General features: G+C 32.2%; 49 protein-coding genes, 1 rRNA gene and 1 pseudogene (1 of these 51 running past the window's edge). 31 read left to right on the top strand and 20 right to left on the bottom strand.

Annotation, left to right across the window (positions count from 1 at the left end):
* The 10 genes from Q7I96_06415 to Q7I96_06370 form a co-directional block, all read left to right on the top strand.
* Window positions 1–2,682, top strand: the 3' portion of a protein-coding gene (locus Q7I96_06415; GenBank protein MDO9627239.1) for a glycosyltransferase. 285 nt of this gene lie to the left of the window's left edge; only the last 2,682 of its 2,967 coding nucleotides appear in the window; the start codon falls outside the window, past its left edge; its stop codon occupies window positions 2,680–2,682.
* 359 nt (window positions 2,683–3,041) lie between these two features.
* Window positions 3,042–5,954, top strand: coding sequence for a glycosyltransferase (locus Q7I96_06410; protein ID MDO9627238.1), 2,913 nt, complete (start codon window positions 3,042–3,044; stop codon window positions 5,952–5,954).
* 16 nt (window positions 5,955–5,970) lie between these two features.
* On the top strand, window positions 5,971–8,430 hold the full coding sequence (locus Q7I96_06405) for a glycosyltransferase (GenBank protein MDO9627237.1): 2,460 nt from the start codon (window positions 5,971–5,973) through the stop codon (window positions 8,428–8,430).
* 88 nt (window positions 8,431–8,518) lie between these two features.
* A complete protein-coding gene (locus tag Q7I96_06400) occupies window positions 8,519–9,523 on the top strand; it encodes an acyltransferase family protein (protein MDO9627236.1) in 1,005 nt (334 codons plus the stop codon).
* Between the two features lie 38 nt (window positions 9,524–9,561).
* A complete protein-coding gene (locus tag Q7I96_06395) occupies window positions 9,562–10,884 on the top strand; it encodes a UDP-glucose/GDP-mannose dehydrogenase family protein (protein ID MDO9627235.1) in 1,323 nt (440 codons plus the stop codon).
* Between the two features lie 115 nt (window positions 10,885–10,999).
* A complete protein-coding gene (locus Q7I96_06390) occupies window positions 11,000–11,797 on the top strand; it encodes an ABC transporter permease (protein MDO9627234.1) in 798 nt (265 codons plus the stop codon).
* 80 nt (window positions 11,798–11,877) lie between these two features.
* Window positions 11,878–12,627: an ABC transporter ATP-binding protein gene (locus tag Q7I96_06385; protein MDO9627233.1), complete on the top strand. Its 750-nt coding sequence runs from the start codon at window positions 11,878–11,880 to the stop codon at window positions 12,625–12,627.
* A 74-nt stretch (window positions 12,628–12,701) separates the two neighbouring features.
* Window positions 12,702–13,652, top strand: coding sequence for a glycosyltransferase family 2 protein (locus Q7I96_06380; protein MDO9627232.1), 951 nt, complete (start codon window positions 12,702–12,704; stop codon window positions 13,650–13,652).
* 171 nt (window positions 13,653–13,823) lie between these two features.
* A complete protein-coding gene (locus Q7I96_06375) occupies window positions 13,824–14,708 on the top strand; it encodes a glycosyltransferase family 2 protein (GenBank protein MDO9627231.1) in 885 nt (294 codons plus the stop codon).
* 237 nt (window positions 14,709–14,945) lie between these two features.
* Window positions 14,946–16,349, top strand: a complete 1,404-nt coding sequence (locus Q7I96_06370) for an undecaprenyl-phosphate glucose phosphotransferase (GenBank protein ID MDO9627230.1) — start codon at window positions 14,946–14,948, stop codon at window positions 16,347–16,349.
* A gap of 126 nt (window positions 16,350–16,475) precedes the next feature.
* Here the strand turns inward: Q7I96_06370 and Q7I96_06365 are convergent, their stop codons facing one another.
* The 6 genes from Q7I96_06365 to Q7I96_06340 all read right to left on the bottom strand — a co-directional run bounded on the left by Q7I96_06365 (window position 16,476) and on the right by Q7I96_06340 (window position 19,773).
* Window positions 16,476–16,979 (bottom strand): MarR family transcriptional regulator, encoded by a 504-nt coding sequence (locus Q7I96_06365; GenBank protein ID MDO9627229.1) that lies wholly within the window; start codon window positions 16,977–16,979, stop codon window positions 16,476–16,478.
* Between the two features lie 107 nt (window positions 16,980–17,086).
* On the bottom strand, window positions 17,087–17,617 hold the full coding sequence (locus Q7I96_06360; GenBank protein MDO9627228.1) for a flavodoxin domain-containing protein: 531 nt from the start codon (window positions 17,615–17,617) through the stop codon (window positions 17,087–17,089).
* A gap of 244 nt (window positions 17,618–17,861) precedes the next feature.
* Window positions 17,862–18,203: a hypothetical protein gene (locus tag Q7I96_06355; protein ID MDO9627227.1), complete on the bottom strand. Its 342-nt coding sequence runs from the start codon at window positions 18,201–18,203 to the stop codon at window positions 17,862–17,864.
* A gap of 75 nt (window positions 18,204–18,278) precedes the next feature.
* Window positions 18,279–18,878 carry a flavin reductase family protein gene (locus Q7I96_06350; protein MDO9627226.1) on the bottom strand — a complete coding sequence of 200 codons (600 nt, stop codon included), beginning with the start codon at window positions 18,876–18,878 and terminating at the stop codon, window positions 18,279–18,281.
* 37 nt (window positions 18,879–18,915) lie between these two features.
* Window positions 18,916–19,485 carry a flavodoxin family protein gene (locus tag Q7I96_06345; protein MDO9627225.1) on the bottom strand — a complete coding sequence of 190 codons (570 nt, stop codon included), beginning with the start codon at window positions 19,483–19,485 and terminating at the stop codon, window positions 18,916–18,918.
* A 147-nt stretch (window positions 19,486–19,632) separates the two neighbouring features.
* Entirely contained in the window at window positions 19,633–19,773 is a 141-nt protein-coding gene (locus Q7I96_06340; GenBank protein ID MDO9627224.1) for a hypothetical protein, read from the bottom strand.
* Between the two features lie 133 nt (window positions 19,774–19,906).
* Here Q7I96_06340 and Q7I96_06335 point away from each other — a divergent pair, with 133 nt between their 5' ends.
* Complete coding sequence (locus Q7I96_06335) at window positions 19,907–20,104, top strand: hypothetical protein (protein MDO9627223.1); 198 nt, start codon at window positions 19,907–19,909, stop codon at window positions 20,102–20,104.
* 362 nt (window positions 20,105–20,466) lie between these two features.
* On the opposite strand, the gene Q7I96_06330 is transcribed toward Q7I96_06335, so the two are convergent.
* The 7 genes from Q7I96_06330 to Q7I96_06300 form a co-directional block, all read right to left on the bottom strand.
* A complete protein-coding gene (locus tag Q7I96_06330; GenBank protein ID MDO9627222.1) occupies window positions 20,467–20,778 on the bottom strand; it encodes a DUF2769 domain-containing protein in 312 nt (103 codons plus the stop codon).
* 180 nt (window positions 20,779–20,958) lie between these two features.
* Window positions 20,959–21,333 carry a hypothetical protein gene (locus Q7I96_06325; GenBank protein MDO9627221.1) on the bottom strand — a complete coding sequence of 125 codons (375 nt, stop codon included), beginning with the start codon at window positions 21,331–21,333 and terminating at the stop codon, window positions 20,959–20,961.
* 230 nt (window positions 21,334–21,563) lie between these two features.
* On the bottom strand, window positions 21,564–22,448 hold the full coding sequence (locus Q7I96_06320) for an ATP-dependent DNA ligase (protein ID MDO9627220.1): 885 nt from the start codon (window positions 22,446–22,448) through the stop codon (window positions 21,564–21,566).
* The gene (locus Q7I96_06315) at window positions 22,449–23,213 is read right to left on the bottom strand and encodes a Ku protein (GenBank protein MDO9627219.1); all 765 of its coding nucleotides are present in this window, start codon (window positions 23,211–23,213) and stop codon (window positions 22,449–22,451) included.
* 394 nt (window positions 23,214–23,607) lie between these two features.
* Entirely contained in the window at window positions 23,608–24,753 is a 1,146-nt protein-coding gene (gene gntH / locus Q7I96_06310; protein MDO9627218.1) for a guanitoxin biosynthesis MBL fold metallo-hydrolase GntH, read from the bottom strand.
* 221 nt (window positions 24,754–24,974) lie between these two features.
* Window positions 24,975–25,409, bottom strand: a complete 435-nt coding sequence (locus tag Q7I96_06305) for a hypothetical protein (GenBank protein MDO9627217.1) — start codon at window positions 25,407–25,409, stop codon at window positions 24,975–24,977.
* Entirely contained in the window at window positions 25,406–25,675 is a 270-nt protein-coding gene (locus Q7I96_06300) for a hypothetical protein (GenBank protein MDO9627216.1), read from the bottom strand. Before Q7I96_06300 ends, Q7I96_06305 begins: the two co-directional genes overlap by 4 nt.
* Before the next feature lie 107 nt (window positions 25,676–25,782).
* On the opposite strand from Q7I96_06300, the gene Q7I96_06295 reads away from it, so the two are divergent.
* Window positions 25,783–26,091, top strand: a complete 309-nt coding sequence (locus tag Q7I96_06295; protein ID MDO9627215.1) for a hypothetical protein — start codon at window positions 25,783–25,785, stop codon at window positions 26,089–26,091.
* A 9-nt stretch (window positions 26,092–26,100) separates the two neighbouring features.
* Window positions 26,101–26,232, top strand: coding sequence for a hypothetical protein (locus Q7I96_06290; protein MDO9627214.1), 132 nt, complete (start codon window positions 26,101–26,103; stop codon window positions 26,230–26,232).
* A gap of 356 nt (window positions 26,233–26,588) precedes the next feature.
* Here the strand turns inward: Q7I96_06290 and Q7I96_06285 are convergent, their stop codons facing one another.
* Window positions 26,589–28,121, bottom strand: a complete 1,533-nt coding sequence (locus tag Q7I96_06285) for an MFS transporter (GenBank protein ID MDO9627213.1) — start codon at window positions 28,119–28,121, stop codon at window positions 26,589–26,591.
* A 378-nt stretch (window positions 28,122–28,499) separates the two neighbouring features.
* On the opposite strand from Q7I96_06285, the gene Q7I96_06280 reads away from it, so the two are divergent.
* The 4 genes from Q7I96_06280 (at window position 28,500) to Q7I96_06265 (ending at window position 31,715) form a co-directional block, all read left to right on the top strand.
* Window positions 28,500–29,009 carry a hypothetical protein gene (locus tag Q7I96_06280; protein ID MDO9627212.1) on the top strand — a complete coding sequence of 170 codons (510 nt, stop codon included), beginning with the start codon at window positions 28,500–28,502 and terminating at the stop codon, window positions 29,007–29,009.
* Window positions 29,010–29,559: 550 nt separating this feature from the next.
* Window positions 29,560–30,249, top strand: a complete 690-nt coding sequence (locus Q7I96_06275) for a hypothetical protein (GenBank protein MDO9627211.1) — start codon at window positions 29,560–29,562, stop codon at window positions 30,247–30,249.
* A gap of 177 nt (window positions 30,250–30,426) precedes the next feature.
* Window positions 30,427–30,945, top strand: a complete 519-nt coding sequence (locus Q7I96_06270) for a metallophosphoesterase (protein ID MDO9627210.1) — start codon at window positions 30,427–30,429, stop codon at window positions 30,943–30,945.
* A 128-nt stretch (window positions 30,946–31,073) separates the two neighbouring features.
* Window positions 31,074–31,715, top strand: coding sequence for an SAM-dependent methyltransferase (locus tag Q7I96_06265; protein ID MDO9627209.1), 642 nt, complete (start codon window positions 31,074–31,076; stop codon window positions 31,713–31,715).
* A gap of 61 nt (window positions 31,716–31,776) precedes the next feature.
* Here Q7I96_06265 and Q7I96_06260 read toward each other — a convergent pair whose 3' ends face one another.
* Window positions 31,777–32,211: a hypothetical protein gene (locus Q7I96_06260; protein MDO9627208.1), complete on the bottom strand. Its 435-nt coding sequence runs from the start codon at window positions 32,209–32,211 to the stop codon at window positions 31,777–31,779.
* Window positions 32,212–32,414: 203 nt separating this feature from the next.
* Window positions 32,415–33,896, bottom strand: a complete 1,482-nt coding sequence (locus tag Q7I96_06255) for a cryptochrome/photolyase family protein (GenBank protein MDO9627207.1) — start codon at window positions 33,894–33,896, stop codon at window positions 32,415–32,417.
* Between the two features lie 235 nt (window positions 33,897–34,131).
* On the opposite strand from Q7I96_06255, the gene Q7I96_06250 reads away from it, so the two are divergent.
* From Q7I96_06250 to Q7I96_06230, 5 genes are all read left to right on the top strand, one after another.
* Complete coding sequence (locus Q7I96_06250; GenBank protein MDO9627206.1) at window positions 34,132–36,129, top strand: minichromosome maintenance protein MCM; 1,998 nt, start codon at window positions 34,132–34,134, stop codon at window positions 36,127–36,129.
* 96 nt (window positions 36,130–36,225) lie between these two features.
* Window positions 36,226–36,633, top strand: coding sequence for a translation initiation factor IF-2 subunit beta (locus Q7I96_06245; protein MDO9627205.1), 408 nt, complete (start codon window positions 36,226–36,228; stop codon window positions 36,631–36,633).
* Between the two features lie 220 nt (window positions 36,634–36,853).
* On the top strand, window positions 36,854–37,915 hold the full coding sequence (locus Q7I96_06240) for a 60S ribosomal export protein NMD3 (GenBank protein MDO9627204.1): 1,062 nt from the start codon (window positions 36,854–36,856) through the stop codon (window positions 37,913–37,915).
* A gap of 87 nt (window positions 37,916–38,002) precedes the next feature.
* Entirely contained in the window at window positions 38,003–38,965 is a 963-nt protein-coding gene (locus Q7I96_06235; GenBank protein MDO9627203.1) for a tyrosine--tRNA ligase, read from the top strand.
* Window positions 38,966–39,118: 153 nt separating this feature from the next.
* Window positions 39,119–39,334, top strand: a complete 216-nt coding sequence (locus Q7I96_06230; GenBank protein ID MDO9627202.1) for a hypothetical protein — start codon at window positions 39,119–39,121, stop codon at window positions 39,332–39,334.
* Window positions 39,335–39,445: 111 nt separating this feature from the next.
* Here Q7I96_06230 and tmk read toward each other — a convergent pair whose 3' ends face one another.
* Window positions 39,446–40,069 (bottom strand): dTMP kinase, encoded by a 624-nt coding sequence (gene tmk / locus Q7I96_06225; protein MDO9627201.1) that lies wholly within the window; start codon window positions 40,067–40,069, stop codon window positions 39,446–39,448.
* A gap of 297 nt (window positions 40,070–40,366) precedes the next feature.
* Between tmk and Q7I96_06220 the strand changes: the two genes are divergently transcribed.
* The 3 genes from Q7I96_06220 (at window position 40,367) to Q7I96_06210 (ending at window position 46,831) form a co-directional block, all read left to right on the top strand.
* Window positions 40,367–41,722, top strand: coding sequence for a response regulator (locus Q7I96_06220; protein MDO9627200.1), 1,356 nt, complete (start codon window positions 40,367–40,369; stop codon window positions 41,720–41,722).
* A 254-nt stretch (window positions 41,723–41,976) separates the two neighbouring features.
* A complete protein-coding gene (locus tag Q7I96_06215; GenBank protein ID MDO9627199.1) occupies window positions 41,977–44,715 on the top strand; it encodes a DUF3656 domain-containing protein in 2,739 nt (912 codons plus the stop codon).
* A gap of 187 nt (window positions 44,716–44,902) precedes the next feature.
* Window positions 44,903–46,831, top strand: a complete 1,929-nt coding sequence (locus Q7I96_06210) for a helix-hairpin-helix domain-containing protein (protein MDO9627198.1) — start codon at window positions 44,903–44,905, stop codon at window positions 46,829–46,831.
* Window positions 46,832–46,959: 128 nt separating this feature from the next.
* Here Q7I96_06210 and katG read toward each other — a convergent pair whose 3' ends face one another.
* Complete coding sequence (katG, locus tag Q7I96_06205) at window positions 46,960–49,155, bottom strand: catalase/peroxidase HPI (GenBank protein ID MDO9627197.1); 2,196 nt, start codon at window positions 49,153–49,155, stop codon at window positions 46,960–46,962.
* 462 nt (window positions 49,156–49,617) lie between these two features.
* Here katG and Q7I96_06200 point away from each other — a divergent pair.
* Window positions 49,618–49,960, top strand: a pseudogene (locus Q7I96_06200) (endonuclease MutS2).
* A gap of 226 nt (window positions 49,961–50,186) precedes the next feature.
* On the opposite strand, the gene Q7I96_06195 reads toward Q7I96_06200, so the two are convergent.
* On the bottom strand, window positions 50,187–50,405 hold the full coding sequence (locus Q7I96_06195) for a hypothetical protein (protein MDO9627196.1): 219 nt from the start codon (window positions 50,403–50,405) through the stop codon (window positions 50,187–50,189).
* A gap of 171 nt (window positions 50,406–50,576) precedes the next feature.
* Between Q7I96_06195 and Q7I96_06190 the strand changes: the two genes are divergently transcribed.
* The 5 genes from Q7I96_06190 (at window position 50,577) to Q7I96_06170 (ending at window position 56,837) form a co-directional block, all read left to right on the top strand.
* Complete coding sequence (locus tag Q7I96_06190; GenBank protein ID MDO9627195.1) at window positions 50,577–51,758, top strand: hypothetical protein; 1,182 nt, start codon at window positions 50,577–50,579, stop codon at window positions 51,756–51,758.
* Window positions 51,759–51,901: 143 nt separating this feature from the next.
* Window positions 51,902–52,699, top strand: coding sequence for a trehalose-phosphatase (otsB, locus tag Q7I96_06185; GenBank protein ID MDO9627194.1), 798 nt, complete (start codon window positions 51,902–51,904; stop codon window positions 52,697–52,699).
* Between the two features lie 111 nt (window positions 52,700–52,810).
* Window positions 52,811–53,950, top strand: coding sequence for an NDP-sugar synthase (locus Q7I96_06180; protein MDO9627193.1), 1,140 nt, complete (start codon window positions 52,811–52,813; stop codon window positions 53,948–53,950).
* 77 nt (window positions 53,951–54,027) lie between these two features.
* Window positions 54,028–55,332 (top strand): phosphomannomutase, encoded by a 1,305-nt coding sequence (locus Q7I96_06175; GenBank protein ID MDO9627192.1) that lies wholly within the window; start codon window positions 54,028–54,030, stop codon window positions 55,330–55,332.
* Window positions 55,333–55,343: 11 nt separating this feature from the next.
* Window positions 55,344–56,837 carry a trehalose-6-phosphate synthase gene (locus Q7I96_06170; protein ID MDO9627191.1) on the top strand — a complete coding sequence of 498 codons (1,494 nt, stop codon included), beginning with the start codon at window positions 55,344–55,346 and terminating at the stop codon, window positions 56,835–56,837.
* 715 nt (window positions 56,838–57,552) lie between these two features.
* Here the strand turns inward: Q7I96_06170 and rrf are convergent.
* Window positions 57,553–57,671: ribosomal RNA gene (gene rrf, locus Q7I96_06165) — 5S ribosomal RNA — on the bottom strand.

The following is a 57,671-nucleotide window of genomic DNA, read 5'->3' as shown; positions in this document are numbered from 1 at the left end:
GATGCGGGTATTGCAATTGCACTGAAAAAAGCAGAAAACTTGGGAATTGAAGATAAAGTTGAACTAATTAAAGGGAACTATTTCCTACACGAGTTTAATGAAAAAGTAGACTTTGTGCATTGGAGTCAGTCATTGCACCACATGTTTGATGTTAATAAATCAGTTGAGTGGAGTTATAAAATCCTAGAAATGGGTGGAATTTTCTACATGGATGATTTTGTAGGTCCAAGTAGATTTCAATGGTCAGATGAAGCTCTTGAATTAGGCTCAAGAATCAGGAGGATCCTTCCGGATAACTACCTGAAAAACCCATACAAACCAGGCAAATTGTTGAATAGAAAAATGTTAAGGCCTGATCCTCAAATTTTAAGAAACCAAGACCCAAGTGAAGCAGCAGACTCAGATAATATTCTGGAAAGTGTAATAAAATATTTTCCTGACGCGGAAATCACATTAACTGGTGGAACTATTTACCATGAAACCCTTAATGACATTCTTCACAACATAGATGAGTTTGATTTAAAAGATAAGGCCATGTTAGAGCTTTTACTAATTATCGATGAATTAGCAACTAAATCTGGGATCGAAAGCCAATATGCTACTGCTCTGGGAATGAAATCACCAAATAGTGTGCTTGATTCCAAAATAGGCAAAATAAACGAAAATCAATTAAATTATACTGAAACCCGTTTAAAACAGGCAAATAGTAAATTAAAATACACTGAAAATAAATTAAAAATAATTGAAGAAAAATACAATTATTCCAATCAAATTAAACAAGAAAGAAATCAAATCATTAGCAATATTTTAAATGAAAATGAAAAATTTTTAAATGAAAATGAAAAATTAGTTAGTTCTCTAGAAAATAAAAATCGGCAATTTGATCAAGTAAATTCGCATTTAAATAAATTAACATCTAGTATTTATGAACTCAATTATTTTAACAGTAATAGGCCATTGATTGAAAGGATTATTTCGAAAGCTCCCAGTTTATTTATTTTGGCTAAAAACAAAGGCCAAATAAAAAATGCTGTAACTGAAATAAAAGGATATAAATCAATAAAAAAGAATAATTTATTTGATCTGGGTTATTATCTACGAACCAACAGACATGTGATGATTTCAGGAAAAGATCCTCTTCTTCATTACATTTATCATGGATTTAAAGAAAATTTAAGACCCAACCCTAATTTTGATGGTGATTTTTACTTAGAATACAATGAAAGTGCTAAATTATCTAATTTAAACCCTTTGATACATTACAGTTTATATGGGATTCCAGAAGGACTGGAAATAAACGGAGATAATATTGATAATGTTAATAAAAATCCTGAAATAATCATAGAAACAGAAAATTGTGGAAAGTATGATGAAATAATAAATAAAAACGCTTCATTAATTAATTTACAGGATTTTGAAGATAGTTCACCATTAGTCTCGATTATTGTGATTACTCATAATGGTTTGGAACATTTACAGAGATTATTTAATAATTTCGCTGAAAATATTCAATATCCATCCTATGAAATAATAATAGTGGATAATTCATCAACAGACGATACAATAAACTTTTTAGAAAGTCTAGATAACCTGCCCTTAAAAATAATTAAAAATGAAGAAAACAAATCTTTTTCTGAAGCAAATAATGATGCTGTTAAAAAAGCACATGGGGAATTTATCTTACTGTTAAATAATGATATTGAACCTACGTATGGTTGGCTCAATGAAATGATGCAAACAGCTTTTAAATATAATAATTTAGGTTGTTTAGGTGCTAAATTAGTTTACCCAGATAGTAGTTTTTCAGTTTATAACAAAGATCAATCATTTACAATTCAACATATTGGGATATCGTTTAAGGAAGAATCTAATGGATTTATAAAACCATATAATATGGGTAAAGGACTTGAACCATTCGAACCAGAATGTAATATCGAGCAAAAAAGAGCAGGGGTCACTGCAGCAGTTTTATTAGTAAAAAAAGAAGTTTATGAAGAAGTTGGGGGTTTAGATGAAGGATACAAATATGGTTATGAAGACGTGGATTTCTGTCTTAAACTATTAAAAAACGGGTATGATAACATCTACTGCCCATCAGCACTATTATTCCACTATGAACACGGTACTGACGGAAAAAAACAATTAGAATCTATATTAAATCGGCATATATCTAATAAAAATCTTTTAAATTATAAATGGAATGATTGGCTAAGTAATAAGATTATTATTGACAAATTAAATAATGAGAATTTAATTTCAGAAGACCCATTAAATATATCATTTATGATTGGTGAAAGACATCCCAGTGCGGGTGATTTCACTGAGCTAATTATAAATGAAGCTTTAAAAAAATCGGGTTGGGATGTAAGTTTTGTATCTTCAGAAGATTATAAAAGCCTATATCACATAAAGAACTATGTAGACATAGTAGTTTCAACCCTACATAATTATTATCCTCTGGAGATTCATGGTTCTAAAAAGAAATTAATAAAAATTGCACTAATTCTTGATTCTTATGAGGAATGGATGAATAATCCTGTCTTTAATGAGTATGATTTAGCTATTACAAACAGTAAAACAACTTGTGAATATCTAAAAAGAGAAACTAATGTAAAAGCCAGACTAATTCCAGTAATTACTGGAGATATAATCTATGAAAACATTAAAATGATTACCAAATAAATTGAAACTAGATTTATTCTGATTTCTATAAATAACCTAACCATGAGGCCAGATCTAACCTTTGAGAACATATATCCCGCCATTTGGTTTAAAACCACCATATCCACCATTTAATATATTCCTTGGCAAAATATAATCCTGTTTGCATGATTATAGTAAGTTCCTATAATACCACCATCAATTGTTGGAAATACTGAGAATTAAATTTCAAGTTTTAAAAAAGATGAGTTTAATGCTAGAACATGAAAAACTCCGTAGACCTTGATTAAATATTATTCTTAAATAGAAAATAAAATATTTATTTATTGTGTTATTGGGAAGATATGTGATCATTAATTTCAAAATTATAGAGGCACAATATGAAAAAATCAAAACCTAGTCTTAAAAATTCATCACTAAAAGAAAATTTAAGGATATTAAAAAATAATTTAAGTGATGAATTTAATTCAAAAAAGCATGGCTTTGATTCATTTAAAAATAAAATAATAAAAAAAATAGTATCAGAAGAACCCGCCATTTTATTAACCCAAGAACAGGTAAAGGAAAAATATAAAGAAATTTTAAGTAAAAATGCATCAATCTTTAATCTACACAGTTTTAAAGATAATGTACCATTAGTTTCTATAATAATCTTAAATAGAAACGGTTTAGAACATTTAAAAAGATTATTTAAAAATTTTAAAGAAAATATACAATATCCACATTATGAAATTATCGTGGTAGATAATGCATCAAACGACGATTCTATCAGTTTTTTAGTAGAACTAGAAAAGTTTCTTCCCATAAAAATAATCAAAAATATAGAGAATAAATCTTTTTCTGCAGCAAATAATGAAGCGGCCCGCGTAGCAAAAGGAGAATATATTCTCCTACTAAACAATGATATTGAACCTACATTTGGCTGGCTTAACCAAATGATGTTTTCAGCAATGCAATCAGATGAAATAGGTGTGATAGGCGCTAAATTAGTTTATCCATATTCACCCGATTCAGTTTATAATATAAACAAATCATTTAAAATCCAACATAGCGGAATAGCATTCAAAGAAGAATCTGGTTTCATTAAACCATATAATATTACTAAGGATCATATTTTTAGCAATACAGACCACTCCGATGTGGAAAGAGCTGCTTTAACTGCCGCTGCACTACTTGTAAAGAAAGATAAATACTTAGAAGTTGGTGGTTTGGATGAAAACTACAATTACGGTTATGAAGACGTAGATCTTTGCCTTAAACTCTTAAAAGTAGGATATAAAAATATTTATTGTCCTAAAGCCCTTTTATTCCATTATGAATTTGGAACACAAGAAAAAACCAAAAAAAGGGAAGTAAAAAAACGGCGTTTAAAAAACCAGAAAATATTCTACCAAAATTGGAATCGATGGCTTCAAAAAAAGGTTTTTTCGGATAAACTAAACAATGTACAATTATTCTCAGAGTATTCATTAAAAGTAGCTTTTGTAGTTACTGAAAGTGGAACTGATGCATCTGCCGGAGATTATTTTACCGCTCTGGAATTAGGAGAAGGTTTAAAAACTTTAGGATGGAATATCTGTTTCTTAACTAGAAGAAAATCTTTTAAATGGTGGTATGTGGTTGAAGAAAACGTTGATATTATAATATCTCTTTTAGATTCCTACAATCCCCAGAAAATAAAATCTTCTAAAAAGTCTTTGATAAAAATAGCTTGGGCCAGAAACTGGTTTGAAAGATGGGTTTCCAATCCAGGATTTTCTGATTATGACCTTGTATTCGGATCCAGTCAAACAGCTTGTAATTATTTAATGGAAAAAAGCGGACATAAAGCTTTATTAATGCCTATTGCTACTAATTCAGCTAGATTCCATCCAGATATTTCACCATCCCACGATTATTTAAGTGATTACTGTTTCACCGGTAGTTATTGGAATGAACCCCGTGAAATAATTGAAATGCTTGATCCCAGAAGATTGCCATATACATTCAAATTGTATGGGGAAAACTGGGACAAAATTGAAAAATTTAAAGAATATAATCAGGGATTTGTCGAGTATTCTAAAATGCCAGAAATATATGCCTCTACAAAAATCGTTATTGATGATGCTAATAGAGTTACTAAAGGTTATGGGGCCGTAAATAGTAGAGTATATGATGCCCTGGCCAGTGGAGCTTTGGTATTAACCAATGGAGAAATCGGAGCAGAAGAAACATTCCATGGGAAATTACCTGTATTTAAATCAAAAGAAGAGCTAAATAATTTAATCGATTATTATTTAACAAACAAAAATGCCCGTTTATCAAAAATAAAAGAACTGCAAGAATTCGTGCTTGAAAATCATGCTTATATCAACCGTGCCCAGGCATTAAAAGAATCTTTAGAGCAGTATTTCTTTAAAACAAAAATTTCAATTAAAATCCCAGCACCGAGTTGGAAAACAGTCCATGAATGGGGAGATTATCACTTAGCACTGGGATTAAAAAAGGAATTTGAAAAAAAAGACTGTGATGTGATATTACAGATACTACCAGAATGGGATAGTAACGATGACGCTGATTGTGATGTAGTCTTGGTTTTAAGAGGTTTAAGCAAATATAAACCAAAAAAACAGCATTTTAACATAATGTGGAATATTTCTCATCCAGATAAGGTTGAAATAGAGGAATATAATCAGTATGATCATGTTTTAATAGCTTCTCAAATTTGGACTGATAAATTAAAGGAAATTATTGATGTTCCAGTAGAAAAAATGCTTCAATGTACAGATCCCGAGTTATTCAATCCGGAATTTTCCAGAGACTACGATCATGATTTGTTATTCGTTGGAAACTCAAGAAAAGTATTTAGAAAGATAATAAAAGATTTACTACCCACTAATAAAGATCTCTCCATATATGGGACTAATTGGAAGAACTTAGTGGATAAAAAATACATCAAAGGCAAACATATCCCCAATGATGAACTAAGGAAAGCATACTCATCTTGTAAAATATTACTTAACGATCATTGGGAGGATATGAAAGAAAAAGGATTCATATCGAATCGTTTATTTGATGGATTCGCTGCTGGTGCTTTTATTATATCTGACGAAGTTATGGGGGTCTCTGAGGTTTTCCGAGATGCATTAATAACTTATAACAATCCAGAAGAACTGGAAAACTTAATTAGTCATTATCTGAAAAATGAAAAAGATAGAAAACTATTATCTGAAAAAGGTAAAAAAATAGTTTTAAATAACCATACCTTCCAAAAAAGAGTAGAACATATTTTACAAATAATCAATCACCAATAAATATAGAGGTTGAATCATGAATAGACCCATCAAGCAAAAATTAATTTCAACATTTCCCTATGCATACATTATTCTTAATAGCAAAAAAACTGGCCTTAAAGTAGCTTTTGCTAATATCAAAGGATATAAATCAATTAAAAAATATGAATTGTTAAATAAAAGTTACTATTTACACAATAACCCGGATGTTAGATTATCTGGTATAGATCCTATTTTAAATTATATATATCATGGATTTAAAGAAGGGAGAAAGCCAAGCCCTCAATTTGACGGAGATTATTATTTAAGAAAATATTCGGATGTTAAAAATTCTAGGTTAAATCCATTAGTGCATTACAGTCTATATGGGCTCAATGAAAGACGAGAAACTATTAATCCAAAATTTTACAATTTAGGATTTGAACCATATTATAATTCTCAAATCGAAGATATCATAAACGCTCTGGATTCGCCCCAAAAAATATCCATCATAATACCCATCTATAATGCTTTTGAAGATACGGAAAAATGTATAGAAAGTGTTCTAAAACACACTAAAATTCCATTTGAAATGGTTTTAATTGATGATTTTAGTACTGATGAAAGAATTGAGGGATTATTAAGTAATCTAGAGGGTAATCAAAATATAAAAATAATCAGAAATGAAGAAAATAAAGGATTTGTAAAAACGGTTAATATTGGAATGAAAAGTACCGAGGGAGATATTGTACTATTAAACAGCGACACCATAGTTACTCCTAAATGGTTAACAAAACTAGTGGTGGCTGCTTACTCTGAAAAACAAATAGGAACTGTTACAGCACTATCTAACGCTGCTGGAGCCTTTTCAATTCCAGGAATTAAAACTGGACATCCCCAACTAAAAATAGAAGATGTTGCAAATTTAGTTGAAAAAGTTGCAGTTAATAAATATATGGAAGTTCCCACCGGCAATGGATTCTGTATGTTTATTAAAAGAGATTTAATAAATGAAATAGGACTTCTTGATGAAGAAAGCTTTGGCATGGGGTATTGTGAAGAAAATGACTTTTGCATGAGGGCACTTGAAAAATATTGGACTAATATCATAGACGAATCAACTTATATTTATCATAAAGGGGGTTCATCATTCTCAGATGCAAAAAAAGACCTTTTAAAGAAAAATAGGGCAATATTAGACCAAAAACATCCTCAATATACCAGAAAGGTTCGAGAGTTTTTAAAATCAGATGAATACGTAACTATCCTTGAAAGAATCAAAAACGCCCTTGAAAATGAAAATTTAGAAAATAATAACAAAAAACGAATATTGTACGTTATCCATAAAGGAGGAGGCGGAACAGTTCATACCAATCAAGATCTAATAAGAAATGTTGGAAAAAATTTTGATTGTTATATACTTTCATCCAGTTCTAAAGAAATAATTCTGCTGAAATATGTTGATGATGATTTTGAAGAAATTTTTTCTTGGGCAATTAAATCAGAATGGTCCGCAAGTGATTTTTATAACTCAGAATTTAGAGATATTTATTTCAATGTTCTTAATGGATTAAAAATTGATATTGTGCATCTTAGACATCTAATTAAGCATACTTTTGACTTACCATCCATTACATCAAAATTAGGACTACCAATGATAATATCATTTCATGATTTTTATTTCATTTGCCCATCCTACAACTTATTAGATGATAAAAATAATTATTGTGCAGGAGAATGCACAGAAGGAGACGGACAATGTATGGTTTCAATGGTGGAATTAGATGATCTTCCTATTTTAAAAGATTTTATTCCCCAATGGAGAAATGAAATTTCGAAAACATTAGACAGAGCTTCAGCTTTTGTAACTACCTCCGAATGTGTAAAAGACATTTTTACATCTATTTATCCACAATTATCCACCAAAAATTTTAAAATCATTGAACATGGCAGGGATTTTGATCCTATAGAAAAAAATATACTCCCCTACGAAATTCCAGAGCCATCTAAACCAGTGAAAATTGTTTTTCCAGGCAATATTAATAATCAAAAGGGTTTAAAACTCATAAAAGATCTCATGGAACAAGATAAAAATTCTATATTAGAATTTCACTTTATGGGTTCTCTTGATCCCGAGCTTGAAGATTGTGGTATTTATCATGGAAAATACGATAGGGAAGATTTTTGTAAGATTATAGAAAATATTAAACCCTCTTTCATTGGCATATTGTCCATATGGCCGGAAACTTACTGTCATACTTTATCTGAAGCTTGGAGTTGCGGAGTACCTGTTTTAACAACAAATTTAGGAGCACAGAAAGAACGTACCATTAAAAACAACGGGGGATGGTTTTTAGATTATCAAAACCCCATAGCAGCTTACCAAGAGATAATCAGAATATCTAATTCACCAGAAGAATATGAAAAAATTGCCAGAACAGTGCAAGAAATAAAATTTAAAACGACAAAAGAGATGGCTAATGACTATTTAAAGATATATTATTCATTTTTAAATTAAATGACATCATTCTTTAAATGAATTACAAACAAAATATTTTATATAATTTGCAAGCGATAATTAAATTTATATTTAACTAGGAGTAAATATGCGCGACCTTAAATTAGACAATCTAAAAGGCCTAGCAATGGTTCTAATTGTTTTTGGACATTTTTTTGAACAAACAATATTAATGGATTTTCAAATACCATATTTTATTTATATTTGCCGTTGCGCATTAGCTATGCCAATCTTTGTATTTGTAAGTGGTTATCTCTCTAAAACCGCTTCGGATAGTGGAACTAAAGCTTTTCGAAATATTTTCATGCCATATTTATTATTTAGCACACTTTGGATAATTTTCTCATTTTTAAAAGATGGGAATCTATCTTTAGAAAATTATTTCTTCCCAGCAGCAGGTTTATGGTATTTATTATGTCTATTTTATTGGAGAACTTTTTTGCCCGCCCTGGATAAATTTAAATATCCCATTTTATTAAGTATTATTCCAGTTCTATATTTAGGAACACTAAACATAAATTTTGATTTTTTAGCCATATCAAGAGCTATTTCTTTTCTACCAATATTTCTATTTGGTTTCTATTTCAAAGAAATTAAAGAAAAAATAAAAATAAAAAATATATATGTTGCAGTAATAGGTTTTATTGTTTCTTTATCAATATTCGCATTTGCAATCCAAAACCATGGTGCAATAATGAGTTTTAAACGTTCTTACAGTGAATTAGGTTTAAGTGATCCTAAAGGAATATTACTAACATTATTTGTCCTGATAGCATCCATGGTAGTTCTCACATTATTATATTCTTTCATGACATCCAATAAAACGTTTTTAACAAAAATCGGGAAAAATTCACTTGTTGTGTATGTGTTCCATTTCTACATTTTTCTCTCAATGCCACAAATATTAACAAATCTTGGATTAAACTTTATTTTGAATAATACCTACTATTCAATTTTATATGCAGTTTTGTTGCCGAGCCTAGTTTTATATATTCTTTCAAGAGATGTTTTAACTGAATGGACTAATAAACTCATTTTTGTATTCACAAAATTCATTACTAAAAATCCAGATAAAAACAAAATTAGTGATTGATATTCAATAAATTAAAATAATAAAATAAAGTGATATTCATGAAAATTACAATTATTGGAACAGGATATGTTGGATTAGTTACAGGCACATGTCTCTCAGAAATGGGAAATAATGTATATTGTGTTGATATTGATGGTGATAAAATTAAGAACCTTAAAAAAGGAATTATCCCCATTTATGAACCTGGCCTGGAAGAATTAGTTGTTAGAAATTTTGAGCACGGAAATCTGATTTTTACCAATAATTTAAAAGAAGGCCTGGACAATTCAGATATATGTTTCATAGCTGTGGGAACACCCGTTGGTGAAGATGGAAGTGCTGATTTACAGTACGTTCTGGAAGCGGCACAGCAAATTGGGCAAACAATGTCAAGTGATCTTATTGTCATAAATAAATCCACTGTACCTGTGGGAACGGCCGATAAAGTAAAAGATATCATTATTAAAGAATTGGATGAAAGAAAGTTGGATCATGATATTTCCGTAGTTTCAAACCCAGAATTCTTAAAAGAAGGTGCTGCAGTCGATGATTTTATGAAACCAGACCGTGTGGTAATTGGTTGTGATGAAGATAAGGTTATTGAAATATTAAAGGAATTATACGCTCCGTTTATACGAAACCAGGAACGATTTATAAATATGGATGTGAAAAGCGCAGAAATGACTAAATACGCTTCAAATGCCATGTTAGCCTCGCGTATATCCTTCATGAATGAAATGGCTAATATTTGTGAAAGGGTGGGAGCAGATATCAATAATGTGCGGATTGGAATGGGTAGTGATAGTAGAATAGGCTACAGTTTCTTATATGCTGGATGTGGATATGGGGGAAGTTGCTTTCCAAAGGATATTAAGGCATTAATACGAACTTCTAAAGATTATGAATACAACTCTGGTTTATTAAAAGAAATAGAAGCCGTGAATGAAAATCAAAAGTTAGTACTGGTGAATAAAATAATAAATCGATTTGGTGACGACTTATCAAATTTCACTTTTGCCGTATGGGGTTTATCATTTAAACCAGAAACTGATGACATGAGAGAAGCTTCTTCTACAGTTATTATTAATAAGTTAACTAAATTAGGAGCTAAAATAATTGCTTATGATCCTCAAGCCATGAAAGTGGCCAGAAAATATTACTTTGAGGGTAATGCTAACCTGAAATTTGAGGATAATAAATACGATGTTCTTAATGATGCAGATGCTCTAATATTAATTACCGAATGGAAAGAGTTTAGAAGCCCTGATTTTGAAGAAATAGAAAAAAGGATTAAAAACAAGATTATCTTTGATGGTAGGAATCAGTTCAATAAGGAAATTTTACATAATATTGGATTTGAATATTTCCAGATAGGTAATTAATAATGTAATAATATTAAACCTATTTAAATCAGGAAAAAGAAAAAGAAATGAGAATATATGAAATTAACAATTATAAAAATCATTAAATATTATTTTAATGTAAGTAGGGTAAAAAATGATCTTTGAAGAAATATTTGGCCATAGATTCTTATCTAATTTCAATAAATATAAGTTTCTACTTGCTGAATTAATTAAAAGGGATGTTAAGCTGAAATACAGAAGATCCGTCCTGGGAATATTCTGGAGTTTCCTGCAGCCATTATTTACCATGATAATATTGACTATCGTATTTTCACAGCTTTTTAAGAACAATATCGAAAATTATCCCGTTTACTTATTAACTGGAAAACTTGTATTTGATTATTACGCTGCGGGAAGTAGGGCAGCTATGGGATCTATTATCAGTAATGCCTCCATGATCAAAAAAGTTTATATTCCAAAGTATATGTACTCCCTCGGAGTGATATTTTCTAATTTGGTCACATTTTTAATGTCAATGATTGTCCTGTTTTTAGTAATGATAGCCACCCAAGCCCCATTTACAATTTTCATTCTTTCAGCGCTGGTGCCTATTTTACTTCTTTTAATGTTTACCATTGGAGTTGGATTGATAGTAGCCACATTAACCGTGTTTTTCAGAGATATAGAACATTTATACGGTGTTTTTCTTACCATGTTAATGTATGCTACCCCTATTATGTATCCAGCCGAAATTGTACCTGAAAGTTTCAGATGGATTCAAACTTTCAACCCATTATATGCTATAATAAGTCTTTTTAGAGCTTCAATTTTATATGGGGCCTATTTTGATCAAGGGCAACTAATATTCGGGACGGTTTCCGCAATAGCGTCCATTGTTTTAGGAATAGCTTTGTTTTATAAATATCAGGATAAATTTATATTATACATTTAAAATTATCTAAATAATTAAAATTTAAAAAAATCATAGAATACTGCTTAAAAAGTGATAATCTAATCATTAAGGGTGAAAATTTGGGAGAAACAGTTATCAAGGTTGAAAATGTTGGAATGGAGTTCAATTTAAGCCAGGAAAAAACAGATAACCTTAAAGAGTACGTTATTAAACTTCTAAAAAGAGAACTTATGTATCAGTCCTTTTGGGCCCTGAAAGACGTTTCATTTGAAGTAAAGAAAGGAGATAAATTAGGAGTCCTTGGATTAAATGGTGCTGGCAAGAGTACTTTGCTCAAACTCATATCAGGAGTTATGAAACCTACTCATGGCAATATTGAGTTAATGGGTCGCATATCGCCTTTACTGGAGCTTGGAGCAGGATTTGATCCTAGTTATACTGGTAGGGAGAATATTTTTCTTAACGGCGCAATGTTAGGTTATACTAAAGAGTTTATAGAAAGTAAATTCGATGAGATCGTGAATTTCTCTGAGATTGGAGAGTTCATAGATGTTCCCTTAAAAAATTATTCTTCAGGCATGGTGGCCCGGCTGGGTTTTTCCATTGCCACAACTGTGGAACCTGAAATATTAATTTTGGATGAAGTATTAGCCGTTGGAGACGCCAAATTTAAGGAAAAGAGTGAAAAAAGAATGAAATCATTCCTCAATGAAGACGTTACTGTTTTATTTGTTTCACATTCTATTGATCAGGTGAAAAGCCTGTGTAATAAAGCAATATGGCTTGAAAAAGGCAAGTTAATTATGCAAGGCTCTGTAGAAGAAGTAAGTGAAAAATATGAACAGAGTATTCACCAAGTTAATAGATAAAACATGTTTTAAGAGCATATTTTTGTAAATCTTTTTATAAAAAATATAATATAATCCTTAAGGTTAAGTTTATGGTGAATCTAGCGATTATTATACCTAATTATAATGGTAAACATTTCCTTAAAGAGTGTTTTGAATCTTTAAAAAACCAAAATTATCCTTTTGATGTGATTGTCATAGATAATGCCTCAGAAGATGGAAGCATTGAATACATTAAAGAAAATTATCCTGAATTCATTCTAATACAAAATAAAAAAAATTTAGGGTTTGCTACTGCAGTTAACCAGGGCATAAACCTATCCAAATCAGAATATGTTTTTTTGCTGAATAATGATGTGGAATTAGAAACAGATTGCATTCCTAGTATTGTGGATTGCCTGGAAAAAGATGATAAAACATTTGCTGTAACTTCTAAAATGGTTCAGTACCAGAATAGGAATAAAATAGATGATGCTGGTGATGAATACACCATATTGGGATGGACTAGAAAGGTAGGGCATAATAAATCCCCAAAAGACTATATTCAAAAAAGAGAAACCTTCAGCGCATGTGCGGGAGCAGCAATTTATAGAAAAAGCGTTTTTGATGAAATAGGGCTTTTTGATGAAAATTTCTTTGCATATATGGAGGATGTGGATATAAGTTACCGGGCCAGAATTCATGGTTATAAATGTATTTACTGTCCAGAAGCTGTGGTTTATCATAGAGGAAGCGGAACAAGCGGCAGCCGTTATAATAAATTTAAAATCAAATTGGCGGCCCGAAATAATGTATATGTTCCCTACAAAAACATGCCATGGCCCCAGCTGATTCTGAATTTGCCCTTTTTATTCTTAGGATATTTTATTAAATATCTTTTTTTCATGAAAAAAGGTTATGGGAAAACTTATTTAGATGGATTAAAAGAAGGATTCCTTTCTTTAGGTAAAGTAAAAAAAGTAAAATATTTAAATAAAAATTTAGTTAATTACTTTGAAATTGAAGGATTATTGATTAAAAATACTCTAAAATTCCTATTTTTTTAAACATGATCTATATCAAATAGTCTCCATATTCTAATCCTTTTTAATCTTAGATAGATTTTAATTAGTAAAATAATTTTAATATTAGATATTACAATAAAATAATAAAACTATTTTGCGAATACTCACTTAACTGTTTAAAATATTTTAAATTCCATCATGAGGAGATATATAATGGACTTATCCATAATAGTAGTAAATTACCGCACATATAATTTAACAAAACAGACTATTGAGTCGGTAATTACCAAAAATCACCCATTTAAATATGACATTTATGTTGTGGACAATGCTTCTGAGGATGGTAGTCTTGAAAAACTACAGAAAAATTTTTCAAAAGAAATGCAAGATGGATTAATAAAATTTATTGCTAGTACTAAAAATAAAGGATTTTCCTATGCTAATAACCTGGCTTTGAAAGAGACATCCTCCAATTACATATTATTACTTAATTCCGATACCATAGTAGTTGATGACTGCCTAGAAAAGTGTTTGAATTACATGGAATCCCACACCCAAACTGGAGCCCTGGGATGTAAAGTGGTTTTACCTGATGGAACATTAGATAAGGCCTGTCGAAGAAGTTTTCCAGATGTTAGTGTTTCTTTTTATCGGATGATTGGGCTTTCACGTCTTTTCCCAAAGAGTCCGCGTTTTGGAAAATACAACCTTTGTTATTTAGATAATGATGGAGTTTACCCTATTGATTGTCTGGTGGGTGCATTCATGATAGTAAATTCAGAAGCAATTAAAGAGATAGGGCTTTTAGATGAAAATTTCTTCATGTATGGTGAAGATATTGACTGGTGCTATCGAATAAAAGAAGCTGGCTGGCAGATAATATATTATGGTGATGCACAGATAATTCATTATAAAGGATCCAGCAGCCAGAAGCAAAAATCAAAACTAATATATGAATTTTACAGGGCCATGTATATTTTTTATAATAAGCATTATAAAAAACAGAGCTCTGTATTAACAACTGCTTTAACTTACGCAGGGATAGGGGCAATATTTGGGTTAAAGCTCTTTTTGAATCTTTTCAAAAAATCAGGATAATAATTGAGATTAAAAATTAGAGATTAAAAATTAATAAAATTAGCTTTAATAGACTAATTTTCAATTAATTATATTTTACATATAACTCCCCAAAAATATATAAATAAAAAATTATCAACAATATTAAAATAGTGCTTATTGTATAAATGATATCAATAACATTTTATTAAAGATAACAAATAAAATAAAGCAAAAATTCCATTTAAAATAAAATAATTTCATGTTTAAGGTGATTTCATGATTCAGCAGAACCAGAAAATATTCAATATAATGCTGGTAATTATAGATATAATTGTAATCACCTTAGCACTGATTTTTGCCTATTTTATTAGATTTAAACTAGGAATACTAGGATTTGAGGGTAATAGGTGGGGATTTTCCATATATGTTTTACCTATAATCTTTATTTTACCAAATTATCTCCTACTTTACTACTTTTTTGGATTATATGACCCTCAAAGAACCAAAAGTATAACTTCCGAAACCATAAAAATCGTTAAGGTCAATTTTATTGGATTATTGCTACTGGTAACCATATTATTTGTAGTTGATCTTTCAGACTATTCCCGTTACTTGCTGGCCATTTTCGCATTATTCTCTACCATATTTTCAATAATAGAGCGATTAATTGTAAGGAAATCATTACGATTCGCCCGAAGTAAAGGATATAATATTAAATATATTTTAGTAATTGGGGCAGGGGATCTTGGTGAGAAGTTCACCCGTAAAATAAAACTCAATGAATATGTCGGGTACAAATTAATTGGGTTTTTAGATGATAATATAGAAAAAAAAACTGAAATAGCAGGTTCACCAGTAATAGGAAAAATTGAAGATTTAGAAGAAATTATTCTTACCAAAGAAATTGATAGAATCGTAATAACCCTTTCTCCTCGCCATTCTAAATTGTTAGAACACATAATTGATACTTGTGAAAAATATGGGGTTAAAGCAGAAATTGTTCCTGATTACTATCGCTATTTCCCAGCAAGGCCATACATTGATATGATAGATAACATCCCTTTAATTAATATACGCTATGTTCCATTAGATAATTCTTTTAATAAAGCTCTGAAGCGATTTTTAGACATTTTGATGGCAATAGGGGGGATAATGATATTTTCACCACTACTCATTTTCACCACAATTATGGTCAAAAAAAGCTCTCCTGGACCAATTATATTCAAACAGGAACGTGTTGGATTACATAGAGCAACATTCGAGATGTATAAATTCCGTAGCATGAAAGTACAGGCCGGTGACGAAGAAGTGTCCCAATGGACCACAGAAGACGACCCCCGAAAGACAAAATTTGGTTCTTTCATAAGAAAAACTAGTATAGATGAATTACCACAATTATTTAATATATTAAAAGGAGATATGAGTCTTATTGGTCCAAGACCAGAACGTCCTCTTTTTGTGGAAAAATTCAGAGAAGAAATACCACATTACATGATTAAACATCACGTTAGACCCGGAATGACTGGATGGGCCCAAGTTCATGGCTGGAGAGGAGATACCTCAATAAAAAAGAGAATAGAATATGATTTATATTATGTGGAGAACTGGACCCTTAGTTTAGATGTGAAAATATTTTTCCTTACATTTACCAATGGTTTTACTGATCAAAATGCTTATTAAGTAAGTTAATGAATTATATCAAACTTTCTACAATTAAAATGAAATATAAATTAAATAGAAGTAAAAAACTATGGTAAATATTTTTTCATTTCTATTTTTGAGTTATTGGCTATCATCTAAAAAGAATTATTTATTAGTTTTAGATTCATTATATTGTATTTGTGAAAATTTTTCCAGTTTGTTCATAATGCCAAAGAGAGAAATTACCTCTTCATCATCCAGAACATTGAATAAATTCGTTATAGATTCAATATCCTCTTCATCTCTTTTTCTCCAGTATTTATAGCATTGTTCCGTGAATTTCAGACGTAAAATTCTTTTATTACGTGGATCGCGTTCTATTTTTAAAAATCCGCTATCTTGCAAACGACTGGCCAGTTGCTTAACATTCTGGTGAGTGGTGCTCATAGCCTCCGCCATTTCCTGCATGGATGGATCATGGTCAAAGGCGTTGCCCAGAATTACCAATAATAGCCATTGTTTAGTGGTTATGTTATCTTTGGCAAATTCTTTGTTTATGATATAGCCCCATCGCTGCTGGATTAGAAATAAAATTACTAGTATGTATTTTTCCATCTCCAGCCTTTCAACAAATGGTTGGTCAGCCATAACATCGTCGATTTCTTTCATCAAATTACCTTTTTAATTAAAGATTAATTTATGTACAATCTAATAATCCATTTAAGAAAAATCTAAAATTAGATTAATAATGGTATTTGCTGGGAGATAATTAATTATTAATCTGCTAGAGCTCGAGTCCAGGCCCTTATCTCATCCCAATCACGGTAATCAACAGGTTTGCTAACATCAATGCCTTGTTTTTCCAAATCTTTTTTAACGGACTTCATTACCTGTTTGTATAAGAAACCTTGCTTGGAATCAGGATCAAAAGTACTTCCAAATAGTCCTGTGGCCACTGGCTCTTTAATCAAGTGTTTCTGAGCCACATCATCCAGATATTTCTCCTGTCCTTCTGCACGAGATTCTTCCTTATTAGCCGCCCCACAAGATACAAAAAGGGCCACTTTTCTATCAACTAAAGCAGATTTATTTTTATCCAAGAACTTCCTAGCTCCCTTCGTCCATTTACTAATCTTTATTCCACTTCCCACAATTACCAAATCATATGGAGTAACATCCCACTCTTTTAGTCCCCTAGAATCCAGTAAATCGGTTTCAACACCCTCTTCTTTTAATGTGCGGGTTATTTCTTCAGCAATTTCTGCGGCAGTACCATATCTTGTTCCATAAACTACTAGTGCTTTCATTTTATTCCCTCTGTTAATATTTTGATATTTATTTAAATTAAATTTTATAATATTTTAAATAAATTAGAATTTCAATATGTAATATATTACCTAATAATCTATTTTAATATATAAAGTTTTTTATGAACGGGGGTTTTAATAAAATTATTTTTTATAAAATTATAAAATAAATTGAAAATAATTAAAATAAAAATAAATTAATCAATATTTTAAATAATGACAAAAGTTTAATCTTAATATTAAATCAGTAAAAAAGTACTTTTCTGGCCTCCTGAAGATTTAAAACAATAAATTCCTTGGCTTTAGGATCAGCAAGAATTTTTAGCTGCTTTTTACCAGTTCGATCATAGGCCTTTTTTAGAATTTCCTGAAGTTCTTCTACAGACATCTCCATTACTTTTTCTGCGCGGGCCATATCATGAGAAGATAGTTTGCTTTTATAGGATTCAATCTGATTTGAAAATGATTTGACCAAATTAGAATTTTTAGAGACCCACCTACTGAGTAAAATAGATGGAACTTTAGTAAATAAGCCCATAGTCTCAATAACATCGTTTTCTGTAATTACAATTTCTGAATCCGGCATATAATCACCCAGTTTTCACTATTTCCAAATTTATAATATATATTTTATATATTTTAAATGGCATTTAATGAAAAATTATTTCTTAAAATATTTCAAACCATCAGAAAAACCATTACCTATCTTTTCACCCAATTTATAGTAACCCCTTAAAGATAAATCATAGATAAATGGTTTAGATTTTTCCAAATCGACTTTAAGAAGCTCCAGATCAGATTTAATTTTGATTTTTGTGGTTACATCCTCATCAGCCTTTAAATCAATGACTTCACCAATAAACATAGTGTGCGAGCCCAAAATAACTTTATCCTTCAGTTGGCATTCCATGACCACTGAAAACTCATCAACATAGGGTGCATGTACCAAATCACTTTTTACAGGAGTTAATCCCGTTACTTCAAATTTATCTGTATTTTTGCCCGAAGCAATGCCAAAATAATCCGCCTCAACAACTTGCTCTTGGAAAGGTATACTAATGGTGAATGCTTTATTTCTTATAATATTGTGGTAAGTGTGAGTAGCCTCTCTTAGAGAAACGTAAACACATGGCGGTGACAAACAGCAAGTCCCTGCTGCGGCAACATTCATTACATTGGCCTGTCCATTTTCATTATAAGAACCCACTATAAAAACTGGGGCTGGGAAGCCAAATACCTTAGGCCCTAGACTTTTTTTCATAAATAATCCTTCCAAGTCCATTTAAAATTTTATAAAATTATAAAAGATCTTCGGCAACTTTTTTGACCTGTTGCAGTACGTCTTCCCTTTTTAAAACTTCTCCTTCTTCCCTCACACCACAAGCTCTAATTAAAAACCTATCATTAAAGGCATGTCTCTGGAAGAAGTAACTGTATCTCGGAAAAATATCATTAAAAGCTTCTTCGTCAGGATTTCCCTGAGATAAAATCATTACCATCATTTTTCCGGGGTTTAATCTACTGGGATTAGGATTAGTTAAAAAATCAGGCACATAATAAGAATATGTTCTATCAACAAATGCTTTGGCCTGGGAAGTTATATCACCATAATACACCGGAGAGGCCAGCACCATGACATCAGATTCTTTGACAGATTCTAAAACATCCTGCAGGTCATCATTGATGGTACATTTTTCAGCACGGGTAAAACATCCTCGGCACCCCTGACATCCTTTGTAATTTAATTTATTCAATTCAAAGGTTTTTATTTCATTTCCTGGCTTTTCCAATTGATTTAAAAGTTTATCCGCAATTATAGAACTATTAGCGTTTTTACGGGGGCTTCCCTTGATACAGGTTATTTTCATTATTTTAACCTCTAATTTTGAGTTTAAGTTAAGAATTGAATTAAAATTAATATTTGTATGACCTAATGAACTATTAAAATAATTACCTTTAAGAATCATCTGAAAATAAATAAAATAAAAAATAATTGGATTATTCAAAAACCCAATTTATTGAACTCTTTTCCCATTTATAGCATTTATATAAATAGAACTTGAGTAAAGGCCCTGAGTGGTGTATACCGAGACATTCCAAACACTAACTTTTTTATAAGTGGTTAAAGTCGTATTATTTCCCAAGTAAACGCCCATTCCAATATATTTAGTGGCCAGCTTATTGGCCTGAACCTTAGTTATATTTGTAGAGTTGGTAGTATTGTTTTTTATAGTGTTATTATTATCATTAGTAGATATATTGTTGTAAGTAGTGCCATTAGGAGTATTATTGGCCGTATTGTTTACAGGAGCCAGTTACATAACATACCAAGCCCCAGCAGCTGCCAAAATTATTATAACTATTGCTGCAACTATAATTAAATTTCTATCCATTGATTCACCCCATTTTATTAAGATATTATGTTATATTTATTGTAGAAATTGTATTAATATTTTACTCCAAGTTGAAAAAAGGTTATTATTTTAGTTTTTTTTAATAAAAAAATCAATAAAATGGGTTTAATTAAAAATCAAAACAAAACAATTATCTATTGTTAAGAATAAAAGTTAATTATAGTAATATTGGGGAAAAAATATGAGTTACTTGTTATGTAAGTTATGTGGTGGATACTACGAACTAGCTGAAGGAGAAAGTCCTGATGACTTTGAACAATGCCAGTGTCGAGGCGAATTAGAATATTATCCCGGTAAATAAGGCAATATATGCGTTTTATTTTTTTTGTTTAAAGTTTATTAATTATGTTGCTCGCTGGATTTACAGCATAATGCTTAATTATAGTTATTTTTCAGTGTTTAAATTAAAATTAGGTTTAAATTAAAATTAGAATATTATTTGGCCTTTCCATTGATACAAAAGTATTTAGATATCTCTTTTTTGTCCAATCGGTTCCCCATCCAAACGGAACATTCATTACATCTGCAGATCTGATGGACATTTATATCATTACAAATGGCCCTTCCAGTGGAACAATAAAGACCTGGAACTCTTTCTTCATCCATCCTCATAGGACTGTCCAGATCTTGTTGAGTCATTAGAATCATTATTTTCTCTTTATCCTTAACGCACTGGCTCTCCATCTGCACTGGGCATCTCATACAAAGACATTTTTTTATATTCCCCATGCTAAAATCAATTGACATTTTTTTCACCAAGTTATAAGAATATTTGGCCTTTAAGAAATTATATATGCATTTTTATAATATCAAAATTGCACTATGATTATATTTGTTTCATTGAGTGTAAAATTTTAGTGATTTAAGTTATTTAAGAAGAATTAATTTAAGATAAAAAAAAATAATTAAAAAAAATATTATACAATATTAGCCACATCCACAGGACGGGGGCTCATCGGGTTGATTCAATTTGGCCTGATCCTGGAGGGTGACAGATAGGGAAAAGTAAGAAAATCCAGTTTCATCCTTATGCTCCAGTATAGGTGAAATTCCTTTGAAAGAACAGTTAATATCACCAGTTCCCCCAATATCAATTTTAACTAATTCATCATTCTGGAATAATTTGAAAAATTCTTTTATATTTATCATTTCCTCTTCAGGGGCCCGAAAATTAACAGTTAATAATCCACCTGCTCTTGATTGTAATCTTACGAATTTTTCCAGTAGAGAAACCGTTTCTCCACTTTCTTTTTTAAATATGACTTCTGGAGTTATTTCTGGCATATGATCACGTGATTTCATTTAATGATAGTATTCAGTTTAGATATATGTTTAAGCATAATAAATATAATTTTCAATTTCTAAAACCATAATCTTTAAATTGGCCGCTCTTTCTCCAATAACTTAGCAAATCTATCCCAACTTCATAGCCCCAGCCTTCATTCCAGAATTGAAAATCCCGTAATGACCCTCAAATCAAGCTATAGATATAAAAATCTTCTAAAGCCCTCTTTTTTTATTAAAAAATTATATTAATCATCCCATCGGAATCTTACCCAAACTGGGGCCCGGGGCGAATTATTAATAATCTCTTGGACACGTATTTCTGCTAAAAGTGGATTATTACTAATTAATAGTTCTGAAAGGACGCTCTTTGGAAGATTTATATCTAGTGGGGCCTCATTTTTTCTTAAAATATTCAATATATACTTGCGATCCTGATCAGTGAATCCGGTTCCGACTTTTCCAAAAAATTTTCCATCTTTTTTGAGAATCAATGCTCCAAAAGCTATACTGCCCGTACTTTTAGTAGCTCCTACCACATAAACATCAATAGTGTCCTGTTTTTTTATTTTAATCCATTTTCCGGATCTTTTACCTGGTTCATATGGCGAATAAGTTTTTTTTAAAACAATTCCCTCAAAACCAGCTTTTAAATTATCATTCAATTGTTTATTTATATCATTTAATTCTTGAAAATCTATTAGATCAATGAATTCATCTAAATTAACTGCCTTCAAAAGAAGAGATTTACGTTCTATTAAAGGCCTTTCCATAACGAATTCACCATCCCAATTAATAATATCAAATATATTGTAGGTGGCAGGTATTTTACGCGACAAAATGCTTATCTTGAATTTATCTTCTACATTACGTTTTAGAAGCTGTCGAAAGCCATCCGATACAGTTAGTTCACCATCTAGTATCCAGTTTTCTCCTTTTATATTCTTTTTTAAAGCAGAAACTATTTCTGGGAACTTATAAGAAACTTGAATATCTCTACGTGTCCATAATGTTATGGAATTACCTTCGCGTTGTGCAATTAATCTTTCACCATCATATTTAGGTTCTATTAGCCAGGATCCATCCAAATTAAAGACATTACTTTTTAACTGAGCCAGCATAGGTTCTATCATTTAAACACTGTCCAGCATCTTTTCCAGTTCAGATTCAATAGATCGTGTTTCAGGAGCCTTTATTTCTTTTACGTCTAATTCTTCACCCATTGCTTTTCTTTCTATTAATTTTTTAACCTCAGCCGTATATTCTTCCTGATAATCGGCCCAATTAAAGTCAAAGGTCATCTTTTCAATAACTTTAACTCCTTTATCCACCAGGTCTGGTGTAACTTCTGTTTCAATAACATCTATTTCTTCAGGAGATCTTATCTGTTCGTGATAGAGCATTTGTTTTAGAAGTAGGCCTTTTCCATGTGATTCTAGCATTCCAATGTATTCATTGGTTCTTGAAACCCATTTGACTATGGCTACTTTACCACTTTTTTCCATGGCATTTTTTAAAAGGAGAAAACTCTTTCCCACACCACCTTTTTTAGAAGATTCCGTTCCAATATAGTATGGTTTAGATAGAGAAACCATAGGTATTTCTTCTATTCTACAAAATCCCTGAACATCCATCATTTTATTTCTAAAAGGTTTAAGGGATTCTATTTCTTCATCAGTAAATTTAATACATTCTCCAGCTATAAAATATGCTTTCGCAATGTCTTCGGCTTTAAGTTCCTTGCCATCCTTTTCACAAACTTTTTTGTATCTAACTCTACCACAATCCGTTTTATGGACTTGGTGAAATCCCACATGCAGATTTTCACTCGCAGCATAAGTTCTAATAGGAATAACAATTGTGCCAAAAGATAAATATCCAGACCAAATTGACCTCAAAATAACCCCTCCTAAAATATAATTATTATTATATTTCTTTTCAGCATTATTTTTTTGCTAAAATTTCAATTTATTTAAAATTAATAATAATCTTCGTTAAACGCCACTATAACGAACTAAAAATAAACATGAATTTATCAAAGATGCACATTTATTTCCAGAGATCATTAATAATAGAACAAAATCCAGGTAATCATCACAGTGAAAACTATGGATAGTTGCTTAATAAGCCAAAAAACCCTCTTCAAGAAGAAAAAGAGAAAGATAGATAGATAGATAGATAGATAGATAAAAGAAATAAAGCAGTTTAAATGTTAAAAAACAACATTCAGTCCTGATGTTTTTTGTAAATCACCGAATTTCTCCATCCATCACCTCATGCCAATTACTAGACTTATTCTAGTGGTATAAGTGCCTCTTTCCACCACTCAGGTGGTTCTTCCACCACAGGCACATATGTGACACTCTGCTTCCCCGGAGTCGGTGGAAGTTGGTCGAATTGTTTAACCTGACGGGAAACGACAGCTTCCGCCGTAATATTAAATACTGTCAAATCTTGGGTCTGGACGACTGGGCATTCATATACACTGCCGAGTTCCTCGAATATCATAGATATAATCTGGGGCGAGAGCATTGTATGCCATAGAGCAGCCATACGTGGCTTTACCATACCAAATACCTTTCCAGCAGCCTTTGGTGAGGTATGAGCAGCATTAATAGCTATCGTCGCCCGCTCAATGGATAGGCCAGAAGCTGCCGCGAGGGCCTTGGCAGGAGGGAAGCATTCGTGAATCAACAGATCGACACCACCTTCGCAGGCGTGGACGAGGGGCCATGAAGGTCGCGCATCACCTGAGAAACAAAACGAAAGGTCGGCGAAGTCAAGACGATAGCCCACCGCACCACTAATGCAATGGACAACAGGGAAAGACGTTATCTTGACACCATTCGCCTCGTAAACGACCTGCGTCTGGCTGAAATCAAACTCCGATACTACAATTTTCTGACTGTCTGGATTAATAGCTCCTTTGTCAGCAGCGTTGTTCCAGGCCAGCACTTCTTCTATCGCTGAGCAGAAGTGCTTCGTACCCAAGCGGGGTTCGGAACCACTGGGTCCCCACACATAGACCGGACCATCGGCACGTCCTACTTTAGCCAAGCTGCCACTGAGTGTGATCAGATCGCTGGTGTGATCAGCGTGCAGATGAGTAATGAATACCTTGTTGAGTGCATTTACTGGTAGTTTTAGGCTCGCGTAGTTCGCAATAGCACCAGTTCCTATGTCGAAAATGAAGATATCACGCTCGGGATTTCCAACTTCAACCAGGATGCTTGCCGAGGCCTGAGCGCGTGTGGGCCATGGATTACCACTTCCAAGTACTGTGATACGTATCTCACCATCTTCAAGCTCCTCATCACCAGGAATAAACATCTCAGCATAATCTCGGCGTGGTGTGCCAACAGTTGGGGTTAGAGAAATCGCCTTCGTGCCACCTGCATAAGCCGGCACTGGCAAGGATGTAGATTCATTATTAGTCATTGTCTTCCACCTACTTTCAATCTTTTAATATTCTATACCTATGCTAAAATTGATCTATATTACCATTATATTTTAATAAGTTTATTTTAATTAAACATAATATTATTGATTTTAGGAGCATAATCTTCTAATTTGTTTCAAGATTTGACAATTTTTTAATAATTAATAACAAATTTCTTATTTTTCAATATTGTGACCATAAATTAAATAATCATAATTAACTAAGAACAATTATCCATAATCTCTATCTTATTGTATTTTGCTGCAGGTACCAATGCTTTTTTAGGCCCTGATTTAAGTTCAATCAAATCATATTTTTCTAATTGAATAATTTTAGGGTAAATCGTCTTTAAATCCCATTTAAGCATCTGGGCCAGATCCTTGATTGATTGAGGTTTTTTATTAATTATCAAATTCAATAATTCTTTTTCCTCTCCGCCTAAAACTAATTTATCTGTAAACAAAATCTTACCATCTTCCAATATCTCATCTAGATTCTCTGAAAAGTATTTCCAGTCCTCCAAATCAGTATATAATTTCAAATTGTCCAGGTTATTTTCATAGAGCTTTTCCAGCTCATAAATAGAACCATATGTTTTTCTGAATTCTTGAACCAGTTCCCGGCCTTTTAATTCTCGGATTAGTTTAATTCTCAATTTATAAGCTCCTTTTTTAATTCATCTAAATTAATCCCTTTGTTTATTTCTATATGGTCCGTTATAATAGAGTAAATTGCCTCTAAGCTGTTTTCTTTTATGTTTTGGTAATTTTTTTTGTATTCTATGTGAATGTGACAGTAACCGTGATTATTATCTATTCTAATACTGTCGGGCATGATAATCATAGACCATCCTTTTTTACTCCGTCTCCAAGATATGGTTCTGCCCGGGAACACTACTGTGCTGGAATTTTTATTTTTCATATTGAGACTATTCCCATATTTCTTATATAAATAATGATAATCTAACCAATTCAACATAAAATATATAAAAGAATTAATAAAAAATATATTATAATACTTAATTAGGGGTGAGTTATTATGGATTTTTAATACAGGTTTTAATTATTCTAGGAGCAGTAGGGATTTTAAGCTATTTAATTAAGCCCATATTTAAAAACAGAGTTAATATGCGTAGCCATCACAAAATACAAGCGATAGGCCTTTTAGGATTGACAACCGTGGCAGTGGTTGCCTTAGTGGTGAGCATTGGGTTAACGGATAATAATTATACAGTTCTAGTAGGAGTAGCTAGTGCTGCTGTGGGAGCCCTAGGTGGATTTTTAGCCCATAAAGATCCGACTGCTAACAAAACTGCACTATTTGCTTTGGAAAATTAATACGGAGGAGTGGGGAAACCTTTAAAATTTACAGTTGCAGCAATTAGTACTGCAGGTTATAATTTAAATTATACTAAGGCCAGCACCCCAGAATTACCAAAAACTGTGGAATTTAATCAATTAAATGGTCAATTCAGTTGAATTCCTAAAGCAGAGGAAGTAGGAGAATATAATGTGACTTTCACAGTATCGGATGCAATGGGTGGAAGTGACTCTAGAACTATTAAAATAACGATTAGTGAATGAATATCATCCAACAATCAAAAAATATGAAAATATGAAAATATGAAAATTACTGATCCAAAGTTGATAGAACATAATAAACAGATCACTATAAAATACAATTTTACATTAGACCTATCTTAAAACTTTTTTTATTTTAATTCATCTTAATATCTATTTTTTTTAAAAAAAGTAAATATTCCTACAATTAACAAAATAACTTTATATTTTTTAAAATTTAAAAAAAGAAAATTAAAAAAGATTATGAATTATTATCATCCATCTTTACCAATAGGCCTCAAAAAGAGAGATAATATTAATCCCAGAAGCATAAAAATAGATACGGCATCCATAGCATATCTCATCGCTGTTGTTATGGTAATATTTACCATATTCGAATCTGCAGATGTTTGATTTTTCAATTGTTGCACATTAGTGGTCCCTAGTTTTTCAAAATAGAATCCGAGATTTTCTTTATACTGCTCTTTAGTGATTTGGTCGGGATATGTAGTATCTATGGCCGTGTATAAACCACTGATGGCTCCTAAAATTAATATTACTCCAATTACTGCTGTTCCCATGGATGATCCCAAATTGGCTCCAGTTGACATGAATCCTGATGCATCAGCCTGTTTTTTATCACCGGCACTGGTAAGTATCACATCCGCCGTTAGTGGAATGGACAATCCCAGGCCCACTCCCAAACAGAACATTCCCGGAACCAGGTCAATTAGTTGAGTATATAAACTGAACTGAGATCTGAGAATAATAGCTCCTAGTAATGCCACAGCGAATCCTATGGCAATTATAGTACGGTGGGGAAGCCTTCCAGAAATTTTCGAGGCGATAATTGAGAATACTAGTAATCCTACTGTGAGTGGCATTAAAATTAGGCCAGTTGTAAATGCATCTGCACCAGATACTGTCTGCAGGAAAACAGGCATTACGAAAACTGTTCCTGCAAGAGCTAGATTCATTAGAAGACGAGTACTGGTTCCTAACGTGAAATCACTGTTTTTAAGTAAATGAACATCAAATAGAGGTATTTTATTTTGAGCAATTCTCCTTTTTTCATAGAAATAAAATACAATGAGAATTAAAACTCCAATCCCCATACAGTAAGGAGCATAGGCCCATGTTTTAAAGGAATTGAGTAGTAAAACACCTAACACCAAAACCACTATACCTACCGCAGAAAGTATGGCTCCCAAAACATCGATATCTGAACGTTCCATAATTGGTTTGAAGTATTTAATATGGCCCGAATAAGTAATAATGGTTAATATAATAAGCAATTCCAGACCAAAGCCCCACCTCCAACTAAAGAATGTGGTTAAAAATCCCCCAAATAACGGACCAATTGCTGCAGCCACTCCGGCCATGGCAGTCCAAATGGCCAAAGCAAAAGTACGATCTTTACCATGATATGTTCCACTGATAATTGATGCCGTGGCCGGAGTCATTAAAGCAGCCCCAATACCCTCTAAAATAGACCATCCTATGAGTAACATGAATGTATTAATACTTAAAGCAGCTATAGTAGTTCCAATACCATAAATAGCAGCTCCAATAAGAAATGTACGTTTTTTACCCATTACATCCTGGAGTTTTCCGCCGATTAACATTAATGCGGCCATGGTGAGTGCATAAACCGCAATTATAAACTGAATCGTGCCCACAGTTGTGTTTAGATCTTTGACCAGCGTAGTTATGGCCACATTCATAAATGTAGTATCTAAAGCAATTACAAAAGCTGAAAGCGAGACAACAATTAATGTAATCCAACCAATTTGAACTTTTTCTTCCATGAAACATCCTCTAATTTTATTATATTACTTTTAAATATTTAAAAAATTGCGTTTTAATTGCTAAATTTTTTTATTTCTCATTTTTAAAGATATAAACCCCAAAAAATATAAAATTATATTCATTAATTCTTTTAAATAAAAAGTAGAACTTATAAATTTAGTTTTTGAGTTATTTTAGATATTTTCAATTTCTGTTTGTGAATAATATCACGAAAATTATCATTGAAAAAACTTGTTTTTTAGATGTTATAGAGAATAATAAATCAATCCATATGATTAATCATCATTTTGAGAGAGAATTCACAAAAAAAATTTAATTTTAAGTATTTGTGACTTGTATTTTAATACAAGAGAAATTAATTTAATCCTGAAACAGAGGTGATTCGAATTAGAAATAATCTCATAATAACCATATTCATTGTTTTATTTTCTTCTTTAGTTCTAATTAATACCGTGAGTGCCATAGCCATTCTGCCAGATGACTGGGTAAGTCCAAATTCTGAAATATCTAATCCCGAATCACCGAATACGACTACAAACCCTTCAGAAAACTCCACCCCGACACAGGAAATAGAATCAGTTACTCCTGAAGTTGCAAACAATAATGTGGCCAATCCAACAGAAAATTCTGAAATTGTTGCTACCTCCACAGAAAGTCAAAAAATAATATCCAACGCTGAAAACACAAATGAAACCCCTAACAGCATCCCAAGCAGCATCCAATATACCTCCAATTCCACGGAGTATCCTATTATTGAAACAAATGAATTGAGCCCCAACAATACTGAAAATTCTGACAGTGGCACTACAAGTGACAGCAGTGCATCATATGCTACATTAGTTTTATCAGCGATATTAGGTGGAACATTAATTATGCTTAAAAAATAATTATTTTTTATTTTTATTCTAATACCACATATCAATAAATTCTAAAAATAAGCAAGATAAATAATATTATCAAAATACTCTTTTTTGCATTCTACTTTAAATTGATTAGGCTCTGGAAATTTTGAAAAACTATTTTATTTTAATTCAAAATGTAAAAACTCATATATGTCCTTTACATAAATTAATTCTGGTTGTTATTTTAAATAATATTATTTTTGAAAATTAGAGAATTAACTCAAATTTATTAATTATAGATTAATTTTATAATTCCTCTTAGAAACTTATGAAATGAATTTTTTGATAAAATAAAAATAGAAATTAATATCAAATTTCGCCAAATACTTTAATATCATGATATTTATAAGATATTAAGAATAATTGTATATAAAAAATAGTTTATAATGTATTTCAATTATTCATATTCTCAAAGTATAAACCTCACAAATAATAAACAATAGATGAAAATAATAGTTTAATACATCTTTAAAAGAAAAATTAAACCAATCACAGATTAAAAATAAAATAATAATAAATTTATTCGAGGATTTTAATGTCAAAATTTTTGCTAGCAGCCATGATCGTTGTCCTAATTTTTGGATCTTACTTATATATATCAACTCAAACTGGGCTTGTTGAACCAGTAGGACGTTTAGCCCTTGTTAAACTGGCCAATCCAGATATGTACCCGGACCACCCCCATGCAGAATTGTTAAGTCAGTACGCGGGAAAAAAAGGCTCTAAATGTGCATTAGTAGTTCATTTTGCTGGTGATTCTAATTATCGTCAGTTTAAGCAAGGCAATGTGACCATAATCGAACTGGCCATGATAGATCCTAATGGCCTACGTACAGACATTAGCTGGACGGAAGTTATCAGCACATTCATATTTGGGCCCGATTACGGCAAATATCATTACCGTGCTGATGGTATTGAATTTGATAATTTGGATGATGCTCTGGCTTATGTAAACAAGGTGGGGGAAAAACACGGGCAGGAAGGGCCCATTCCTATGGTAAACCATGGAAATGTGAGAACTGGTGACATTTTCATAAATCCTGGTTGTGGATTCCCACTGTATGTACAAATTGTCTGGAAGGAATATGGACGTTTTGCAGCTTATTACTATATTGCTAAAGGCCTTATAGATCCTTATTTTAATAATCCTTACGTTCTTTACGAAATAAGTCATGCTTCCAGCCTACAGAAGCTTTATAATCTAGGAGATTTGGATTACAAATAAATTAATTCTACTATATTAAAATTTTATCAAAAGAATTATATAACTCGGAAATACTATTTCGTATTTCATTAATTATTAATTTTAGTCTATAATCAATAATTATAAAAAATTTACTTTAAACATTTAGTAGTACCATAAATATAATATTATCAAAATATTAAAGATTTGGAGATAAAAATGTTAATTGGAGTTATATCAGATACCCACATACCCGACCGGGCTTCAGAAATTCCTGAAGTAGTTTTCAACATATTTAAAAATGTTGAAATGATTTTTCATCTAGGGGACTTAACTTCACCCCATATAAAAAATGATTTAGAAAAAATAGCACCAACATACTGTGTTCAAGGGAATATGGACCGATATAATGGCCTTAATCTTCCTAAAAATAAAATAATTGAGGTTGAAGGTATTAAAATCGGTCTGAACCATGGCGAAGTTTTTCCTCGGGGAGATACACAACAATTAAAATACATTGCTATGGAACTGGATGTTAAAGTTTTAATTACAGGCCATACACACCAGGCGTTTATAAAGGAAATTGGAAACATTTTGCTTTTAAATCCAGGCAGCCCTACTGCTCCCCGACTTACTGATCCAACCGTGATGATTCTAGATGTTAAAAATGGGCAAATAAATGCTAAAATCATTAAAATAGGAGATCCGATGTGTAAAGCCCTGAATTTTGAGAAATAATGTGTTGAATAATTGATATGCTCAAAAATTTAATCTTAGTTAATCTTGATTAATCTATTAATTATAAAATTAACAATATAACAAAACATAACGCATACCACAGAAATAACATAAGTAGGTTAAATAACATGGGAAAACGTTGGCAAGTAGAAAAGAAAAAAGAACACTATTATAAAAGTGCTAAGAAAGAAAATTACCGTTCTAGAGCATCTTATAAATTAATTCAACTAAATAAAAAATTTAGAGTTATTAAAGATGGAGATCATGTTGTTGATTTAGGAGCGGCACCTGGAGGATGGTCACAAGTGGCCCTAGAAAAGGTAGGGGAAACCGGAACCGTTCTTGGTGTGGATTTACAAAAAATAAAACCATTTGACGAAGAAAATTTCATTTTCATTCAGGGCGATTTTACATCATCTGAAACTCAAAAAGAAATATATGAATCCCTAAATGGAAAAGCTGAAGTCATTATATCCGATGCTGCGCCTTCACTTTCTGGAATTAAAGACATTGACCGAATAAGAATCATGGATCTAGCAGATAATGTAAATAAAATAGCAGCTAATCTTCTTAAACCAAAAGGGGCACTTATAATGAAAACATTTCAAGGCCCTGAATTTCCAGAACTGCTAAAAAAACTGAAAAATGAATTTAATGTGGTCAAAACTACTAAACCAGCTTCCTCGCGAAAACTCAGCTCTGAAATGTATATCATTGGAAGAGGCTTTAAAGGGGTTAAATGGGTTAATGAAAAATTTGACCAAGATTAATTTATCAATATGAAAATTAAAAGAATAATTGTAAAAAAATAATTTTTGAGTGAAATAAGAATTAAACTTGACTTCTTAAATCACTTAAACTCTGTTTAGCAGTCTGTAATTGATCTTTAGCAATTTTAATTCGTTCATTAACGATAGAATCTGATTTTCCAGTGGATAATGCACTATCAACATCATCAATGGCCGATTTAGTTTTCACTAATTCTAATTCTGCAATTATATAAGTTTTTTTCAGTTCATCACTACTACCCTGATTTATATCCTTTTTAATCGAATCATATTGTATTTTAAGAGCAGAATAATCTGAATTTAGCGCTGCAAGATCATCATATGCAGATCCACTATCTACTCCCGATGAAATTCCTTGCGAAATTTTGTCAAATCCCATATATGCAAATAGAAGTACTGTGGCCACAATCATGATAACTCCTAAAATAGAAATGGTCATGGATGTAACTCTAAATAAGTTTAATCTTGATTTTTTCATTTAATCACCGTTTTACCCAAAGGTGTAATATTAAAAATTTAACAATAAATTTATCAAATATATTGAAATAGGCATATTACATATTATTCAAGCCAAATAAGTTGAATTACAGTTTAATTTAAAATTTGGGACACTATTAATAATATAAGTTATAATTTACTATATTATTTGTAACTATTAATTTTTATTTAATAAGAATTTTTCTAAGAAAATAATTCATTTAAAAAATCCTCAGAAATTTGTATCTGCTGATTCATTTTATCTTTATTTTTAATATGCCTTTTCAATAACGCCAAACGAGGGTTTTTTCCGATCTTGCTCCAGTTTTTTTGCATGAATCTCCAGAAAAGAGCATTCCAAACATCACACCACTCTCCCCGGGGGAAATCACTCATTTTGAGTAAATAATTAGATGAAGAAAAATAGGGTTTTGAGGTAATGATACCCCCATCGGCATACTGACTCATACCATAGACATTGGGCACCATCACCCAGTCATATGCATCAATAAACATTTCCATAAACCAACGATAGATATCATGGGGATCCAAATCGACCAGCAGCATAAAATTTCCCAAAACCATTAAACGTTCTATGTGATGAGCAAAAGAATATTTAATAACACGTGAAACAACTTCATCATATGGTAGAACCCCTGTTTTACCCCAGTAAATCTTCTGATTTATTTTTTTATGGTTTTGGAAGAAATTGCCGGTTCTCTGTTTGGTGCCTTCTCTGATGTAAATGGCCCTCATAAATTCCCTCCAACCAATTATTTGTCTTATAAATCCTTCTTTAGAGTTTAATGGAGCCTCTGCATTTAAAACATCTTTAATCACTTCTTGAGGAGTTATTAAACCTATATTTAAAGATGATGAAATTATAGAATGGAATAAAAATGGTTCATCCATTTGCATAGAATCTTCATAATCACCAAAATACACTAAACGTTTAGATATAAAATCAGAAAGCCATTTTTTCGCATCATGGTGAGTTACCGGGTAAAAAAAATCTTTTACCTCACCTGGATTTTCTGAAAAATATTTATCCACATAATCCCTGGCTTCTGCAATATAATTATTGGTATTGAGTTTTAATAAAATAGGAATCTGCATATTTTTAGGTAGTTTTTTACGGTTCTGAGTATCATAGCTCCATTTGCCACCTTCAGGTCTTTCATCACTTAAAAGAATATTTAACCGTTTCCTCTGAGCTATATAAAATGAAGTTAAAAAATAAGTTTTCTTATTTTCAAAATAATCGTCTATCCATGACAGGGGTGTCAAAAATCCAGGCCCTTCCAATTCAACCAATTTAATCTGGTGATCTGAACAATTATTTATTAACCTGTTTTTTAACAGATGATCAATTAATTCTGCACAATATATGTAATTAATATCATATTTTTCCAGCTCATTAAAAATATAGCTCATTTTAGCGTCTTTTTGATATTCTACATAATTTACATCGTAGCCCTGTTTTTTGAGAAAATCCTGATAATATTTCATAGAGGCGCGGTGTAAAACCAGTTTCTTTTTATGAAAATAGAGTGTATACTTAAAATCTCCAAAAAATAACTGTTCTTCGATCAAAAAGACCTTGCGGCCCTTAAAAAGAGCAGGGTTATTTTCAAAAAGTTGATGGGGAAATATAATGGTAGCCGAATCATTCTCAGAACGTGACATAGATTATTATATGTTTAATTTAATATGTTTAATTTATGAAAAATCTTGGATACATTTAACATACACAATATTTTAGAAGTTTTTTTCATTTTTTAAATTAAAAAATAAGAAATTATCACATTTTAATAACTTAACTATTAATTTTATTTAAGAATTTTTATAGAAAAAATAATTTTTTACTTTTCCCACACTCTCTAGTAAAGGATTTATAATCTAAGTATAATATATTTGACCAATGACAACTTCCGATAAAACAAAAACATCACTGGCCAAATTCGAGGAATTTTTCTCAACAAAGTACAAAGATAATGTTTTTGAAGCATTAGAGAAATATCCGGACCAGAGATCCATAGTAGTTGATTACTTGGATTTAGAAATGTTTGATCCGGATTTAGCTGATCTTTTAATTGAAAAACCCGAAGAAGTAATTAAAGCTTCAAGAAAAGCCATAAAAAATATTGATCCCCTGCGAAAAAACGCAGATTTGAATATTAGATTAGAGAATGTAACCAATAACATACCTTTAAGATTCCTTAGAAGTAAATTTATAGGTAAATTCATTTCAGTGGATGGTATTGTCCGTAAAACTGATGAAATACGCCCTAGAATTGTTACTGCCACCTTTGAATGTAGGGGATGCATGCGCTTACACGAAGTTACCCAAAGTAGCAATATGATAACTGAACCCTCTCTTTGTTCTGACTGTGGTGGCCGTTCTTTCCGTTTACTGCAGGAAGAATCTGAATTTATGGATACTCAAACAGTTAAGGTTCAAGAACCACTGGAAAATCTTTCTGGTGGAGATCAACCACGACAAATACTAATTGTATTAGAAGACGATTTGGTAGATACTCTAACCCCTGGAGATATTGTAAGAATAACCGGAACTCTGAGAACGGTTCGAGATGATAAAACAAAAAGATTTAACAATTTTATTTATGGTAATTACACTGAGCACATAGAACAAGAGTTTGAAGAGCTCCTAGTTTCACCAGAAGACGAAGAGAAGATTAAAGAACTAGCTGCAGATCCTAATGTCTATGATAAAATTATAAAATCCACTGCCCCATCCATCCACGGTTATAGGGATGTTAAAGAGGCCATTGCCTTGCAACTATTTGGTGGTGCTGGAAAAGAACTGGATGATAAGACTCGTCTGAGAGGAGATATTCATGTCCTTATTGTAGGAGATCCTGGTATTGGTAAATCCCAGATGCTCAAATATGTCTCAAAGCTGGCTCCAAGAGGTATTTACACCAGTGGTAAAGGTACAAGTGGGGTGGGACTTACTGCTGCAGCTGTTAGAGATGAATTTGGTGGATGGTCCCTAGAAGCCGGTGCTTTAGTATTAGGAGATAAGGGAAACGTTTGTGTGGACGAACTTGATAAGATGAGAGATGAAGATCGTTCAGCCATTCACGAGGCCTTGGAACAGCAAACCATAAGTATTGCTAAGGCAGGAATTATGGCCACCTTAAACTCAAGGTGTTCAGTACTAGCGGCGGCCAACCCTAAATTCGGCCGTTTTGACAGTTATAAATCCCTTGCCGAACAGATTGATTTGCCGTCTACCATTCTTTCTCGGTTTGACTTGACTTTTGTAGTGGAAGATAAGCCCGAAGAGGAAAAGGATAGAAGTTTGGCACGTCACATTTTAAACACACACAAAGAAGACCGTATGCATTTTGAGATTGACCCAGAACTTCTAAGAAAATATATTGCTTATGCCCGGCGTAATATTCACCCGGTTCTTACTGACAAGGCCATGGACGTATTAGAAGAATTCTACGTTTCCATGAGAAACAATTCCATTGATGATGATTCACCAGTACCTATTACTGCTAGGCAGTTAGAAGCGATTATCCGGTTATCTGAAGCCAGTGCTAAAATAAAACTTAAACCTGAAGTAGATACAGAAGATGCTCATCAGGCCATTAAATTAACTAAGGCCTGTTTAAAGCAAGTGGGAATGGATCCTGAAACCGGGAAAATTGATATTGACAAAGTAGAAGGAAGACCACCTAAATCTGAAAGAGATAAATTAAGAATACTTCTGGACGTAATACAGGAACTAGAAGAAGAATATGGTGGACGTGCTCCTACCAATATTCTTATATCTGAGATGGCAGATAGATATAATGTAAGCGAAGAAAAGGTGGAAGAGTTTGTAAGAAACCTCAAACACAAAGGAGTAATATTTGAACCTTCCAGAGGTTACCTCAAGGTTGTATAATCCTTTTTGATTTTTGAAATTTAATTTTTAAATTAAATTTTATTTTTCCGCCAAATTTCTATTTAAATTTTATTTACCCTATTTGGAGGTATTATTATGAGTGATTATGATAAATTATTAGACCGGGCCATTGAACAACTGCCCCCAGAAGTATTTGAAACTAAACGTTTCAGCGTACCTAAAGCTTATTCTGTAATTCAAGGAAACAGAACTTTCATCCAGAATTTCAGAGAAATAGCAGATGCTATGAACCGAGACCCTCAGCACTTATTAAAGTTCTTATTAAGAGAATTAGGTACTGCTGGAAACCTGGAAGGTGGAAGGGCCATCATGCAGGGAAAATTCACTCACTTTTTAATAAATGAGCGATTAGAGGATTATGTTCAAAAATTCGTTATGTGCCATGAGTGTAATAGGCCAGATACCAAAATCATCAGAGAAGATCGTATATTTTTACTCAAATGTGCGGCCTGTGGTGCTAAAGCCCCTCTAAAAACTCTCTAATCGAGCATTATTTAAAAAAAAATTATAATTAAATTATTTTTAAATCAGATATTTTTTAATATTTTAATTAATAATTTAAATTATAATTCCCAATTAGACTAATGTTTTTAGTTTAAATCTTTAATCGAGTCCTTTTTTATTGATTGAATAATTTTAGAATGTTATTATATAATTAAAATATTGGTATTAATTTAAATACGAATTTTGAAGGTAAATATTTATGTTTTGTCCACAATGCGGTAGCACCGATAAAGAAATGATTGAAGGTATTTGTAAAGACTGTTTTTTAAAGGATTTTCAATTAATTTCACTCCCCGATGAAATAAAAATTGTAGTGTGTGCTCACTGCCATTCAAATCTCAAAGAAGGTAAATGGAAAGAATTAGGACTGCCTGAAGAAGAAATTATTTATCAGGCCCTGGAAGCAGCTATTGAAATTAAAGAAATAGTTGAAAATCCAGAAATAGATCTGGAAATACTCAAAATGAGGGGTTCCATTGCAGAATGCTTGATTCAAGTTAAAGGATCCGTTATGGGTGATGCAGTAAGCCAGGAATATCAGGCAAATGTTCGACTTAATAAAAGCGTCTGCCCGGACTGCAGTAAATTCAATTCTGGTTATTATGAAACAGTTATTCAATTAAGAGCTGACAAGCGCCATTTAAGTAAAGCAGAAATAGAATCTGCCGATAATGTAGTTAATGAAACACTGGACCGTATGTGGGAAAAAAGCCGTATGGCATATCTTGCCCAGCGAGTAGAAATGAAGGAAGGAATCGATTATTATATCGGATCCCAAAAATCGGCCCGTAAAGTCATATCTGCTTTAAAAGAAGTTTTGGGAGGAATCACCAAAGAATCTCCGCGACTTATTAGTCAAGACAAATCTACAGGAAAGGGACTTTATCGGACATGGATTTCTCTACGCCTTCCAGAATTTCAAGTAGGTGACTTCATTGAATATGAAGACCAAATAGGTCAAGTGAAGTCATTTGATTCTAGAAAAATTATTGCAGATAATTTAAAGAGCTTAAAAAACTTCAGTGTGCTCTGGAAGGAATATGAAAAAATAAAATCACCCGCCAAAGCCACTGAAATTAAAATAACGAGTATAACTTCAAAATCACCTACGGAAATTCAGATTTTACACCCGGAAACGTTTCAACCTATTGATTTAAGCCTTACTGAAAATTTAGCTGATTTTAAAATCGGTCAAGAAGTTTGTGTTATTCAAATCCATGGAGAAATATATATACTTCCCCAATTACTGAATAATAACTAATCCACAATATTAACTTAAATATTCTATAAATTTGAGTTATAATATAAAAATTTACAAATATTTCAATATTTTTATCATGGTGAAAAAATGGACTTAAAATCAAAAATAGAGTTAATTACACAGGGGACACTGGAAATAATTACTGAAGGGGAACTGGAAGAAAAGCTCAAAAAAGAGCAACCAATAGCCTATATTGGTTATGAACCATCTGGAAAAGTCCATTTAGGTCACACCATAACTGTAATGAAAATGATAGATCTGCAAAAAGCAGGATTTAAAATAAAAATACTCTTAGCAGATTATCATGCTTTTTTAAATGGTAAAGGAAGTTTAGACGAAATAAAAGAAGTGGCAGAATACAATAAAAAATGTTTTTTGGCCTTAGGACTATCCCCCGAAACAGAATTTATTCTAGGATCAAGTTTCCAAACCAAAGAAGAATATACCACACAAGTGTATCAATTAGCACTTCTTACTACATTAGTAAGGGCCAAAAGAAGTATGGCACAGATTACAAGGGATGCCGAGGACCACAAAGTAGCCGAAGTAATTTATCCCCTCATGCAAGTTATTGATATGGTATTTTTAGAAACTGATCTGGCCATGGGCGGAATGGAACAACGAAAAATACATATGTTGGCCCGGGAAAACCTGCCACGTATTGGAAAAACCGCTCCGGTATGTTTGCACACGCCATTACTCCATGGAACTGATGGATCTGAGAAAATGTCTTCTAGTAAAGGCAATTTCATTGCCATTGATGATTCCCCAGAAGATATAAAGAAAAAGATGAAAAAAGGCTACTGTCCTGTAGGAGAGGTAGAAGGAAATCCCGTTATTGAAATGGCCAAGCACTTTATTTTCCCATTTACTGAGAAACTGATAATTAAAAGGCCTGAAAAATTCGGGGGAAATCTGGAATTGGATTATTCTGAACTGATTGATATGTACTCTCAGGAGAAATTACATCCATTGGATCTTAAAAATGCAGTTACTGATTATTTAATAGAATTTTTAAATCCAGTGCGAGAGTATATGGCTGAAAATTAATAAACTCAAATTATTAAATTATAATTTAACTAATAATGGTTAATAAACATATAATCCTTTAATAGATAAATACATTAATGACAAAACAATTTAAATAAAAAAATTGAAAATACATACTTAATTTTTTAAATTTAAATTCATCAGGTGATAATAATGCTATATGAAATGAGAATTCCACCAGGAGTAACAGAAAGGAACATGGCTGAAATAATTACCAATTATGAGGTTGATTTGGCCCACACTGACCACGGCCCTGTGCTAAAAGGAGAAATGGAAGAGTTGGAAAAAGTTAGGGAATATGTGGTTAAATCACTGAATGAAAGAATTGAATTATTTGAAGGAAGAAAGAAGCCATCTCAAACAGAATAGTTTTAAAAAAACTTTTTTATAAATACTTATTTTTTCAAAAAAAAATTATTTTTAAACTATTGTTTTATTTCTAATATTATTATTATTTCTAATCTTGGTTTAACTTTTTTACTAATCTACTATTCCATCAACACAAATTCCTAAATAAGGAGCTAATGCTTTTTTTATGTCATGGTGCACCAGATTTGAGCCATTATTAGCATTAATAACCAGAAAATTTTCTTTTTTATGTTCTTTCAAGGAATTTTCCCCTATTTTCTTATAATTAGCACTTACTTTCTTTAAAAAAGACTCATTTTCAAATTTATCAATTCCTTGACATCTAGAAACTGCAGTTTTAACATCGATATCCAGGAAAATCACTAAATCTGGCCTTTTAGCATATTTATTTATCTCAGTAATCCATTCAAAAGGGCTTTGATAGGCCAGACTGGAATAAAAACAACGGTCACTAAGCATTATTTTATTATCATTATCGATATTTTCTTCATTTTCCAGAAGTTTATCTTTTAAAGCTAATCTATCTGCTGCAAAAAGAAGGCCCAACATCTTTTGAAATTCAGGTTCTGTGGCCCGAGGGTCTTGAAGCATTTTACGAATTAACACACCCACCGGAGAGGATGTAGGTTCCACAATCATTTCTACATCATATCCATTTTCTTCAAGCCATTTTTCCAGTAGTTTTACCTGAGTAGACTTCCCTGCACCATCAATACCTTCCAAACAAATGTACATAGGATTTCATTATATAATTTATATCTTAATATATTTTCTTAAAATAGATCCAAACAAAGTTAATGGGAAATGTTTTAAAATAGAATTTTAATAATGGAAAAAATATGATTTAGATTATTATAAGAATATTATTTTCAAGTCAAAATGTTTTTTTTAAATATAATTTACATTCACCTAATTTTAGTAGATATTTATAATAAGAATTTCTTACAAATAATTAATTAAAAACTATAATTTATTAAATTAATTATAAAATAATTATAAAATTAACCTTTTTGTAAATTCAAGGGGTGAATTATGTCTAAAACTAAAGTCATGGTAGTAGAAGATGAAAGCATTGTAGCAATTGACATTAGTCAAAGGCTTGATAGTTTAGGATATGAAGTCAGCGCCACAGTTTCTTCCGGTGAGAAAGCCATCGAAATGGCTGAGAAAACCAAACCAGATATTATTTTAATGGATATTGTATTAAAAGGAAATATTGATGGTATTGAAGCAGCAGAAGTAATTGGAGAAAAGTTTAAGATACCAATAGTATACCTTACGGCCTATTCCGATGAGAAAACTCTCAAAAGAGCTAAATATACCGGGCCATTTGGTTACATAATAAAACCTTTTGAAGACCGTGAATTACACAGTGTCATTGAAGTAGCTCTTTACAAAAACGAAATGGATACTCGGCTTAAAGAAAGTGAAGAAAAATATAGAATAATAGTTAATTCGATGCAGGACATACTTTTCACACTGGATTTAGATGAGCGCTGCACCATGATTTCTGAAAATCAAATTAAACGATATGGTGTGCGTGCTGAAGATTTTATTGGTAAAACGACAGTTGAAATGTTTGGAGAAGATAATAAAATACACCAAAAAGCCAATAAAAGAGTTTTAGGTGGTGAAAGCATTGTTTATAACTGGTCAGGGAATATTGCTCATAAACCAGTTTACTTTCAAACATCACTTTCTCCTCTAAAAAACTCTGAAGGTGAGTTAATTGGAATTACTGGAATTTTAAGAGACATATCTGATTTAAAAAAGGCAGAAGATGCACTTTCACATGAAACAGAAATTAATATGGCTCTGGCTAAGCTGGGAAAAAAACTATTGAATCCTACAGATATTGAATATATATCCAATCAAGTGTTAAAATATGCTAAAGACCTTACTAAAAGCGAATTTTGTTTTGTGGGTTATGTAGAGCCTGGCACAAGGAACCTTAAAAATTTCAGCCTTACTAAAAAAGTATGGGAAAAATGCCATATAGATAATGTCTTTGAAAGCGAATTTTCTTTTAATGATGTGGGGGGATTATGGGGCTGGGTTCTTGACAATAATGAAGCCATACTTACCAATAACCCATCTGAAGACAGTAGATGCGTAGGAACACCAGAAGGACATATTCCTATTAAAAATTTCATTGGCGTTCCGGCCATGTTAAATGATAAAAGAATAGGAATGATAGCACTATCTAATAGTGAAGAACATTACACCGAAAATGATTTAATCGTAGTTCAACAATTAGCCGACCTTTATGCATTAGCCATTCATCGAAAGCTTTCTGAGGAAAAGCTGAGAGAAAGCGAAGAGAAAAACAGAGTTATTGTTGAAAAATTCCTTAAAATTGTTTCAGAAATGATGATAGAAATTAGATGATTAGTAATCAACCATCCAAGTTCTAGGATATGATTCACTATAAAATTTAATTTCTATGATTAATCTATTTAATAATTTTATTTTTGTTAATAAGATTTTTAATAATTCAAAATTATGCTTATTTATTGGTGAATTTTAATAAATTAAGACTTATTAACGTATTAATGATCGGGAAAACAATATTCAACCATAATATAATTTATAACTTAATCATACACATTACCACTAATTATTATTATTTTGGAGGAGATCTCTTGAGAAATATTCCTGAACTCTTAGCGCCCGCAGGGTCTATTGAATCTATGAAAGCGGCTGTAAACTCAGGAGCGGACGCAGTGTACTTATCTGGAAAAAATTTTGGAGCAAGACATTTTGCTGAAAATTTTTCTGAAAAAGAAATCTCAGAGGTTGTTAACTATGCCCATTTAAACGGAGTGAAAGTTTATGTGACAGTTAATACCCTAGTTAAAGATTCAGAGCTACCAGCTATGGACCAATATCTCTTAAAACTTTATCAAATAGGAGTAGATGCCATATTAGTACAAGATTTGGGAGTAGTAAATTTAGCCCAAAGAGTGGTTCCTAATCTAAATCTCCATGCATCTACTCAAATGACCATACATAATGAGGAAAGTCTGAAATGGTTGGAGAAAAATGGTTTTAAAAGAGCCGTGCTCTCTCGTGAACTCTCAATTGATGAAATCAAATCATTTGTAAAATCCAGTGATCTGGATCTGGAAATATTCCTTCATGGTGCTTTATGCTATGGTTATTCTGGCCAGTGCCTTCTCTCTTCATTCATAGGTGGTAGGAGTGGAAATAGAGGTATGTGTGCCCAACCCTGTAGAAAACCCTATTCTTTAGTTTATGGACCCCAGGATAATTATGGTCGGCCTCATGACCTGAATAAAGTTGATTTACCTGAAAATTTTTTGCTATCAACTAGAGACTTGGCCCATTATCCACAGCTAGACATATTAATAAAATCTGGGATTAAAAGTCTAAAAATTGAAGGCCGCATGAGATCTCCAGAATATGTGGGTATTGTGGTAGGAATATATCGAAGGGCTCTTGATAAAATAGCTAAAGGTAATTGGAAACCACTGCAAGAGGATATGGAAACTCTGAAACTAGCATTTAACAGAGAATTTACATCCGGACATCTGTTACCTAGTCCTAAAAACAATATTATGGCTCGGGAAAAACCAGGCCATAGAGGTCTTTATCTTGGTGATGTGAAAAAAATCAAAGGAAAAGATAAAAAAGTGATTATTTCTTTAAGAACACTTACCATTCCTCAAAAGGGAGATGGGTTGTTTTTTGATATAGATAACGAATTGAAAAGCACTGGATTTGATCTGGATGCTGAACCCGCACTCAATGGGAAAAACCTGATAGTGCAAGCAAAAAAAACCGTCCAAATAAATTCTAAAGTTTATTTAACCCGTAAAAATGATTTAAAAAAATTAATACCCTCCTTTGAGTCTAAAAAAAGATTTTTAAATTTGAAAATTGAGTTTAAGGTTCTTGAAAATAATTATCCTGAGCTGAAGGCAGAATTAGTAGGCCCTAATGGAAAGATATCTACTAAAGTCAAGGCAAGTATGCCCATGGAAGAGGCCATAAATAGACCTGTCAGTGTAGATGAAATAGAAAAACAGGTCATTAAAATGGGGAAAAAACCATTTAATGTTATTTTCAAAAATTTAAACTACGATGGAACTCTTTTTATGCCTTTGCGAGAAATAAATCAGCTAAGAAGAGATTTAATTGATTCTGTAGAAAATAAACTTATTCAAAGTTATTTACCATCTCCTAATGAATTAAAATCGTCATTTGAAGAATATAATATTGTAACAGAAGAATTAAAGTCCTCAATGAAAGAATATAGTGAGGTAAAAGAAGAATTAAAAGATCTAAAAAATATTAAAAATATTAAAAAAAATGATTCGAATACATCACTTTCAGCTTATATAAGTGATATTAAAACTTTAAAAGTAGCTAAAAAGTCTAATTTTAACCGAATATATTTAGAACCCACACTATTGCCAGAATCTGAAATATATGAAAACTGTTTTAATCCAAACAAAAATATTTTAAAGGATAAAAATGCTTTCCAAGAAAAGGGATTATTTGATGAATTTGTAAATATTTTGATTGAATCGAATGATATATGCCAAAATAAAGATATTGAAATGGTTTGGAAATGGCCAGATATAAGTAGATTACATATCCTGGATCTTTTAAAATCCATATCTTCAGAGATTTCTCAATTAGATATGGGAATTATGGTCGGTAGTCCTGGATTAGCCAGTTATTTACACAAAAATCATCCACAATGGAAAGTTTATGGTTCTTCAGCATTAAATATCTGGAATAATCAAAGTATTTCCCATGTTTCTCCATTATTTTCTCTATTAACCTTATCTCCAGAGTTATCACTAAATGACATTAAACCATTATTGAATAAAGATTTAATAGTTTATAATAATTCTAGGGCGGATAAACAGGAGCAAGCTAATTTAAATCCAATTGATTTAGAAATAATATTGCAAGGCAGTCTGGAATCTATTGTTAGTCAGGAATGTATTTTATCATCTAATTTGTTGTCAAATTCTCAGTTTAAGTTGTTTAAAGAAAATAAGGAAGATGATTTTTTTGTAGGGCTTAAAGATGTTAAAAACCAGATTTTCCCTTTGAAAATATCTGCAGACTGTCAAAGTATAATTCAAAACTCCGCAGAAGTTTGTCTAGTTGATTATTTACCATTACTTGGGAAATTGGGTTGTTGCAACTTTTCTATAGATGCCCGAGCTAAAGGACCATTATATTTAGAAAAAATGGGACATTATTATGCTAAAACATTAGCTGATTCTTTAAATCATTCTAATTTACAAATTGATAAGCTTAAGAGTAAAATAAAAAAAGTTTCAACAGGAGGAATTACTGCTGGAAATTTCCTTCGAGGAGTGAATAAAACAGATTTAGTTTAGCTATAGCTAAAACTTACCTTAAAATTATAATAATATCCTGAAATTCTATTACATTATAAAATATTTCTTTTCACACGCTCACCATTCTTATAAATATTCCATTTAAGAATAAGCATATAGAAGTAAATAATTATTATAATCTCTAATTAACTCAATTTAATAAAAAAAAGAAGGTAAAGGGAATAGCATGGGGAAAAAACTAGATTTGACAAAAGTAAAGGGTGTGGGGGAACGCATGGCCCAAAAAATTGTACAACAACTTGGTGGTGAACAGGAACTTATAAATGCGGTTGAAAACTTCGAAATAGATCGTATTTCAAGTATTGAAGGTGTGAGCCAAAGAAAAGCAATTGAAATCATAAATGATCTCTCTGGAAATTCCACAGAAGAATTTCTAAAAACTGAAAGGGCTCTGCAATTATATGAAGAAATTTTAGAAAAAATTTTATCTTATGCTCATAGTTCCCATGCTAAAAATAAGATATTGCTACTTTCACCGATGCAAGATCCTGAAAAGATAAAATCTTCAATTGATTTTGTTATGGAAGCTAAAAGAAGTGTTTCATCACTTCCTATTAAACATGTTCGTGGTTTATTGAACAATTTGAGTTTACCTCATGAAATTAAGCCAAACTACGATCCTTCTGTAGCTATCCTTGTTGAAAGTAGTGAAGATTATGGTTATTTAGTTGATTTAGGCCTTAATCGTCATTTTCCAATAATAAGTGCTCAGGAATCCGGAGAAATTCAGGAATATGAATTTGTTATTTATGTATATTCCCATGGTAATTTGGCCTTAGATGAACAGGAAAATGTGGTAATGGTCAGTAAAGATTCTGAAATTCTGGAAATTATTCCAGAATCTGTTTTAAATTACTTTACACACAACAAATCAATTTTAACCCAGGTGTTAGAATTAAGAAATCTATTACAAAAGGAAACAGTTCTGGATGAAACCATTAAAATATTGAATGAACTGGAAGAATTGAAATATAAAGAAGTCGATTTTGACAAGTCAGTCAATTCTGCTAAGAAGAGGGCGGATGATGAAATAAAATCCTCGGTCAAAAATGTGGACCTCAAAGGAGATGAAGTTCTGGCCCTTTTAAATCAAGGCATGACGGGTAAAATAGAGAAAATATTTGATGAAGTAATCAGTAAAGCACGTGCAGATATTAAGTTAGATACTGGTACTGAATTTGATCCATTCCTCAGAACATATCCTCTGGAAATTGATGATGCAGAATTAGAAAGAGTGAAAAAACAGGATCTATCAAAAAGACAGATTGAAATTTTTGATAAAAAAGTAACAGCTGCTAAAAGACTCTCCCAAATAAGGACAAAAGTTGATCAGGAAATCAAAGAAGCATTGGAATTTGACTATCAATTTGCCCTGGGATGTTTTGCTCATTATTATCAATTAAAATCCCCTGAAATAGGAGATGCTTTCCATCTAGAGGGCGCACTGCATCTAAATTTAGCTCATAAAAATGAAAGTGAATCCACTAATTCTTCTGAGGACATTCAGAGAATAGATTACTCTCTTTTTTACCCGGAAAATGTGGCCTTGCTCACGGGAGCCAATAGTGGAGGAAAAACCACATTACTGGAAACTTTAGCCCAAATTTCGATTATGACCCATATGGGTTTGCCAGTTTGTGCTGAAAAAACAGAAGTAAAGTTACTTGATGAAGTTTATTTCTTCTCTAAACAAAGATCACTAGATGCTGGAGCATTTGAATCATTTTTAAGAACTTTCATGCCCATAGTGACTACTGATAACCAGAAACTAATTTTACTGGACGAATTAGAAGCTATAACTGAATTAGAAGCGGCAGTGAAAATTATATCAAGTTTTATAGAATTAATAAATGATTCAAATTCATTTGCCGTTATAGTAACCCACATGGCCCGTGAAATTATCAAATACGCACCAATAAGAGTAGATGGAATTGAAGCTAAAGGTTTAGATGATAATTATAACCTATTAGTTGATAGAACTCCTAAAATGAATTATTTGGCCCGGAGTACTCCAGAGTTGATATTGAAAATGATATATGAAAGATCTGATGGGAAATTAAAGGATATTTACGGAAAGATACTAGAAAAATTTTAATTTATAATATTAAATCAACTTATTTTTAATTTTTAAATCTAAATTTAAAAATTATTTAGATTAATACAAGTTCCTATCATCATACTGGTCGTATTAATCCTGAAAAAATGGATCAGAATAAAAATAAATTAGGAAAGATCAAAGCAATCAGCATTCATCACCTTGTTCCATGCTTTAATGAAGTCCTGGATAAATTTACTTTCTGAATTTTCACAGGCATAGACTTCTGCAATGGCCCGTAGCTGAGAGTTAGAACCAAAAATAAGGTCAATTCTAGTGCCAGTCCATTTTAATTCTCCTGTTTCACGATCATGACCTTCAAATAGATCTCCTTCTTCTGATACAGCTTTCCATTCTGTTCCCATATCCAGCAAATTCACAAAAAAGTCATTGGTGAGTGTTTCAGGTTTTTCTGTGAAAAGACCGTGTTTAGATTGATTGTAGTTTATATTTAAAACTCTCAAACCTCCAAGGAGAACCGTCATTTCTGGAGCCGTTAGTGTCAGCACCTGTGAGCGATCTATAAGTAGCTCCTCGGCTGAAATAGAGAATTTAGTTTTTAGATAGTTTCTGAATCCATCTGCTAATGGTTCAAGAACAGCAAATGATTCTATATCTGTCTGTTCAGGCAGTGCATCCATTCGCCCTGGGGTGAAAGGGACATTCACTCCATAAACTGCATTCTCAGCCGCCTTTTCAATAGCAGCACCACCTCCCAGGACGATTAAATCAGCAAGCGAGACTTTTTTATCGCTGGATTGTGAATTATTGAACTCAGTTTGAATCTCTTCCAGCGTATTTAATACTTTATTAAGTTTAGCAGGTTCATTTACTTCCCAGTCTTTCTGTGGGGCAAGACGGATGCGTGCACCATTAGCACCTCCCCTTTTATCGGACCCACGGAATGTTGATGCAGAAGCCCAGGCAATTGAAACAAGTTCGGACACACTTAAATCCGATGCAAGAATCTTAGCTTTGAGGTTTGCTATATCCTGTGTATTTATAAGTTCATGATCCACAGCAGGAATAGGATCCTGCCAAATAAGATCCTCTTGGGGAACTTCCGAGCCGAGGTAGCGTGTACGGGGGCCCATGTCACGGTGAGTTAATTTAAACCAGGCACGAGCAAAGGCATCAGCAAATACTTCTGGATTTTCCAGATAGTGCCGGGCTATTTTCTCATAAAAAGGATCAAACTTGAGAGAAAGATCTGCAGTGGTCATCATAGGGCGATTTTTTTTAGAAGGATTATGGGCATCAACCACCATGTCTTCATCATCCACATCTTTTGCTAACCATATATAAGCCCCTGATGGACTTTTAGTAAGTTCCCATTCGTATTTGAAGAGAACTTTCAGATAACCCATATCCCAGGTGGTAGGATTCGGTTTCCAGGCACCTTCCAATCCACTAGTAATGGTATCACCGGCTTTACCACTTTTATATTGACTTTTCCAGCCTAGCCCTTGTTCTTCCATAGAGGCAGCTTCTGGTTCAGGCCCCACTAATTCTGGATCTCCAGCGCCATGGGTTTTACCAAAGGTGTGTCCTCCAGCAATAAGCGCAACGGTTTCTTCGTCATTCATAGCCATACGTGCGAAAGTTTCCCTGACATCACGTGCTGAATCAAGAGGTATTGGTTCTCCATTGGGCCCTTCGGGGTTTACATAGATCAATCCCATCTGTACAGCTGCCAAAGGTTTCTCCAGTTCACGATCTCCACTATATCGTTCATCATCAAGCCATATATCTTCCTTACCCCAGTAAACATCATCCTCCGGTTCCCAAATGTCTTCTCGGCCACCACCAAATCCAAAGGTTTTAAAGCCCATAGACTCCAGTGCACAGTTGCCGGCCAGAATCATGAGGTCAGCCCAGGATATTTTTTCCCCGTATTTCTGCTTAATAGGCCATAAAAGACGACGTGCTTTATCCAGATTAACATTATCTGGCCAACTGTTTATGGGTGCAAAACGCTGATTACCTGTGCCGCCACCACCGCGACCGTCAGATGTGCGGTAAGTGCCCGCGCTATGCCAGGCCATACGAATCATAAGACCACCATAATGTCCCCAGTCAGCAGGCCACCATTCTTGTGAATCTGTCATCAGATTGTAAAGGTCACTTTTCAGTGCAGCCAGGTCAAGCTTTTTAAATTCCTCAGCATAATTGAATTCGGTCCCCATTGGATTGGAAGCTGGCGTATGTTGATGAAGAATCCCTATATTTAATTGGTTTGGCCACCAATCTTTATTTGTAGTCCCTCGACCTGTAGGTTTTCTATCTGTATTGCCTGTAACCGGACACTTACTATAATCATCCATTATATCACCCCATGGATCATATTCAAACTTGTTCAAATTTTTCTAATTACACATTTCCTATTTAGTCGACTCAAATTTTATAATTATCTAGTTACATTTTTGTCTTTGATTATATTTATCACTTAACAACTGTAATTTTATAGTTAAGAAAATAAATAACGATTGTCACTTACTTTATTAAATAAATTTATAGAAATATTTTCTAAAATATCAAAAGAAAATGGGGCCAAAATAGAATTTACACATTATCTTCATATAAAATCATATGAAACACCATTAGAAGTAAGCTCAAAAAAATACATAAAATACCAATTCAATGATTTAAATAAGTTCAGATAGTTTAGTGCTAGAATTGTGGTTGATAGTGTCCATGGTTAGGAAAATGGATATTTGAAATGAAAGAAGAATTAAAATCTAAATTCAAAGTGCAAGATTATCCATTAGAAAGTTTAGCAGTTTGGATCAAATGATAACCAGAAACTCATTTTATTGGACGAATTAGAAGCTATAACTGAATTAGAAGCGGTGGTGAAAATTATATCCAGTTATAGAATTAATAAATGATTCAAATTCATTTGCCGTCATAGTAACCCAAATGGCCCGTGAAATCATCAAATACGCTCCAATAAGAGTAGATGGAATTGAAGCTAAGGGTTTAGATGATAATTATAATCTATTAGTTGATAGAACTCCAAAAATGAATTATTTGGCCAGAAGTACTCCTGAGCTGATATTGAAAATGATATATGAGCGCTCTGATGGGAAATTAAAAGATATTTATGGTAAGATATTAGAGAAATTTTGATCATTGAAGAATATTTGGCTTGACTTTGAGCTAGTTTAAAGTAATTTAAGTCTAATTCAAAGATAAGTGACCTAAATAAAATATAAATAAATTGAATGAATTTTAATGAAAATAGAATATTACAAGCATAGCTGTGGAAAACCGGGTTAGAATCTATTAAATTCTACTATGCCATAAATAAGATGTTTCAGTCCTAATAATTAGATTAATAAAATTTTAAGAGTAATTAATTAATACTAATCAACTTTTTTAGATTATCTTTAGATTTATTTAAATCAGTTGAACTTATTTTTTCTCCCCAAGGTATTAGAAAAATTTTTATTTTCAGTTGTATCCGCATAAAATTCAGGCAGGGAATATATTCAAAAGATCCATCGTCAAAAATAGGGGCTAGAAACCCACCATTTCCTTTATCAAAATCTACCCTTAGTAATAAAGCGTTCATAATATCAATTATCCAGCTTTGATCTTTTTAATCGGCTAATTCAATCATATTCATTCAATATCTTCTGAATTTAGCAAAATTCATTCAGGCAAATAATCTATATCCATCCTTGAATTTTCATGATTCTTATAAATATTCTAAAGTTTAGAATATTAAATAGGAGTGTTTTTTATGACTTCCATCATTGAATTGGAAGACAAATTAAATAGTTTAAAAACTGAGGATAAAGAATCTTACAAAATATTTAAAAGAATTTACAGTGTTTATTCTGGAACCGGAACTATGAAAATTCCTCCGGGACTTAAAAATAAAGTTGTGGGATATTTTAGTACAAAAGATGAATCCGGAAATCCCACTGAAACCCAAAAACAGGTCCTGTATAAACTTGAAAATCAAAAAATAGTGAAAACATTCAATAGGTGGACCGGAGAAGGTGCCCTTTTCAATTATATGCGAACCAACAGGCCAGGTATGGGGAAAAAGGATCTCAAAAATCAGAAAAACAAATTATCCCAATTAATTAATGACTCCCGAAAAAATTGTGATTTTTGCCAGCCAGATCAATATACTCCCGAAGATGTTTTTGGTAGGATTAAAGGTAAACATTCTATAACTGCATCTAATATCGCCAAATATGATGTTTGGAGTAGTCTGGTAATTTTCAAAAACCATAACCCTCTAAAATTTACTCTGGAAGAATTATCTGATTATATTGATACTGGTTTCCACTGGTTTGATAAAGTATTTCAGACCGATGAAACCTACAAATGTCCTTTTTTTGTTTGGAACTGCCTTTACAAAGCCGGAGCTTCACAAATACATGGACATGCGCAAATTTTAATGGGTAAAGATATTCCTTATGCTAAAGTAGAAGTTCTAAAAAGAGCTCAGAGTAATTATCAAAAAAGATATCATGAAAAATCTCATAAAGGATTAGATCCTCATTATTTCCAGGATTTATATCAGGCTCATCATGCACTGGGACTGGGATATACTGTGGATGGGGTTTCTTTGTATACAAGTATCACACCTGCTAAAGAGAAAGAAATCACAATACTGCCCCCAGAATCACCGTCCACCCATAAAAATTCTAAAAAAGTTATTTTTAATATACTTAGATGTTTTATAGATGTTTTAGGAGTACACAGTTATAACTTATCCATATACTGTCCTCCCCGGGATCGGGAATATGATTTCCCATATTTAATTAAAATTGTGGATCGGGGAAGTATTTTCAGGCCCCCCGCAGATATGGGTGGAATGGAACTATTTGGAAGTACTGTGGTAGCTGATGATCCTTATGAAATAATCCACCACATCATAGAATACTTTAAAATACATGAAATAGAATAAAACTCGGAAAAATAGACCTCAACTTTTAATCAGAGGTTTTAAAGCTCAAATAAATGATAAAATCTATTTTATAAATATAATATGATTGAATTGAAAAAATCAGAGCTAGTTTACAGAATTAATCTGTTTTAAGGAGAATTTAAATGTCTAAATATCTTTTTGATAATTTAAAAATGATAAATGATTTCAAAAATGATAAATCTACTGCCATCATACTTGATATAGATGGCACCATCAGTGAAATTGCACCTACTCCCCAGGAAGCTGTTGTTAATTCTGCCATGCACGCTGAACTAATAAAATTAAAAGAAAAATTTGATTTACTGGCAATTATTAGTGGGAGATCTGTTAATGATGCCCGAGCAATGGTAGGTATTGAAGATATTTTATATGTGGGAAACCACGGCCTGGAATATTTTTTTGATGGACAATATTCTGTGGCAGAAGAAGTAGAAAAATATCTCCATCAAATAGAACAAAGTGCTGATCAATTAAATATAGAGTTAGGCGATATTGAAGGCATATTATTTGAGGACAAAGGCATCTGCTATTCCATCCATTACCGACAATGCAATGACGGTGAAGTGGTGAGGAAAAAAATATTAAATTCCCTTAAAAATGGGCCTGAATCAAAAAACCTCCAAATATCAGAGGGTCGTAAGTTGGTGGAAATAAAACCCCCATTAGGTTTTGATAAAGGTGTAATCCTCCATAGAATCATAGAAAAACATGATTTAAACAAGGTTATCTATTTAGGTGATGATATCACCGATTTAGATGCTTTTAAGAAACTTAGTGAATTGGAAAATGAAGGTAAAATAAGGAGTGCTAGTATATTGGTGTTCTCCAATGAAATACCAAGTTATGTTAAGAACAGCACATCATTTTTTGTGGATAGTGTAAATGAAGTTCTTAACTTTTTCAGATGGTTATTAGATTAATATAAACCTTCTTAATCATTAAATAATCAAATAAAGAACAGATAACTGTTTTTTAAGAAAGACTTATTTAATGTGAAGTCCATATTATTACATATGATAAAGGTCATTATTATGGCCGGCGGAAAAGGAACTAGAATTCAACCAATGACATTAATTAGGCCAAAACCTCTGATTCCAATCGCAAACCGACCTATGATTGATTATATTATTAAAAAACTTGAAATTCAAGGCTATACTGATATAGTGGTAACTTTAAACTATTTCAAAAACCAAATTAAAAACTACCTAAATCAGGCTCATCCAGATTTAAATATTAAATATTCTATTGAGAAGAAACCTCTGGGTACTGCTGGAGGCTTAAATAAAGCAGATAGGCACCTTGATGATACTTTTTTTGTTTTGAGTGGGGATGTGCTGGTTGATGTGGACCTTGATAAATTATTAGAGTTTCACCAGGAAAAAAATGCCCTGGCAACCATCCTACTTACTCCTGTAAAAGATCCCACCCATTTTGGAATTGCAGTATTGGACAATAATAATCAAATAATCAAATTTTTAGAAAAACCATCGCCAGATAATGTTTTTAGCAAAATTGCCAATGCGGGAACCTATGTTTTAGAACCAGAAATACTGGATTATGTTGACACTTCGAAAGGCCCAGTAGATTTTTCTAATGATGTTTTCCCACAATTAATAGAAGAAAAAGCTGGGATTTATGGTCATATCTTAGAGGGGTATTGGAACGATGTTGGAAGACCCGATTCATATCTAAAGGCAACCCGAGATGTTCTAAATAAAAAAATAAATCCCCATCCCCACGGAGACTATTTAAGGGAAAGTGTGGGAAAATTTGGAGACATCTGGATTGGTAAAGATGTTAAAATTGAAGATAAAGTTAGAATTATTGGTCCAGTAGTTATTGGGGATAATGCTGTAATAAAAAAAGGAGGTGTACTGGGAAAAAATACAGTTATCGGCGAAAAAGTCCAGGTCGGAGAGGGTACCCATATCTTAGGTTCAGTAATCCTGCCAGATAGTATTATAAAAGCCCATTCATACCTTAAAGACTGCATAATTGATTCTAAATGCATCCTGGAACATGGCTGTGTACTTGAAAAAGGAGTGATACTGGGAAGTTCTGTACAAATGGGTCCTTACAGTTTAGTGAAATCCAATAGATCCATTACTAATAAAATTGAGATTTTTGGAGATTCTATTGTAGATTCTGATTATCCTACTGAAACAGAGTAACTTATTTTAATTTCAGATTAAGGGAATTATAATGTGAATAACGGTAATTATTAAATAAAGAGTTACCAGGGAATTTTATGGCTAAATATGTGCAAGATATAAGGGGAGTGGTTAATGCTGAAATAAGCAATAAATTTGCCTCCCATTTAGGAACTATTATTGGAAATTATCTAGGGTGCGGACAACATGTACTGGTAGGCCGTGATTTTTACACCACTTCCCAAATGATAAAACGCTCTATAACCACCGGGCTCATGTCTTCAGGAATTAATGTAATGGATTTCGGAGTGGCACCCATACCAGTAATACACTCCAACATGGACTTTTATAATGCCAGTGCAATGATTTCTATTTCTAGATCCCATTTAAGACCAGAAGATGTTAATATTAAAATAATTAGTGACCATAAAATCCCTTTAGAACAAAGACCTGGGGAAAAAGTTTCCTGGAAGGAAATAGGTGAGCTTAATTATGTCCATGATTACCATGATAGATATATAAATGCAGTTGTTGAAAAAGCCCCTAAAAAACTCATCGAAGAAAAAGGATTTTTGCTAGTTTTAGACTGTGAAGAAGGCCTTAAAAAAACTTTTGCCCCAGATATATTACGTAAAATGGACTGTCAAACTATTTTAATTGGCTGTAAAGATACTCAATTTGAATACAGTTTTCCAGAACCTAACCCCCAAAGAATATCAGTAGTATCCGAGCTTATTACAGCAATTGGGGCAGATATGGGAGCAATATTAGATAATGATCGAGATATGGTAGTTTTTATTGATGAAAAAGGAAACCGTATTAGAGATCAGACCATATTAGGTATTTTCAGCAAATATATTCTGGAAGAAAATCCAAGGAGTACAATTGTATCTTCAGTTGTGGTTTCTAAATCTTTAGATGAAATAATATCTAAAAGAAAAGGAAAACTAATTAAAACTTCTGTAAACCATGTTTTAAGTGGAATTGCTGAAGAAGACGCCATATTTGGTGGTGATGAACCTGGTATGTTTGTTTTTCCGGAATTTCAATTGTGTTTCGATGCCATTTTTGCAGTAGTTAAAATGCTGGAAATCCTGGCTAAAAAAGATACTACATTATCCCATCTTGCAGGGCAAATAAAGCAATACAACAGGTCCGTTTTTACCATTGACTGTGAACATGAGAAAAAAACATATATAATCGATATTTTTAAGGATAATTTTGAATCAAAATATGAAATCAGCACCATTGACGGTATAAGAGTAGATTTAGATGATTCTTTAATTTTAATCAGACCATCTCGATTCGAACCACTTATCCGAGTTTATTTAGAATCAAAATCTGCTGAAAAATTACAAGAATTAACTGAAACTGTAAAATCCATGATTGAAACAGTACAATAAGGTGTATTTATATGGGTTATCCCCAGCAAAATAAAATTTTAGAGTTTTTAAAGGATAAAAATTTGATAGTAGCTTCAAACAGAGGCCCTGTAGAATTTTACAAAAATGAACACAAAATTGAAATGAAAAGAGGTGCTGGGGGACTTGTTTCAACTCTTCTCCCATTAATGGAATCATTAAAGGGTACTTGGATAGCCAGTGCCATGACTTCAGCTGATGCAGAAGTTGCCAGATCTTTTCCAGATCACAGGGTCCCTATTCCTGAAGAAGATCCTAAATTTTGGGTTCCTTTTGTATTGGTGAATCGAGAACAATATGAGGATTATTACAGTGTAATAAGTAACCCCATTCTCTGGTTTGTCCAACATTATATGTGGAACAATCCTTACACTCCTAATATCGATGAAAAAACCCATACTGCATGGGATAAAGGTTATGTGTATCTAAATAAAAAATTCGCAGAAAAAGTAGTGCAAGAAGCTGAAAGAAATCATAATGAACCTTTAATTATGCTTCAAGATTATCACCTTTATTTATGTCCTTCTTTTATCCGGAAAGAATTGGGAGATATATTTTTAAGCCAATTCATCCATATTCCATGGCCACAATCCGAATATTTCCATATTATACCAGAATACATGAGAAAAGCCATAATCGAAGGATTGTTATCTAACAACATCCTAGGATTTCATATTCCCCGTTATGTAACTAATTTCATTCAATGTTGCGAAGAATTTGCTGACAAAGTTGATTATGAAAAGGGCATGGTCTGGTACAATGGAAATACCACTCATGTAAAAAGTTATCCTATTTCCATAGATTATGATAGTATTAAAGAAATGGCTGTTTCTAAAGAAGTTAAGGCTAAAGAAAAATTAATTAGAGAAATAAAAGGGGATAACTTTTTAATTTATCGAACTGATCGTGCAGACCTTAGTAAAAATATTATTCGCGGATTTGAAGCCTATGATCTTTTTTTAGAAAATCACCCAGAGTATCATGGCAAAGTAAAGTTCTTATCAACTGGAAAACCAACCCGCCAACAAATTAAAGAATACAAAGAATATTACGAACTCATCCAAAAAACCATCCATAAAATTAACCTAAAATATGCTCATGAGCGGTGGAAACCTATCGAATGCATATTTAGAGCAGATTATCAACTAGTAGTAGCAGCATTTAAAAATTATGATTGTCTAATTGTAAATCCCATTGCAGACGGCATGAATATAGTGCCTAAAGAAGCATCTGTAGTTAATGAAACCCAAGGCACAGTAATTTTATCGGAATATGCTGGTTGTTACGAAGAATTAAAAGATCATATCATTCCTGTGAATCCATTTGACATAAAACAAACCGCAGATGCATTTTATCAAGCCATTACTATGAGTAAACAAGAGAGAAGTGAAAGAATGGTATCTTTACAAAATATAGTTTCCCAAAGAACCATTTATAACTGGATAAGTGAACAATTTGCTGATTTTGAGAAAATAAGGGATATATAATTGTTTTCATAGAATTCGTTAATCTGCACTTTAAATAAAGTTATTTTAGACTTTAATAAGAATAAATTATAAAATACATATACTACTGAAGAATTTCTAAATGCAATTGGCTCTTCTTTAAGAGGATAACTTGATAAAAGAATAATTATACCTCCATTTTTAGGAGTTAGTTATTTACAATTGATTTATTATTTTGCAATAAGAATAAAAAGAAAAATTTGAATAAAATTTATATATTTAGTATAATATTTTGCCTGCATACTAACTCGTCTGGTTCATCGGTAGATAACCCTTCCCTCCCCGAGCAACCCTCGAAGCAGGCAGTCTGTCTAATGCTGGGTTTCTTCTATTCATACTAGGCTATCGCCCTGTCTTAAAAGGACCATAGGCATCAGTCGTAAAGATATGACAATAAGATATTGTTTAATTAAGTATTTAATTATTGTTTTTTTATTAAAAAGTTGTTAATAATGAGTTAATTGAAATAAAATTTTTTTTAGATTATATCCTTCTTTAGATATAATTCTATAAAAAAAGTTATAATGAATTAATAAAAGGGGGTTTGGGCAGATATAAATCCGCCCAATAAAAAGGGGGTGAAAATAAGTAGAGAAAACTCTACTTTGTTAAAATTTCTGAAATTTAAAAATATTTCAAACTATTAAAAATAGAATGTCAATTTTTATTTAATTTTATTTGTGTGATTATAAGGAATGGCCGGCAACGTCAAAAGCTTCCCATAGGAACACCCACAGTACCACAAAAAACGCAGGAGGACTTTACTTCTGGGATCGAAACGAGACCAGGTGTAACCCCACCGCTATGGTCGCCGAA

It is taken from the genome of Methanobacteriaceae archaeon (assembly GCA_030656015.1).
Classification (GTDB): Archaea; Methanobacteriota; Methanobacteria; order Methanobacteriales; family Methanobacteriaceae; genus UBA349.
This window is presented reverse-complemented; position numbering and strand designations above follow the sequence as displayed.

Coding starts and splice junctions, on each gene's coding strand:
- Q7I96_06240 (MDO9627204.1), top strand. CDS start 36,854: ATGTTTTGTCCACAATGCGGTAGCACCGATAAAGAAATGATTGAAGGT.
- Q7I96_06170 (MDO9627191.1), top strand. CDS start 55,344: ATGGGTTATCCCCAGCAAAATAAAATTTTAGAGTTTTTAAAGGATAAA.
- Q7I96_06330 (MDO9627222.1), bottom strand. CDS start 20,778: ATGTCAATTGATTTTAGCATGGGGAATATAAAAAAATGTCTTTGTATG.
- Q7I96_06285 (MDO9627213.1), bottom strand. CDS start 28,121: ATGGAAGAAAAAGTTCAAATTGGTTGGATTACATTAATTGTTGTCTCG.
- Q7I96_06235 (MDO9627203.1), top strand. CDS start 38,003: ATGGACTTAAAATCAAAAATAGAGTTAATTACACAGGGGACACTGGAA.
- Q7I96_06375 (MDO9627231.1), top strand. CDS start 13,824: ATGGACTTATCCATAATAGTAGTAAATTACCGCACATATAATTTAACA.
- Q7I96_06340 (MDO9627224.1), bottom strand. CDS start 19,773: ATGGGCGTTTACTTGGGAAATAATACGACTTTAACCACTTATAAAAAA.
- Q7I96_06265 (MDO9627209.1), top strand. CDS start 31,074: ATGGGAAAACGTTGGCAAGTAGAAAAGAAAAAAGAACACTATTATAAA.
- gntH (MDO9627218.1), bottom strand. CDS start 24,753: ATGACTAATAATGAATCTACATCCTTGCCAGTGCCGGCTTATGCAGGT.
- katG (MDO9627197.1), bottom strand. CDS start 49,155: ATGGATGATTATAGTAAGTGTCCGGTTACAGGCAATACAGATAGAAAA.
- Q7I96_06325 (MDO9627221.1), bottom strand. CDS start 21,333: ATGAAATCACGTGATCATATGCCAGAAATAACTCCAGAAGTCATATTT.
- Q7I96_06255 (MDO9627207.1), bottom strand. CDS start 33,896: ATGTCACGTTCTGAGAATGATTCGGCTACCATTATATTTCCCCATCAA.
- Q7I96_06260 (MDO9627208.1), bottom strand. CDS start 32,211: ATGAAAAAATCAAGATTAAACTTATTTAGAGTTACATCCATGACCATT.
- Q7I96_06250 (MDO9627206.1), top strand. CDS start 34,132: ATGACAACTTCCGATAAAACAAAAACATCACTGGCCAAATTCGAGGAA.
- Q7I96_06395 (MDO9627235.1), top strand. CDS start 9,562: ATGAAAATTACAATTATTGGAACAGGATATGTTGGATTAGTTACAGGC.
- Q7I96_06390 (MDO9627234.1), top strand. CDS start 11,000: ATGATCTTTGAAGAAATATTTGGCCATAGATTCTTATCTAATTTCAAT.
- Q7I96_06370 (MDO9627230.1), top strand. CDS start 14,946: ATGATTCAGCAGAACCAGAAAATATTCAATATAATGCTGGTAATTATA.
- Q7I96_06180 (MDO9627193.1), top strand. CDS start 52,811: ATGGCCGGCGGAAAAGGAACTAGAATTCAACCAATGACATTAATTAGG.
- Q7I96_06320 (MDO9627220.1), bottom strand. CDS start 22,448: ATGATAGAACCTATGCTGGCTCAGTTAAAAAGTAATGTCTTTAATTTG.
- Q7I96_06360 (MDO9627228.1), bottom strand. CDS start 17,617: ATGAAAGCACTAGTAGTTTATGGAACAAGATATGGTACTGCCGCAGAA.
- Q7I96_06210 (MDO9627198.1), top strand. CDS start 44,903: ATGGGGAAAAAACTAGATTTGACAAAAGTAAAGGGTGTGGGGGAACGC.
- Q7I96_06365 (MDO9627229.1), bottom strand. CDS start 16,979: ATGAAAGAAATCGACGATGTTATGGCTGACCAACCATTTGTTGAAAGG.
- Q7I96_06195 (MDO9627196.1), bottom strand. CDS start 50,405: ATGAACGCTTTATTACTAAGGGTAGATTTTGATAAAGGAAATGGTGGG.
- Q7I96_06350 (MDO9627226.1), bottom strand. CDS start 18,878: ATGAAAAAAAGTCTAGGGCCTAAGGTATTTGGCTTCCCAGCCCCAGTT.
- Q7I96_06410 (MDO9627238.1), top strand. CDS start 3,042: ATGAAAAAATCAAAACCTAGTCTTAAAAATTCATCACTAAAAGAAAAT.
- Q7I96_06400 (MDO9627236.1), top strand. CDS start 8,519: ATGCGCGACCTTAAATTAGACAATCTAAAAGGCCTAGCAATGGTTCTA.
- Q7I96_06175 (MDO9627192.1), top strand. CDS start 54,028: ATGGCTAAATATGTGCAAGATATAAGGGGAGTGGTTAATGCTGAAATA.
- Q7I96_06245 (MDO9627205.1), top strand. CDS start 36,226: ATGAGTGATTATGATAAATTATTAGACCGGGCCATTGAACAACTGCCC.
- Q7I96_06270 (MDO9627210.1), top strand. CDS start 30,427: ATGTTAATTGGAGTTATATCAGATACCCACATACCCGACCGGGCTTCA.
- Q7I96_06220 (MDO9627200.1), top strand. CDS start 40,367: ATGTCTAAAACTAAAGTCATGGTAGTAGAAGATGAAAGCATTGTAGCA.
- tmk (MDO9627201.1), bottom strand. CDS start 40,069: ATGTACATTTGTTTGGAAGGTATTGATGGTGCAGGGAAGTCTACTCAG.
- Q7I96_06275 (MDO9627211.1), top strand. CDS start 29,560: ATGTCAAAATTTTTGCTAGCAGCCATGATCGTTGTCCTAATTTTTGGA.
- Q7I96_06190 (MDO9627195.1), top strand. CDS start 50,577: ATGACTTCCATCATTGAATTGGAAGACAAATTAAATAGTTTAAAAACT.
- Q7I96_06345 (MDO9627225.1), bottom strand. CDS start 19,485: ATGAAAATAACCTGTATCAAGGGAAGCCCCCGTAAAAACGCTAATAGT.
- Q7I96_06355 (MDO9627227.1), bottom strand. CDS start 18,203: ATGCCGGATTCAGAAATTGTAATTACAGAAAACGATGTTATTGAGACT.
- otsB (MDO9627194.1), top strand. CDS start 51,902: ATGTCTAAATATCTTTTTGATAATTTAAAAATGATAAATGATTTCAAA.
- Q7I96_06230 (MDO9627202.1), top strand. CDS start 39,119: ATGCTATATGAAATGAGAATTCCACCAGGAGTAACAGAAAGGAACATG.
- Q7I96_06300 (MDO9627216.1), bottom strand. CDS start 25,675: ATGAAAAATAAAAATTCCAGCACAGTAGTGTTCCCGGGCAGAACCATA.
- Q7I96_06405 (MDO9627237.1), top strand. CDS start 5,971: ATGAATAGACCCATCAAGCAAAAATTAATTTCAACATTTCCCTATGCA.